Below are 57,671 nucleotides of genomic sequence, written 5' to 3'. Positions count from 1 at the left end.
CCTAAGTTGACCAAACGTCCTTCTGAAAGTAACAGAATATGGTCCTCTTCATCTTCACTGCGATAGATTTTATGGACTTGTGGCTTTACTTCATCCCAGCGCCAATTCTCGCGCATAAAGGCTGTATCGATTTCATTGTCGAAATGCCCTATATTGCAAACGACTGCGCCTTTTTTAATCGTACTTAGCATGTTAGCGTCACACACATTGATATTGCCTGTAGTAGTGACAAGTAAATCAGTTTTACTCAACAGGGCGGTATCAATATTTTGCTTATCGCCGGTATTTACTCCGTTGTAATAAGGAGAGACTACTTCAAATCCGTCCATACAGGCTTGCATGGCACAAATAGGATCGACTTCTGCTATTTTGACAATCATGCCTTCCTGGCGTAAGGATTGAGATGAACCTTTGCCCACATCGCCATAACCAATTACTAGTGCTTTTTTACCTGCCAGTAAATGGTCGGTTGCCCGTTTGATTGCATCGTTAAGACTATGGCGACACCCATACTTGTTATCATTCTTTGACTTGGTGACCGAATCATTAACATTAATGGCAGGCACTTTAAGTTTCCCCTGTTTGAGCATATCCAGCAAACGATGGACACCCGTGGTAGTTTCTTCGGTTATGCCGTGAATATGTGTTAGCACCTGAGGATATTGTTCGTGCAGCAAGGCCGTAAGGTCACCGCCATCGTCCAATACCATATTGGCGTCCCAGGGCTTACCGTTTTTCAATATGGTTTGTTCAAGACACCACTTGTATTCTGCATCCGTTTCTCCTTTCCAAGCGAAAACAGGCACCCCGGCAGCGGCCATGGCTGCAGCAGCATGATCTTGAGTAGAAAAAATATTACAGGAAGACCAACGGACCTCTGCACCGAGTTCAAGAAGCGTTTCGATGAGAACGCCTGTTTGGATAGTCATGTGAATACAGCCAAGAATTCTGGCTCCCGAGAGCGGTTTATTTTTGCTGTATTTTTTCCGGATAGTCAGTAAAGCGGGCATTTCACTTTCGGCAATAGTTAACTCTTTGCGGCCCCACTCTGCCAATGATATGTCTGCTACCTTATAATCGCCCGTGGCCATAACATGGTTATCCTGTTTCATTCTCGTCGTCTACTGTTGTTGGTAGTTTTGTTAACAGTAGAACAGCATTCTGAATCAAGCTAGTTGATGCACTAATTGGAACTGATTTTTTTACATAACGTTAAAAGCTCATTTGGTAAACGCAAGGTAAAACGGCTGAAAACGTCCGGATTAACGCGAACCAGTGGAGCAGCGAGGAAGTTGCGATGTGGCTGCCAGAACTGTTCCAGTATCGACAACGATTGGTGACTTGACGCTATCAGCAGCGTGGGCTGGCGTTTAAGTACTTCTTCCAGAGTGACTTCAGGAAAATCAACAGGGGAGTCATCAAAAAGGGTGCGCGCGCCACAAATATTTAGTAAATGATTTGCCCATGTCTCACGGCCTACTGTCATCAGCGGTTTGTCCCAGTAATAATAGAAAACCGATTGATCAGTATGGCCAAATTTGTTTTCAATATCTGCTATATCATTTTCAAATTTCAAGGTTAGTTTTTCAGCCAGTTTTGTCTGTTTTAAACGCTTGCCCAATTCTCTTATTTCTACGGCAATATCTTTTGGTGATTTGGGGGAAGATGTGAATACTTCGAACCCCAGAGACTGTAAACGAGCGATATCTTGTGGTTTATTGCCGCCTTCCCAGGCAAGAATCAGTGTAGGTTTATACGTGACGATTCGTTTGAAGTTAATGCCGTTATGATTAGCTACAGTGGGAAAACGTTTTGCTGATGGGGGGTAATTGCTGAACTCACTTACCGCAACGAGTTCATCGTCTTTTTCCAGACTATAAATCCATTCTGTTAAATGCGGTGATAGGGTAATAATACGTTCCGCAGAGGCCCACGCAGACACGCTCATCAGCCATATAATCGAGCATGCAGGTATCACTTTTGTCATTTAAACAAAACCTGATACACGGGGAATGTCCCATACAATAAGTAGGATCAAGGTGGCCAGAGTGCTCAGAAGCAGGGAAGCACGGGTGATCGCACGTTTACAATAAATCATATCTGAGTAACGTACTTCTCGATTTCCACCTACCCTAGGATAACGGAATTTCTCACCATGATAGTATAACGGCCCACCTAACTTGATACCGTGGCCCCCACCCATGACAGCGAGAATTAGTGAACTCTGATCCCGGGCTTTAGCATTTTTCATAGCGCTAAATGATTTGGCTGGGTGGGTCACCAGTATCAATGCCATTGAAGCAAAAAAAGCCGGTATAGCTCGCAGGGCTTTTGTTAACGCGTGAACAGGCTGGCTGAAACGTAGGTAGCCCGGTTTCCGCCAGTGCCATTCCCAGTTAATGGTTAACAACATACGGTATACCAAAGCCATTACTGGACCAGCTATTAAGAACCAAAATAATACGCCCCAATACTGATAGCAAAAGCGCAGAACCAATGATTCAATAGCGGCTTTGGCAATACCAATATCGGTTAGCATAGCGCAATCACGATATACGATAGGAGTTAATGTTTCCCTGGCCAGCACTTTCTTATTTTTGCCAACGGCGTTAACGACTTGCTGGTATTGGTAGCGTACATGATTAAAATCAACCATAGCCAGAACGAGAACCGCTTCAAAAAACAGCGGGTATTCCGCTATGTACACCAGTAATCCCACCAATACCGCAAACGGCGTTATCAGGATAATCAATCCGAGCGAACCAGAAATATAATGTTGCATGGCTGGATCTTGTTTTGCTGGCAACACTTTTGTCGCCATGCTAGCTGCCATAATACGCAGCACTGAAAGTGGATGGTACGCAGGAGGCCAGCGCCAAAATATGTCCGCCACTACTACCAGCCACAATATGGCTAACGTGCCGATTACTGAATCAGTTAACAACGCTTCCATTATTAGTTCAGCAGTGGATTTTCCGATAATTCTTTGATCATACCCATTACCAGTTCGGCTGAGTGTTTAGCCGCCACATCGAGGTAATCTCTGAATGATATAGTAGAGGTGATCCCAGCAATATCAGATAATGATCGAATAACTACAAATGGAGTGTCAAGCATAAAGCACGTCTGGCCTATTGCAGCGCCTTCCATTTCAACTGCACTCATCTCGGGGAATAAGCTGCGCAAACGTGATGCGGCTTCATCACAGCCTATGAAGGAATCGCCGGTGCAAACCAGGCCGCGCTTGGAAGTAATATGTACAACGTCAGATGCTGCATGCTCAGCGGCTACAATCAGGCGTTCATCACATGGGTAAATATCTGGCATTCCACTGGCTTGACCAAGGACGTAACCAAAATGAGTTAAATCAACGTCATGGTGCTGTACGCCGCTAGCTATTACCAGGTCGCCCACCTTAAGATTAGTATCGAACCCCCCTGCGGAACCTGTATTGACAATAAAGTCAGGACCAAAACGGTCTATCATCATTGCCGTGGCAACCGATGCCGCTACTTTACCTATCCCACACTTTACAACTACTACATTTACACCGTGAAGCTGACCTGAATAAAACGTTAAATGGGCCCACGTAGAAGTTGTAACGTTTGCCAGAGAGTCCTTAAGCAAAGCGACTTCCTGATCCATCGCTCCTAAAATACCTATTTTCATAGTGTAACAACCGTTAACTGTCATCGCATATCAATTGCGATAAATGCTAAAAGCGCATAATTCTATTATGAATGTAAGTAAACTGACAGTTTTTTAAACTTGGCAGCATAACAATCGTTATGCTGCGACCTTATTCGAGCGCACAGAGCGGACAGGCCGGGTTGGTCGGCGTGGGGGGGCAGGATTATGAGTTGGTGCTTGCGTCATTTTTTGTCGACTACGGCGGTAGGGTATCAACTTTGTTTCGATACACTCTTTAATATCTTCAACAGTATAGCCCGCTTGTACTTTTATACGCGCATGAGGAACGCCAGCCGCATCAAGTGCGCCTGAAACAAACCAATCTTTTTGCGTTTTGTAACCTTCTTTCCCACTTTTGTGTACCAAATCGATGGCGAGTACAGGACTCATGTCACTGCGATTGCATAATACAAAATCCAATTGTCTACCCGAGGCACGTGAAAGCGCTGCACTAGCCTGCTTTCGGTCGGTTTGATTTTGTACAGTTAACAAATCATTTAACCGTACGCGGCATAAGACGCGGAATTCAGTACCTACAGCCTGATCAATTAAGTTTAAGAATGTGTGTTCAACAGGGGTAAACAACGATGGCTTGCGGCGAAACGGAAAAGTGACGCCATTGTCTGATAATTTCATGGCACTTATTGATACGACGATGAGCAAAATCATTAATATGATGGCCAGTTCCATAATTTCCTCGCACTGATTCTTTTAAAGCGTCAGTAAATTGACGGTTTTGTTGGTATATACCAGCATTTGTGGCGTTTAGTCGATCTATTGCAAACCAGATGCCATAGTCTGTTTTTATATTAAGTCGAGTCGGAATTGATTAGAGATGAGTTTAATGGCGGAAGAAAATGGTGCAATGAAGTGACTGGTGGCAAAGAATAAACATTTACAGAAAATATAGGCAAAAAAAACAGAAAGTTAGAAACGTAAGGTGTATTTGATAAGAAGCTTGGCGAATATTGCACGCTTCTAATAATACCTATCCTTAATGAGGTGTGTTCATCTAGTACGCAAGCTTTTAATTTTTGATCAGCTGACGTGGGGAAGGGTTATTAGAGCTACATTGAGTGAAACTGAGTCAATTCACAAGCTGAAGAAGCGGCGCGTGAAAGTGGAAATTGTATCCATTGCATGACCTCGACTCATACTCTTATGGTCTTTGACTCTTGTAGGCTATTAAATACGAGGGACATAGAATAAGACGAAAGAGAATGTCTAGACTAATGCAATCTTTAGTAGCATCTCAACCGTCTCTATTATTTGTCATTTAGAGAAGTTCATAAATATAGTATCACGCGAGGTACAAGCAATAGTGCTTGTACCATCATGAATCAGCTCTACTTAAATTAGTTAAAGCTCTTTAATCGTTGCAATGATAATTCTAATAATTGAGTAGACCATAAACAATACCACACCCAACAATACGAGATTGTATATGGTCTTGGGATATTGATTTTCTTCAGGCAGAGTAGGTTGATTAATAACTACAAGATGCTGAAATGCTTTATAAGTCTCAACGCGAATTTTTTCTAAAGTAAGCAGCGATGCTGAAAATGCCTGCAGCGTCAGCTCTAGTTGAATTTTTATATTACTAAATTCTGCCATAATTTCAGTCGCTGACTTTTCATCTTTACCATCTCTTGACTGTACGACTTTATCTTTCTGTCTAGATAGCTGTTTTTCTAACGCTGCAATTTGGCGTCTTATATTTTGAATCTCGGGTGCAGTTGTGGACATTATAGAAGATAGTGCATCAAGCTCAGCTTGTTTTTGAGACAGAGTTGCTTCAATAGAAAATGCGATTTGTTGAAGCGCTGCTCCCTGCATATTCGGGTCCAATACTTCATACTTTGCTTGAAATGCAAGCAAATCAGTCTTAGCTGTTCGTAATCTATTTTCTATTTTTTCATGTTCAGCCTCGGCGAACGCGAGTTTTGCTTTAGCCACATCATTATTTATTTTGTTCACAAACCGTTCTGTGTGCTCAGTAATAGCATTGTTAATTAAGTTTGAAAATTCAGGCGTAAATGCTCTCGTTTTAAGGGTGATGACTGAAGAGATGGAATCTTTTTCTACTTCAATATGATCGCGATAAAACTCAAGGAACTCTTCTTTAGTGGAATTCGCAGATAGCCGACTAAAAATGTCATAGGTGCCCGTAGCATAATGCTGGGAAAGATTGATTGTATTATCGAGATGGTATGCCATGTCGGCAGACTGAATAAATGCTATCGCAATATCTGATTCATTGGTTGCTACGGATGTACCCAAGGTGGAAAGTAAAGCCGAGGGATCGAGAGCATTTCCCCCATCACTGGACTTTAAAATAAGTTGGCTTTCACTTTCAAATTGCTCAGCAGCGAAAATTGTTAAGTACACCCCATACGACAACCAGATACAGACAATTAATAAAACCTGATTATTCTTTACGAATGAAGTGATCTCTGAGGTATATTTTTTCATTCCTTCCACTATCTCAATATTAGTTATTATCGCCGGTGTAAATAGCTATGGCTTCTTCTAAGTCTTCATAATATGTTAGTTCGCCGTCTGATATGATAACGGCAGAATTACAGAATTCTCTAATTTGGTCTAATTCGTGGCTTACCATTATAACGCCAGCCGTCTCTGCACGTTCTTTCAAGGTGGCACGCGCTTTTTTTCTAAAAGCGGGATCGCCAACAGATGTAGCTTCATCAATCAGATAAATATCAAAATCGATATTCATGCAACAGGCAAAAACTAACTTCGCACGCATACCGGAAGAATAAGTTTTAACGGGTAAGTCAAACTTTTTACCTAACTCTGCAAATTTCTGGACATCCGCTTGATATTGGCTAAGGGATTTCACATGATTTATGCGACCAATAAATCGTGTATTTTCTCTTCCTGTCATTTGTGGATGAATGCCTGTTTGAAGTGCAACGGGCCAGGACATTGATCTGTTCGTTAATATTTTACCTTTATCAGGGTATTCGCTTCGAGCCAACATTCTAAAGAGTGTAGATTTACCCGCACCATTTTTACCCAAAATTGCTACATTATTCTCCGTAGGGAAACTAAAATTTAGATTTCGGAAAATATATTGAGGTCCTAGCTGACTTGGATAACTTTTTGTTAGGTTAACAAGTTTAATCATCTCGAAAGCACATTTTTCCAGGTTATGTGATAAATCGCCAAACTGAAGAAGAAAAAAACGATTGTACATGAGAGAGCAAAACCGAAACTTACACCGTCATTCCCGTAAGATGAATAACATGCATATCTAGCAAGTTCCACTAAATGAACGATTGGGTTCCAGGTAAGGTAGGGCCAAAACTCTTTAGGCACATCCTGAAGACTAAAAAACGCACAAGAAATAAAGAAAAATGGTCGTAGCAACACGCCTTGTATTTTCTCGACTTCTGCAATAAATGCCGTAGCGATTCCAAAGAGTAACGCAATACTTGCGGAAAAAAAATATAAACACACCCACAAAGCCAGTAAATAGAGCGGGTCATTAAGTCTGAATTCTTGTTGAAATAGGTAGAGTCCTATTAAAAGTATGATAACAACAATTGTTTTAATCAAAAACTCCAAAACAGATGTCGTAATCACTGCGCTCATGGGCATAACCTGTCTGAAAGCATATAACGGCTTGTTTTGCTTAATTGATTTCGCTACCGCAGGGACAGTTCTCATAAATCCCTGCACAAAAATCAAACCAATCATCATGAAAATAGTTGTAGGGATAGTGTGGACATCGTTCCCGCTAATCATTCCACGTAGAAATGAAAGTGTAAAAATAAATACAGCAGGTTCAAGCACAGCCCAGCCTAAACCAAATTTATCGTTAAACTTGCTTTGCAGTTCACGTAAGAAAAGCGCAAAGACGACTGTTCGCCACCCCTTAAGTTGCTGCGAGAACGATACCATCTTTAGTCTAACGCTACATTGGCTGCAACCGCTATCTGATAAATAATCTGGGTTATATCTTTGATAGCTTGAAGAGATTTAACTTCGATAGACGGAAGCACGACTACTTGGTCTCCGGCCTCAATTGTCGAATCGCTTTCACCTTTGAACCAGAAACCTTCATCTAATGAAGCAATTTTAACATTGCCATTTTTCTTAATAACTAAAATTCGTTCACTATCGGCTCGTTGGGTAAACCCGCCCGCCCATGCAAGGTAATCTTCAATGTCCGCCTCATTATTAAATACAACTGATTGAGGAAGTAATACTTCACCCCCGACGTGTACCAAGTCAGTGGCGCTTGGGATAAAGATCGTATCGTCGTGCTCTAACAATACATTAGCTAATTTTCCATCTTCGGAAATTATTACCTTTCCTAACGGTTCCACTTCTCTCGCCCTAGCGATAAAGTCTGATACCAGTTGGGCTTCTTGCACCCTTATTGCGCCTTCCCCGGAAGAACTAATGGGGGCTGTATAAATACTCCGTTCTAAACGCTGCAAAGACTCTTCGATGATTTCGGCTTGCTTTAATGCGACACTTTTTCTTAACAGGTAAATATTGTCAGCATCAGAGGTTTGAGGATTCACCGCGATGTAGTCTAAAAGTTGATGAATTCGGGTTCCTTTTTCAACCATAAACTTGGATTGTCCGGCAAAACTTCCTGCAATATTTATTTTATAAATGTTTTGTTCATGATCTTCGGAATACGCGACAATATCTCCAGCTTTTAAGTAGGTAGATTCAAACTGCTTTGTAGTCAGATATTTCGCAAATTGCTCCCCATCGCGTAGACCCGAAATGGCAACATGATTTACAGCATTATTGGGAATGGCAAATTCATTCAAAAGCCCCCCAGAAAGTTCTTCCGTGAGAAACTCAAAAGTAAAGCTATTCTTAGCACCGCTGGTTACTGTTACAGTATTTCCAATAGGATGAACGAGTATGACATCACCATCTTTAAATTGATGTTCGGGTAAACGGCCGTGTCTCGCAAACTGATATAGGTCAATGGTTTGAATTGACTCACCGGCTCGTTTTATTTCGATTATTCTGAAACTTCCACGATGAAAATCTATGCCTCCGGCTCGGCGTAAATAGTAGAGAATGCTGTCAGATGCCTGACCAGCATATTGACCGGGGCGTATAACTGGGCCTGAAATAAATACTGAAACGGGTGTAGACGTTAATAAGTTTATATATATGTTTACATCAGTATAAACTTGACGAATTCGCTGTTGCACTATCGAGTTTACGCTGCTCGCTGGGGCGTTAGCTAAGTGAATAGGGCCAATATTAGGAATAAATATATTGCCCTGATTATCGACCGTCGCTACGCCTGAGTAGTTTACTGCACCCCACATCCAAATCGATATCTTGTCTCCAGGGGCGATTAAATAATCTTCGTTAAGCCCAGATGCTCGTTCTGATTCAAAGCCTCCGATAAATAAATTTGAGGCATAAGGGGGAGCCGCCATTTGGGGCGTAGAAGGGTACACCGACTCAATCGTAGGCTCACCAGGTAATGACATTCCCTGACGCGGTTGTGAATAATAACGACCCACCGAGTTAGTCCCAGAACTCATAGAAGGTAGCGTAATATCTGTTGAAAGGTCCATTGGTGATACCGTTGAGGCTGATGAATCCCCGCCTGTTGTAGCCGATTTTTGCTGCGCTTGGTTTCGAAGTGCTTGAAGTTGCTCAAGTGACTGGCCGGAGACCAGAGCACTAAAGAATAGAGTAAACAGAACTAGGCTTAAAACAGGGAAGGTAATTTTCATTGCGTTACTTTCACTTTCACTTTTCACTTTTCACTGAACTACATTTAGAAAACGAGTGGGGATAACTTAACCCATTTGTCATTCTTATAACAAAAATGAGTTATTTCTTTTTCACTGTTAGACATCGCAACTACACACGCCAGTCTCGATGCAGATACATATCTGTTTTTTATTTTAAATCCTTCAAATGAAAACTGTGTATTAGGCTCATTATACGTTTTACTGGAAACACTAAACGATTCGGTATTATTTTTAAATGAGATCATTGACACATCAGCCTCTACTTTTGGGGGTGGGGCTGCACATGAGGTAACCGCTAAACACATTAGCAGACTTAGACTTGTAGATAACTGTTTAAATCGCATACAAAAGAATGGGAATACACTAATTGGAAGTAAGGATAACACATAGAATTAAAAACCACATGCCGGATTAATCTGAAAAGTTAGGGTAAAAGATCTAATCTAGATACAAAATTTATCCTTATGACTAGTCTTATTCACCATTGTCTATTATCATATGCGCGTTTAAGTATGTCCTACTCATGTAATGCCTGAAAGATCGAGTGCTTTTGAAACAAGTGGATGTTTCTATTTTTTTAATATTAAAACCTTTTTATAAAAGTATACGATTTCGTTATTCGGCGGCATGCAGTAACACTGGGAAGTAAGGATTTCAGTAAGGTATGTTCGATTATTTTCAATTTGTCCCACTTTTTACAGCTTTTTTTGTGGCGCTGGTATTGTTAGTGGTGATGACACCTTTAGCGCATCAATTTGGTTTAGTTGATCAGCCTAGCTATCGGAAAAAGCACGCCGGTATGGTTCCCCTTACTGGGGGGGTCGCTATTTTCATGGCTGTTTTGGTGGCCAGCATAGTTACTGATGTTTGGATGAAGAACAACCCTCTTTTCTTCACGGCTTCTGCATTTATCGTTCTACTAGGAATGTTAGACGATCGTTTTGATCTGAGTGCCAAAGGTCGCTTAGTTTGTCAGTTTGGCGTTGCGGCTATTATGGCCTGGAGTGCTCAAAATTATATTACCGATTTGGGCGACATCGTCGGTTTTGGGAATATATCACTTGGAATAGGTGGTTATTTTTTCACAATTGTATGTGTGGTCGGCGTTATCAATGCGTTTAATATGATTGATGGTATTGATGGTTTGGCTGGTGGCATGAGTTTAATTATTCTGTTAACCGTTGTTGGTTTTCTGCTCGCCTCTGGCAATGAGGATGCAGTTATGGAGCCTCTAATTATTGTTGCCGCCATTGTACCCTTTCTAGCATTTAACCTCAGTTGGAAAGGTTTTAAAGGTAACAAGATATTCATGGGTGATGCTGGAAGCATGTTCGTTGGATTAACTATTGTCTGGTTATTAGTCGACCATACGCAGTCAAGTCAAGCTGCTTTTCGCCCAATAACCGCAGTTTGGTTGATTGGTTTACCCTTAATGGATATGGCTGCAATCATGTACAGGCGCGCAATGAAAGGACAGTCAGTGCTCAGACCTGACAGAAAACATTTACATAACATTTTTATGCGTGCAGGACTCAGTTCAACGCAAGCTTTAATTGCAATACTGGCAATGGGGTTCTGCTATTGTTTGATCGGCATTCTTGGCGAATTCTACCAAATTGCTGAATGGATTATGTTTGCTTCTTTTGTCGCTTTATTAGTTGCCTATAGCTATATCATCCAGAATATTTGGTCAGTTATTCGTTTTATCAAAACGTTAGTTCGTGTTTAATTTTGTTTAAAAAGTTAAGCGCGAATTAAAAATCTTTGATATGTTTCAGCCTTTATCTCCAACATTGTGCATACTGTGACAAAAAGCTCACTTCCAAAATATTCCATCATTAGTCAAAAGGTTAACAATAGCTCGGTAGAGACTATTGTTGCTATGGCTGTTTATTTTCAGGATAAAATTGGTTGGGTTAAGCAGTCCATTGATAGTGTCCTTAATCAAGATTACCAAGATTTCAGTTTACTTATTGTCGTAGATGGCGATATAGACAAATCGCTTTACCAACTACTCCAAAGCTATGCGACTGAAGATGAGCGCGTGGTTCTTGCTAGCTGTAATATCAATAATGGACTAGCGGCTGCGATGAATTTTGCCATCGAGTGGGGAATGCAGTATCAACCTGAATTCTTTGTCAGAATGGATGCAGACGATATTGCGTACACTAATCGTTTAAGTAGGCAAATAAACTATTTAAAATCTCATAAACAAATCTCTATATTAGGATCTGCCTTAGAAGAAGTGAATGAAAGAGGGGAACGAGTTGGACAACGAATTATGCCGACATCTCACAAACGGATCGTTAGAATGCTACCTAGACGTTGTACCCTAAATCACCCTACAGTTACCATTCGCTATAATGTGTTTTACGATGGAAACCGCTATGACGCAACTTTAAGAAATACGCAGGATTACTTCTTCTGGATAGAGCTAGCAAAGCAAGGATATGTGTTCCGTAATTTAAAGGACAAATTACTTTCTTTTAGACGTGTTAATAACTTTTATAAAAGAAGAGGGATTTCTAAATCGCTTAATGAGTTCCGCGCGAGATTCGTCGCTATGAAAGCACTCAAACGCTTTACTATTTTGAATGTTATTTACGCTTGTGGGGTCCTGACACTCAGGTTGATGCCATCCAAAATCGTAAAGTTCGCTTATAAACTAGATAGAATCTTATTAGAGAAGTTTTTAAAGCATTGAAAACTGGCGCGATAGTTATACTGTATCATCCTAATATCGAGCACTTAACTAAAATGATCGATGTTTTAGTGAGCTGCGATATACACACTGTATTGGTAGATAATTCCAGTAAACCTTATTCCGGCCCCTTATCAACCCGTGTAAATTATTTGCATTACCCTGAAAATGTTGGAATAGCAGCAGCACAAAACGCAGGATTAATTGAACTCAAAAAATGTAACTTTGATGCTGCGTTTATCTTTGACCAAGATAGTGATTTAACTAAAGAGCTGATTTATGGGTTACTTACCCATCTGCAGAATGGAAAAAATCCAAAGGAACAAAAAGTCGCAGCTATTGGTCCGGTAATAGTCTGTGGCTTTACAGAAACCCATCAAATTCCTAAATTTAAAAAATCATACCCGAAAGATAAGCTATTTGAAGTAGACCAGATTATCGCATCTGGTATGTTGATCAATCTTTTGTATTTAGAGGATATAGGGTTGAAAGATGAATCACTATTTATAGATGGTGTTGATCATGAATGGTGCTGGCGCGCGCGGAGTAAAGGCTTTAGTATTTTAATGGCGAGTGACGTCCCTATGTTTCACAAACAAGGCGATGCCAGACATAAATACTTCGGCTTAACCTTTAAAAGGGGAGCACCCATCAGATTGTACTATCAGGTACGAAATGTGCTTAAGTTGAGCAGACACAGTCATGTACCTCTTCGTTGGAAGTTAAGACAACTGATGGCGTTACCTATTAGATGGTTAGTAAACCGATTTTTCTTTCCTGAGGGTCAACTCCGAGGTAGGTTCATGAAAAAAGGGTTTTACGACGGCCTTAAAAACCGCTCTGGGAAAATAAAACCTTAAACTCTGATAGATGCATTCATAAATGTATCCCGCACTCAAGCGAATAAAGGAACTGATTTGAAAGTTACAGTTTTTGGGATAGGGTATGTAGGTTTGGTACAAGCTGCAGTTTTGGCTGAAGTGGGCCACAACGTGGTTTGTGTAGACGTTGATGCTCAAAAGGTGGAGAAGCTTAAAGAAGGCGTTATCCCCATCTACGAACCAGGATTGACACCGCTCGTCCAGTCTAACTTCCAGGCAGGTCGTCTCCAATTCACTACAGATGCAAAAATAGGTATCACGCATGGTGAGTTAATCTTTATAGCCGTGGGAACACCTCCAGACGAAGACGGATCAGCTGATCTCAAATACGTTCTTGCGGTAGCTGAAACGATTGCTACCTATATGGCCCAGTATAAAATTGTGATCAATAAATCAACCGTTCCCGTAGGTACTGCCGATAAGGTTAATGCTAAAATTGCTTCAGTATTAAGGTCCTCTAATAAAACATTAAAATACGACGTTGTGTCGAATCCTGAATTTTTAAAAGAGGGAGCCGCGGTGAGCGATTGTATGCGGCCGGATAGAATCATTCTGGGCACGAACAGTGCTGAAGCAGAGTCGAAATTGCGTGAATTGTACGCCCCTTTCAATAGGAATCACGATAAAGTAATTACGATGGACATACGAAGTGCGGAACTGACTAAATATGCTGCGAATTGCATGTTAGCTACTAAAATCAGTTTCATGAACGAGATGTCAAACCTTGCGGAGCGTTTTGGCGCGGATATTGAAAATGTACGTCGCGGAATAGGTTCTGATCCACGTATAGGCTATCAGTTTATTTATCCTGGCTGCGGGTATGGGGGGTCATGCTTCCCAAAAGACGTTCAAGCGTTAGTGCGCAGTGCAAACGCAGTTGGCTATCGGGCAAAAATATTAGAATCAGTTGAAGCAGTTAATACCTCCCAGAAAGAAAAATTGTTCGAATATATATCATCGCATTTTAATAATGACGTGCGTGATAAAACAATCGCACTGTGGGGCTTGGCCTTTAAACCTAATACAGATGATATGCGCGAAGCGTCAAGCAGAGTATTGATGGAGAAGTTATGGGCCGCAGGAGCGTATGTACAGGCCTATGATCCAGAAGCGATGGAAGAAACCCAGAGAATTTACTCGGATCAGCCCAACTTACGATTGATGGGAACGAAAGAAGCCGCGCTGGAGGGTGCAGACTGTTTAGTAATCTGCACAGAATGGCAGGCATTCAGAGCGCCCGATTTTGAACTAATAAAGAATAAACTTAAAAACCCTTTGCTATTTGATGGTCGCAATCTGTTTGAGCCTTCACGAATGAAGGAATACGGGTTACAGTACTATGCCATTGGTAGAGGTTTGTCAGTAGAAGGATATCAATAGTAATGAGCCAGGTAAAAAAAGCGGTGATTCCAGTAGCAGGTTTAGGTACGCGTATGCTTCCTGCAACTAAAGCGATACCAAAGGAAATGTTGCCCTTGGTAGATAAACCGTTAATACAGTATGTCGTCAAGGAATGTGTTCAGGCGGGAATCAAAGAAATTATCCTCGTTACTCACGCCAGTAAAAACAGTATTGAAAACCATTTCGACACTTCGTTTGAATTAGAAGCTACTTTAGAGAAGCGGGTCAAAAGACAGCTACTTGAAGAGGTAAAATCGATCTGTCCTAAAGACGTTACCATAATGCATGTGAGACAAGGACATGCGAACGGTCTGGGGCATGCGATTTTGTCAGCTCAACCGCTGGTTGGTGATGCCCCGTTTGCAGTGGTGCTGCCAGATGTAATTATTGATGATGCGGCAAGTGATCCGAGAAAAGATAATCTTGCCGACATGGTAGCGAAGTTTAATACATCCCGGGTCAGTCAGGTAATGGTTGAGCAAGTCGCTCAGGAAGATGTGCCAAAGTTTGGAATCGTCGACCTTGGAGAGGCGTCTATCAACCCTGGCGAGTCTGCCAAAATACATCAAATGGTTGAAAAACCCAGTCTGGAAGAGGCCCCATCTGACTTAGCGATAGTAGGTCGTTACGTATTGTCAGAAAAAATATGGGATTTACTCGAGTTTACACCGCCGGGAGCCGGGGGAGAAATACAGCTTACTGATGCCATTGATTCTTTGATGAAACTTGAGCAGGTCGATGCATATTACATGAAGGGTAAAAGTCATGATTGCGGCTCTAAACTAGGCTATATGAAAGCAAACGTAGAATATGCTTTGAGACATCCTGCGCTTAAAGATGAATTTAAATCCTATCTAGCGTCACTCAACGGTTAGTTTATTTAAGGCCGATAGCGAAGGCTATCGGCTTAGTTTGTTTATCTCACTTCCACTCTATCGGCTATTTTAGCGAGCATCTTTTTACCTATGCCTCGCACTTCAGTAAGTTGATCGACTTCCAGAAATCGACCTTTTTCTTCCCTATAGTCAAGAATGGCTTGTGCCTTGCGCGTACCAATACCGGGAAGGGCCTTTAACTGTTCAAGCGTCGCCGTGTTCAGGTCGAGTATAGATTCCACTGTGACGGCGGCAGATAGCGTTTCACTTTCTTGAAGGGCAGCAAAGGTAGATGTAGTGCAAATCCCTGAGGATAGGCTGAGCGAAATAAATAACGTTGAAATAAATTTTTTCATTTGTCTTCCTTGGTCAAGATTAGTTACGTACTTATGTACATGGGAATCTTAACCAAGGAGAAAAATGAAACCAGACCAGTTTAAGTACAGGTTTTCACCCAGTAAGGCGTTACAGCCTGTCTAAAACTGACTGAGTAAATTCAGTAGTACCATGTTCGCCACCTAAGTCGCGAGTTGTGCGGTCACCGCTTTCAATTACTTCTTTTAACGCACTGCGAATTTTCTCGGCTTTATCTGCCATTTTTAAATATTCCAGCATTTGGATAGCAGCAAGAATAACGGAGGTAGGGTTTGCCAGGTTTTTTCCTGCGATGTCAGGTGCAGAGCCATGTACCGCCTCAAAAACAGCACACTCCTCACCTATATTAGCGCCGGGAGCCATACCAAGACCACCGACCAGACCAGCACATAAATCAGAAATAATATCACCGAATAAGTTTGTGGTAACAATTACGTCAAATTGGTGGGGGTTCATGACTAACTGCATGCAGGTATTATCTACAATCATTTCCGTTGATTCGATATCAGGGTAACGTTCACCCACTTCACGCGCTACTTTCAAAAACAATCCAGATGTCGACTTAAGAATATTGGCTTTGTGAACAGCTGTAACTTTCTTTCGACCCTCTCTACGCGCCAGCTCGTAAGCAAAAGTAACGATTTTTTCCGCACCTTCACGAGTAATTTTACTCATGGCTTCAGCTTCATTGCCATCATCAGAGACGGTTTGGCCTAGGCCTGAATACATGCCCTGCGTGTTTTCGCGAACCGTAATGATATCAATGTCTTCATAGCGCGCTTTAGTACCTTTGAAGGACAAGACTGGACGCACATTGGCATACAATTGAAACTGCTTACGTAAGCTGACATTAATAGACGTAAAGCCTTCGCCAACCGGGGTGGTGAGTGGGCCTTTTAATGCTACTTTGTTTTTGGCAATAAGATCCAGCGTCTCTTGAGGAAGTAGTTCCCCGTGCTTTTCAAGTGCGACCAGGCCTGCATCCGCATAATCGTAAGCGAAATTACACCCAACCTTGTCAAGAATTTGAGTGGTTGCATCAATAATATCGGGACCAATACCATCACCACGAATGACAGTTACGCGTTGTTGCGACATAAGGAGTTATCCTTTGTTAAATGTTTCAAAATAAATGGTAATCCAACCTACTGGGGAATCAAGTAACCATGCTGGTTTTAACGATATGTGCAGTGACGGCTTATCTTCATCGTTTAGCGTGTGACCGACGCAAAGTGAAATTGGATTTTGCGTCACTGACAAATTTAGTCACTATTCTAACTAAACAAGGCGTTGAAACCTAGCCTATACCCATCGTAAATGCCATATTTAAGTAAATTTAGTAAAAATGCATATGTCTGTGTCGAACGGTTTCAGGTTTGCTCAGCCTTATTGGTTGATCGGCAACCAGATATGCTGACTAAGTTGGTACTGAATCTTATTTAGGATTGGCTCATCAATCCCTAGCTCATTTTTGGCTTGAGCTTTAAATTCTCGCGTGCGTTCACAATAATGTTGCGTATTCCACAGCCACTCTCTGGCCAATGACAAACTTAATCCTAATATACACACTTCGTGACGAATATGCTTATGACATTGGTTCGGTAGTTGGTTACAAAATTGCACGGCGAGCTGAAGATTACGGCTTTGATGCCATCCACTCAATAGTTGAAGTGCTCGTTGTCTCATCGGAATGTCAGCCGCTGGTACGAGTGAGTCGGGACAATAGAGCTGGGTGCTGGAAGGACGCCAGTTTAAGGCTATCTTAAGCCCAGTTATAGAGAACACAGGAGCAATCGCAAAGGTAAGCAACAGTGAGGCGTGCTGTGGCGTTATTTTAGTATCGCTTTCAAAGCAGATATGAGCAGCAATATCGGCAGATAGAGTTAGCAGCCGTTGACAAAGCCCTGAAATAGGAAAAACTTTTTGGGTCAAACGTTGATTCAGCGCTTGCTGAATTAGCATGTCCCCGACTCGATCCAGGCCATATGTTAGCACGGCTTGTTTAACATCATGTACCGGTAAGTTCATCCTGTTGTCAGTAGTCGCTGACGATCTCAGAAATCGAGCGAGCAAGGGCTCTTGTTTTATTTGTTCGCACAGCAGTGAAATGTCGGTGTCCGTACCATTTAACAAATCAATTATCTTGAGTAGCTTAGAGGGGGGGTGGTTGATGGCAAAAGAAGGTGCGTATGGCCAATCAATGGTCCTTGGTTGCAGTCCTAAATCGTCGGTCCATTGCTTGAGTTTTTTGAAGTCCACTGACTGGGGGGATTTTAATACTGAAACGTTAGTTACATTACTCCATTTAACTGTTTCAGCATTTTTGGGTAGCGGCAAATAGGCAATTTTGTGCTTTTCTCGAACGAGTATTACTGCAGCGTCGTTGCCAATAGTTATCATTCTCCCCGGTAGCCACATACCAGGGAATTGCACCCAATTCGATAGTGTTTCCAGCAGCGCAGGGGAGGCCCTATTGCTCAGCGTACGAAAAATGGACAGCACTTCATGTTGTGGTAGAAGTCTGGCAACCACACATGCTGATAGTAAATATTGCTGACGATAAGTCAGCTTTGGAGAAGACAAATGTCGAAAAGCCTGTGGACGAACTAACAGTTTTGCTATTTTCGTGGTTTCTCTCCAGATAGAAAGGCCAAGGGATTGGTAAAACTGGATGAGTGATTTTAATTCTGGTGGATTCTCATTTGTTTCTCTTGCACGCATGATGATGAACGTACAAATAAAACTGGCAATAAGGTGCTGCGCAAAATGATCATTAAACCTGTCGCGTCGAGTGGTAACACAGAGAAAAAGCGTTCCCCGCAAACAAATAGGAGAAACAGACGTTTCTACTCGTTTGCTGGTTAACAAAGCCAGTACAAGGTGGGGGTGCTGTTGGGCAGCCTCAATACATTGTTTTGCGACTGCCAGACATCGGTTTATTAAATCTTTGCAAAAATAATTATGAGCCGGAGTAAAAAGCTGCTCAAAGTTATGAAGCAGCGTATGTTCATCAAAGTCAGTCACAAGCCCTACGTTTGTTGGAAACTCTGGTAAGCACCTTCACCCCAGGCGATTAGTTTATCTTTCTCGAACAGTAATGGGGTACACTCATCCATTGTCGTCATATTATCAGCTCTAACGTGGTGGGTGCGATAAAACATCACTTGTAATGTATTGCCTTTCTCTATTTTAGCTTCGGTGATGTCGGGCGATCCTAATAGAGCGAGTACTTCATCCAATGTGCTTCCAAGCCTCAGCTTAGATATTTGTACCTTGTTATACTCTTCGCGATCTTTCCAGTGCATGTTTTCTGGTTCATCTGGATAGAACGATATCACCAGAAAAACAAACAGTGCGTAAGCGCTAGCGCCCAACACGATTAATTTAAAAACATTGCTATTCATCAGATTTTTCCACTACACAATTATTCGCAGTTTACCTTATTATCTTTCATTAAATCGGCTGAAATCGTAACAAAAATTTATCATTTTCTTTTACTAATTGTATAACAAGGAATGTACTCTGAACCAGGCAATTTCATCCTTTGCTGAGCAACGAAGGACTGTAGCATATTATCCACGCGTTCCATCAGTTCAGCTTCGCCATTTAGTTTAAACGGACCATGCTGTTTAATTTGCTTAATTCCTTCAGCTTTCACATTGCCAGCAACAATACCTGAAAACGCTTTTCGTAATACCACTGCAAGATCGGCCACCGTTTGTTCTCGATGCAGAGCTAACGCACCCATAGATTCGTGAGTGGGGACAAACGGATGTTGGAAAGCCTCATCAATTTTGAGTGACCAGTTAAAACTAAACGCATCTCCCATGGCGCGCCGATATTCTTCAACTTTTGATAGGCCCTCACGCATCGCTCGGGCGACTTCTATTGGATTATCAATAATAATTTGATATTTACTCTGCGCTTTTTTACCCAATGTAGCTGCCACAAAATCGTCAATAGCAGAAAAATATGCTTCGGCTCCTGCCGGACCCGTAAGTATCACAGGAAATGGCTGTTCTGAGTTCCGCTCATTCATCAAGATACCGAGTAAGTAAAGTAGCTCTTCAGCTGTACCTACACCACCGGGGAAAATAACAATCCCATGAGCGATACGAACGAAGGCTTCCAACCGTTTTTCAATGTCAGGCATTATCACAAGTTCATTTACAATCGCATTAGGCGGCTCGGCAGCTATTATACTTGGCTCTGAAATACCGATATAGCGTCCTTCTTTGTAGCGTTGCTTGGCATGCCCAATAGCGGCACCTTTCATTGGGCCTTTCATCGCGCCGGGCCCACATCCTGTACAAATATTTAATTTGCGAAGACCCAATTGATAGCCAACTTCTTTGGTATATTTATACTCGGTCATGTTTATTGAATGACCACCCCAACACACGATAGTATTAAGATTGTCATTACCCTCAAGCGCCTGTGCGTGGCGCAGCATGTCGAATACCATGTCTGATATATTGACGCCATCAATAGGAGCAGCCTTATGCATGAATGCATATTTGTTACCCATATAGAGCAGGTCACGAAGTACCGCAAACAGATGCTCATGCACGCCTCTAACTAATTTACCATCAACAAAGGCGACCTCCGGCGGGTTGATTAACTCAATTTTGACACCTCGTTCCCGACGTACAAGCTTGACATCAAAATCGTCGTAGGGAGCGAAGAGTATTTCGTAATCATCTTCATCCACGCCACTATTGAGCACAGCCAAACAACAATTGCGAAACATGTCATAAAGTGCACTATTCGTTGTATCTTCTAACTTGGCTACCTCCACCTGAGACAGCTGACTCATCCACCCCAGAGGGTTAAGTTGCACTTTCTTCATTAATTAAATTCCTGATCAATCATTACGCAGTTTCTACCTGAATGTTTTGCTTGATAGAGCAATCGGTCTGCACGTTCAAACATCGCTGAAGGGCTTTCTCCTTGGCGGTAACACGTCCCGCCAAAAGAAGCGGTAAGCGAGATTTTTTCTTGGCGAAATTTTAGGGGAAGTTTTGATAACGAAACGCGGATTTTCTCCAGTTTTTCGAGCAACTGCGTTCCATCCGTAGCTGGGAATAACAAGACAAATTCCTCCCCTCCCCATCGGGCAATAAAGTCAGAAGGTTGGATGGAGGTTTTTAAGTGTTTACCAACAATCTGCAATGTTTTATCGCCAGCTGCATGGCCGAATTTATCGTTAATAGACTTAAAGTAATCGATGTCTACCACTGCAAGGGCCAACGGGTCTTTTGTATCAATTGCGCGTTGACACTCCTTTTCAACGCGTTCATCGTACGCTTTGCGATTACCAAGCTTGGTTAATGCATCAGTTTGAGTGGAGACAATTTGTTCTGCTAATTTTTTTCGATAATGTTGAGTTTGTTTCTGTAAGTTCACCAATTGGCTTTGCATGGCACTGAGTAGAGTCATTAGTTCGGCTTGTTCTTTTTGCTCTACTTCTTCTCGTTCATATAAAGTAGACGCCATGCTCGCCAAATAGGATTGAGCTTGTTTTTTTAGTTTTTCCAATGATTCTGCCTGACGCAGTTGATCTTCAATAGAATCCAGTTTCGCTTTTATCTCGCGATGACTGAACTGTCTAGCTTCGAAATTCGACTGAGAACGTTCAATGCTTTGGCTGACGTTTTCCTGAATGTCGCCTAGCGCATTGTGTAAGCTTTGTATGACTTTGCCGGAAAGACTTGCTTCAGATAACGAGTCTTTAACCACCATGCGAATGATAGCCACGCAGGATTGCAAAAGCTCATCTTCAGTCATGCCCTTTTTCAGCTTTGTTCTTAACAGACTTAGCTGATCATCATTGGGGTTTTTGTTCGCATAGGTTTCTATTAACTGGCTTAACTCATCCAATATCGCTTTTTGTAAAGCTAGCGTGGATGACGCGCTAGAACTCGCCTCATGGTTTTTTTCAGAATCGGCCTTAGTGGCATGTTGGAACAGCCCCAGTACTTTATTGCATAGCGATTGCAACACAAATAATGATTGAACGGGCTGATTTAGCGATATAAGTATTTGCGCGCTTTCTTTTGTCAGGGCGGGTTCACCGATGAGAGAATGTTGAAGCTTTTTAACTGCTTCTTCTAATTGCGAAAGCGAGTCGGCAGTGTATTTACGAACAGTAAGGTCGGCTAAGCGCAATGTCTTGTTCAACTTATTCACACTGACAGCCGCGAGGGTGAAATCTGGTCTACCAGATAAATGCCCGCGTAACTTTTGTAATTCGGTATCTATATCTGGTGAGAACCCTTCATAAAATTTTGACAGCCGAATAATAAATTGTGCAAGTAGCTCGCTGTGCTGCTTTAACGATTGCAAATTCTTCTCTTCCATTTACATCCTTATTCAAATTCGCCACCAGTCATGCTGATAACTGTAACGCAGAATGCAGGCTATTGCCTGGCTAATCGATGATTATTATAAGTATTTTCAAAGTTGGAACGGAACGGATTGATATCTAACCCGCCTCGACGTGTATATCGTGCAAAAACAGTAAGATGCTTAGGTTTACAAAATTCCATTAAATCACAGTAAATCCGCTCTACACACTGTTCATGAAATTCATTGTGCTGACGAAAACTAATGAGGTAAGCCAGTAGTGAGTCATGCTGAATCTTGGAACCCGAATAACGTATTAAAATACTTGCCCAGTCTGGTTGTTGCGTGATTAAACAATTTGACTTCAGCAAATGACTAATTAACGTTTCCGTAGCATTTTCTTTGGATACCTGTAAAAGAGTACTATCCGGTTGGTAAGTATTCACTTCAATATCAATGTCGTCGATAACAGTACCTTCCCAAAGAGCAAATTTTAGCGCGCTAAATTCACTGGGAGTAAAAACGTCTACCTTAACTTGAGTGCCTGCGCATGTACTTAAGTCTTCACACAATATTGCGCTCACTTCTTCAACTGAATTAAATTTGCTCTGATTAAAACTGTTGAGATAAAGCTTGAAGGATTTTGATTCAATGATATTAGGGGAGGTAACTGGCACGTAACAATTAAAAATAGCGACTTGGGGCTTGCCCGAAGGTAACAACCAGGATAATTCGTAACCCGTCCAGATATCGTCTCCGTGAAATGGTAAATTATCATTAGAAATTGAAAGCGAATCGCGATTGAGCGCACGCGGAACTGATTGCAATAAAGATGGATTGTAGGTGGTTTCATAACCGACTGCTTTACCTAAAGTTAGGTGTGTCGGTAATTCAAATGGGGCAGGTTGTTTACTGGTCATAAAATTTGAATTTTCTCTAATAGTAATCTTTAAAATATGTGTCTACTGGTGTCAGGAAACATAAAGTTTGTTAGTGTTGGCCAAACTTAACTAATATTTGCGAACCTAATTATATGTCAGATGGCATCAAACGTCAGTTAGATAGATTAATCGAAGACACCATTCTTATCAGTCAGCAGCAAGAGCAACCTTTGACAATTGAGTTTGACCCACAATGGCGTTCAGCTTGTTACCTTCAAGAAGCTGCAGAGGGAGAACTCGTTTCGTGGCAACCAGTACGACAGCAAGGGGAGTGTAATTTCTCGCAATTAGAGAAAGCGTTGGATCTTGAGCTCAACCCTCAGTTCTGTGACTATTTCACCCGTTACTTCAGTAATAATTTACTCGCCCAGGCACCTGAAGGCTATTGCGAACTTTTACAGGTGTGGAACGGGGACGATTTCGAACGTTTACAAGAAAACTTGATTGGTCACGTGTTAATGAAAAGGCGATTGAAGCAACCTGTTACGTTATTCTTTGCATTAACTGATGAAGAAGACTTTATGTTGTCGGTCGAAAATCATTCAGGAAATGTCGTCTTAGAGCCAGTGGGCAAGCCGGCTTCACGTGTGATTGCACCCTCACTTTCAGCCTTTATTGCATCCTTGAAAGCGGTCGAGCAGACAAGAAATTAAACGCGTTCTTGGTCAGATAGATATTTCTCGACGCCTCGTAACACCTTCTCTAGTTGTGCTACACGTTTTTCCAATTGTTCGATTCTTCCCACAGGATCGGACATCACTTCTGGTTGCGCAGCGAGCACATCGTCATCATCAGAATGGAATGCTTTGATAGCGGTAATGGCATCTGCAATGTTCACATTAAAGTGGGCTTTGGCTCTAACCAAGGACGCTGTTGGCTTTATACCTTTCTCTTGTAATTGTTTGCAGATAGAAAGCAAAGAATAGTGAATAGCCGGATCTTTCATACATTTTGTTAAATTTAAGCGCTAAGGGTTGCGACTATGCACGAAGGATTATTCCAATTCCACTATTTAATAGTGTTTATGACCAATTATTTACGTTTTTGACGCGCGTGATATTTTCTGTGTCGAAAAAATCTTTATTTATCATGAGGATAATACTTGGCCCTAAAATTGTTTGGTTAGCCTAAAATAATGACGTAAGGATAGACAATGAAACTTTTTCCCCTTTTATTAGCACTTTCAGCCCCAGCAATTCTTTCCGGTTGTGTTATTTCCGTCGGAGGTGACGGTGATAGCGGTTATAGCTCAGATTGGCAAGAACGTGAGTACAACAATCGTAAGCATATCGCTAATCTTAAACGCAATATGTCTTATGAGTCTGTAGTGCGGAAATTAGGCGTGGCTGACTTTAACGAACTCCACCAAAAAGAGCATGGTGTGGTTCGCGTTTTGTACTACCGCACTCAACGTACTATGGACGATGGCGTTACCTCTAAAGACGAATGTACGCCACTCGTGTTCCATGACGGTTATTTAGTAGGATGGGGAGATAAAGCCTACGCAGAAATCTAGTAGATACAAACAATCCCTCGATAAGAGGGATTTTGCTTTTCCACTGCTCCCCCCGGAATTTATATACGCTAAACACGAAGATTCAAGAATTGGACATTTTTTCGTCTTCGCACTATAGTAACCAACTTCGTTAACAATTGTTTAACATTGTGATGGTTGCATGCGCGATAATTTAAATATTAAGTAAAGTGAAAAGTGAAAAGTGAAAAGTGAAAAGTGAAAAGTGAAAAATGAAAAGTGTCCTGTGCCCGAACACAAAGACGAATTTGAAATTTTAAAGGAAAGCCAATGTCCAACGCTGCCTTAGCTGAGCCAGACATCGACAAGGTTAAAGCAATATTTCTTTGCGCTGATGATTTAAAAGTTGCGGCATCCATTTTATATAACGCCTACTTTGATGATCCATTGTTTATTGATATTTTCCAGGCTGAGAAAGAAGGGTATGAAAGTCGTCTCCGTTCTGCAATCCGTGAAGAATTGAATGCCTTTTGGGTGGCCAAGCAGCCGATGATTGGTTTATTTGACGACAAACGCTTATTAGCGGTGGCATGTTTAACGTCTCCTGATGTGGCTTTTGGTGCAGGTCGTTACTGGCATTGGCGTTTAAAGATGCTACTAACAGCGGGGTTGTTTGGCACGCGACAAATGTTAGAAAAAGAGGAAAGGGTGCGTAGCAAAATTCCGGCTCACCATTTTCACATGCTTTCTTTTATAGCCGTACATCCGGATCATCAGCATCATGGTTTAGGCCATAAGCTAATGGGCGCAATTGACAGTGTTCTTACTGAAGACAGCAGTAGTGAGGGTGTGGGTGTGTATGTAACGCTACCCAAATGTCTTTCATTTTTCGCGGACGGTCACTACGACTTTGTGGAAGATTTAGAGGTAGGTCATATCACGGGCCAAATCATGTTTCGTCGCAAGCAGCAAGCTTAAATTCTCCGACCAGAGTGCTCTTACGTACTCTTGATTTTATAGCGCTTTTGAATTCCACCATTCGATGTAAGACATATCGTACAAAAATGTAAGAATTCTATGTCAAATCACCGACGCTTTCTCATAATAAATATTTAACTAGTTGATAAGTAGCAACTTTGCTTTTCGATCACTTTGTAAGATGAAATTTTCTTTAAAAAGTACCTCGCGTAAATTTAGCTAACGACTAATATTGACACTGTCACAAGGAAACACGACGAGTCAGGATGACAAACGGATACCTCGAATGGACAACTTACGGAAGAGAATACCATGGCTGGACGCTGGGTGATAGGGAAGTAAATGGAGAGGGATAACGCTTTGGATAAGCATATAGGATACCTTCAGGATGAAGGCACTGTTCAGTGAAGAGCAGTATGTATGGGAGCGAAGGAAACGGCAGGGATTGCTAGGTTGGACAACTTCAGGATGAAGACTGCTATCAGCAGGATGGGTAGCTAAATCAGGGATTAAAGGAAAGGGATCTGCTTAAGGAAGAGTAGCTCGCACAGGACGCTGCGAGATAAGAAGGAAAGGGGCGTATAGGGATTTTAATCTGGATGATTTAAGTCGCAATGGAACGCTGAGAAGGATACTCAAAATTCTTAAGAAAGGCGGTAGCAAAGGCTACCGCTTTTTTTTTGTTTATCCAGCTAGAAAGGTAACGTCAGCGGTAGTTACATGCAATTTATATTCATCCGCGATATGGCGTGTTCATTCAGCCCAAGCGTTGGGGTAAGCTCAGTGGGGGACGGCTAATCGGCGCTGCATCCAGCGGTACTAAAACTGTTCTTTTGTTTGTAATCCGCGTCCGACGAAAAAGCACAAAACCCTTGCTATTACCATGGGTTGGTAATGGCATGCCAATTCTCTTGTTATCGACATAGCTTGGAATTACCTGGCGCAGAGGCGTGCGGTATCTTTAGCATTAGCCTTACAGTAAACGTATAATCTATATTTAATAACGGTATTTGTTACTTTACTACATGTATTGAGAACGAATAGAAACATGTACCCGTGTATTAATTCATTCTATGCGCAGGAGTGTATATGTTAACTATTCTTTTTCCTACCATCTCGAAGGAGCCGGTGTAACGGTCCTCCCCAGTGCTAGAGAATTCAAATTCAAACACACTATACCAATCGAGGGGCCCAAATCTAACGGAAATTCGTGTTTTTTTGCGCGAAAGAGACAGTAATTGCAGCTGATTTTTTTGGCAGTAATGTAAAACATGTTCGTGTGCAGATTCTGAAATGCTACGAATTCGCCAGAACTGAAAGCCTATAAACGCAAGAAGAAGTAAAAATGACAATTCACCAATACTCATGAATTTAATTGTCCTTGTGTCTGACTGAAAAGCTTCCCGATAGCCTTACTAAGCACTTCGCTTCTGTCAGCGCTTCTCAGTAACGTCAATACAGACTGCCTTAAATAAGGCAATTGTACTAAGTCAGAAAAGAAACCTGCGAACAGCGCGCCATTATAATTTTCCTGTTCATCAAATTGCGCGCAAAGCGTTAAAAACTGTTTGGTCAACGCCGGCGTAAACTGGGTGTAGTGTCTTGCTGCCAAGATACTTAGCGTATCCAAATTTTTGGACTCTTCACGCTCCAATATTTCTCCAACAATTCTTTGGATGTTAGGCGATGCACTCTCAGCGTGAAGCCCTTGTAGAGCTGCATGAAACGTTTCTTCGTCGTGTTTTTTTAGCTCAGTCTCGATTAAATGGTTGACGTTATCGCTAAGCGCAGCGGTTTCTAACGATTCCAATAGTGCTTTTTTGACTGGGGTGGGGTAGCTATCGAAATTCGTGCAAATAGCTGATTCAAGTTCAAATTCGTGCAAACGTAAACAGACATCGGCGATCCCCTGTACTGACAACTCCTGCCACGAGACGTCACCGTTTTGTTTAAGATAATTAATCACTTTCAGGCTATCTTCGCAGGCAGGAAGATGTAGTGTTTTACGACAAAGCGCACCAAATTGAGCCATAAGTAATTGAGCAGGTTTAAATACATAGGGGTTGTCTGGTAGTTCGAACTCTTTTTCAGAGTTATTTAAGCTTTCGCCTAATGCTTCCAGTACTATTTGTAGAAAGTGGTTACGAGCGGCGCTGACCAATAAGCCTTGTTCATCTACGGGAAGTTTTATAAACCAGATGAAGCGGGCTTCGGATGCTTCGCCTTGCCAGAAAACAATACCAAACCAAGCATGTTGTTGGCGGGGGCGGGGGATAACTTCAGCAGCGTTTTCCCAATTTAAAAATGTTTGTGTTGGAATGGCTTGGATGCCTCTTCCCATGTCAAACACCTGAAAATTAGTACCCGCATGAAGCAAGAACTCACTAATTGAATTAATATCCGCTGGCGAACTCAACGTTACCCCCTTACGCTTTTGCACTGTAAAAAATCCCCATTCTACCAGCTAAAACACAAAAAAGCCGTGTTATACTTGCGAACTTTTTAAGAGTGAAAAAGGTGAACGTTACGTGCACGATGGTTTGTTGGTTTTGCTGAATGACCTTGAAACGGAAATGAAAGACCGTGGTTTATGGGCTGATTGCCATCCTTCATCTTCCGCGCTTGCCAGTACTGAACCGTTTGCATGTGACACGCTCAGTTTCGTGCAATGGTTGCAGTTTATTTTCATTCCAAAGTTCAAATCGCTGATAAATCACCAACAGCAATTGCCTTCAAACATGGCAATTCATCCGGCAGCCCAAGTATGGCTGAAAGAGGAGTCGACCATTCAACAGTTGCTATTGCGTATAGATGAAGCCGTAATAGCCAATTCGTCGACCGGGGCGTAATCAACGTGTCCGACCCATTACGTATTCTTTATCAGGACGAATATTTCGTAGCAATTGATAAACCCCCAGGGTTATTGGTCCATCGCAGCCCCATTGCTAAGCGAGAAACCGTGTTCGCGGTACAACAATTACGCGATCAGATCGGGCGCTTCGTCTACCCTGTACATCGGCTGGATCGGCCCACTTCGGGTATTCTTCTTTTCGCGCTCTCTCCCGAATTGGTTAGCGCAATAGGGGCCCAGTGGATGCAGAAACAGGTACAAAAAGAATACACTGCAATCGTGAGAGGTTTTGTTAGTGGGGCAGGTCTGATTGATTACGCACTTTCATTTAAGCGAGACAAATACGCAGATAAAGGTAAGCATTTAGATAACGCGCCGCAACCCGCATGCAGTGAATACTTAGGAATGGCGCAGTATGTCATCCCTATGCCCGTAGGTAGGTACGAAAATGCGCGCTATTCATTAATGCAGCTGAATCCGATTACAGGACGAAAGCATCAATTGAGACGGCATTTGGCTCATATACGTCACCCTATAGTGGGTGATACCACCCATGGCGACGGTAAACAGAATACGTTTCTACGTGAGCACTTTAACTTTCAGCAGTTAGCGTTAAGCTGTACTAGGTTGTCGTTTTCGCATCCAGTCTTACAACAAACCATTTCAATCAGGTGTCAGCCACACGCAGACATGGTAAAGTTGCTAGACCGTTGGCAACAGTTTAAACAATAAATTTTTAAGGTAGTAAATGACCAAGTTACATATATTTGCAGGTAGCGTGTATGGTAATGCACAACATGTAGCAGAAGAAGTGCATGAAATGTTATCCAGCGATGGCGTTGAATGTGAGTTATTTTCAGACCCATCTATTGATGATTTTACGCGAGCAGATGCTATATTGGTGATCACGTCCACCACAGGGCAGGGAGATATACCGCCTAACCTTGAGTTTGTTCACGCAGAGCTAAAAGATACGTTTCCTTTGTTAACGGACAAACCTTTTGCCGTCGCGGCATTAGGGGATAGCAGTTATGACACTTTTTGTGGTGGCGGTCGTCATTTTCAAGAGTTGCTAACAGAGCTGCAAGCTAAGCCAGTGACTGACATGCTCGAAGTGGATGCGCTTGAGACATTTGAACCGGAACAGATGGTGAAGGATTGGGTTGCTGACATCAAGGATAAGTTAATTTAATTAGCAGGCATGGATGGCTGCGTTTTGGTTAAACTTATTCCAGTAGAGAATAAAAAGACATTCCTTAATTGAATTGCGGTCGCTGGATAATTGCTGACGAGCGATTGCAATTGTATTGAAAGCCTCTCCTTCCTTCATTACAAAGATAGTAACCTAATTTTTTCCCACTAGCGATGAACTATCATTTATAGGTGACCCACCAATAGGCAAAGCGTTCCCGATTATCAATCGGGTGAACAACTTGTCATATAGATGAAGACACCCGGCACTAAAAACGCAGTTTTTGCGATAAAAAGTAGAAACTTTTCCTTCACGACTATAAAAGATGGAAAATTCCAGACCTGCGAAGAACGGTGGTTCACACCGACAAGCGATCCAAATTTGAAAGGGTCTACACGTAGCTATCGATAAATGTTCTGCAAGCTCTTAAGCTTTTGACACAATGTTATTGTTTATCGTTATAAGGGCAGCATACTGCCCTTATAGAGGTAATGGAATCAGGCTACTCAACACTACGCAGTAGCGCGTTAATTCCCACTTTAGCCCGCGTTTTCGCATCCACTTTCTTCACGATAATTGCAGCATATAAACTATATGTTCCGTCTTTGTTTGGCAGGTTACCGGGCACAACAACTGAACCTGCAGGAACACGACCGTAATGTATTTCACCAGTTTCGCGATCAAATATCCGGGTGCTTTGGCCGATGTAAACACCCATAGAGATTACCGCACCTTCTTCTACGATAACGCCTTCTACAATCTCTGAACGGGCGCCGATGAAGCAATTATCTTCGATAATGGTTGGGTTGGCCTGAAGGGGTTCGAGTACACCACCGATACCTACGCCCCCAGATAAATGAACATTTCTACCAATCTGTGCACACGAGCCTACCGTTGCCCAGGTATCCACCATGCACCCTTCGTCTATATAAGCACCGATGTTTACATAAGACGGCATTACGACAACATTTTTACCCAGGTAGCTGCCTGTTCTAACGGCCGCGGGTGGGACTATTCTTACGCCTGCTGACACAAACTCTTCTGGTGAGTAGTCCGAGTATTTTAGCGGTACTTTGTCAAAGAAACGACTTTCTGCACCCTCAATTACTATGTTGTTATGTAGACGGAAATAAAGCAAAACAGCCTTTTTCAACCACTGATGAACCACCCATTCGCCGGCGATTTTCTCAGCAACCCGCGCTTCGCCACTATTGAGCATTCGAATAGCTTCGTTAACTGCCGCTTTAACTTCAGTGTCAGCGTCTGAAGGCGAAATGGTGTCGCGAGATTCAAAGGCGTCTTCTATGATTTGTTTTATGTCTGTCATGATATATTGATGTCTTCAAGTTGATCGAGTTTGAATAAAATACGTTTCTTTAACGTTATTTGTTGTTCTGGCGACAAGGCTTCACCTTCGTCATTGCATACAATAAAAATATCTTCAGCCCGTTCGCCGATAGTGGCAATTTTAGCGAGTTTAAGCACCACGCCACAGTCGACAAAGGCGTGACCGATTTTAGCTAAAATTCCAGGCGCATCCAGTGCTTCTAATTCTACTAAAGTAGCGTCATCGCCTGCGCCGAAAAAGCGGATTTTAGTAGGCACATCTAACTGCCGCATTCGGCGGGAGATTTTGCGGTTATTACTGTGTGCCCGGCCCGGTTTCAAAAGCTGTTCAGTAATGGCCGCTTCAAGATTGCGGATACGAGAAGCTGCAGTAAGCCGAGTACCGTCATTTTCCAGTACAATCAGGCTGTCAAACACATATCCATCTGCTGTCACGGTAATATGCGCATCGTGAATGGAACAATTGCGGCTATCTATTACTGAGGCGACTTGAGCAAACAGAGCTTTGCGATCCTTGCCGTAGATAAGAATTTCAGTACCACCTTTGGCACTTTCATCACTAGCTTTAACCAAAATGGCTTCTGGGTTGGATTGAAGTAAATCGTTTTGCGCCAGAATAATTTGTTCTGTGTGCCAAGCAATTTGCTCGGGGGAAAAGCGTATAAAGTAATCTTCTTCTAGCCGCTCCCATAACGTAGCGATAGCATGCTCTTCAATATTATGGTTTTGCAAATATCGTAATGCAGTTTCCCGATGCAGGTCTATTCTGTCGTTAAGCGTGTCCCGGCACTGTAAGCCGTTATCTAAAGCCTTTTTGGTCATTAGATAAAGCTCTTTAAGTAAAGAGGCTTTCCAGTCATTCCAAAGGTTGTCGTTGGTGGCGCGAATATCAGCAAGCGTTAACGCATAAAGTAGCTCTAAATGTTTATGGGTGCGGACAGCGGTTGCGAACTCGTTAATTACTTCATGATCATAAATATCTCGGCGTTGGGCAACCATTGACATCAGCAGGTGGTTTTCCACCAACCAGCTGATAAGCTGTGAATCCGCTTTTGCGATTTCGTGAGTTTCACAAAATTTGAGTACATCAACTGCGCCCAATAATGAATGGTCACCATTACGACCCTTCGCAATATCATGAAAGATGGCTGCTATATACAAAAGTTCGGGTTTGTCAGCATTACGCACAATACGTTTACAGCGGGGAAATTCAGTATTGTCTTTAGAATGGTAGCGGTTAACGTTTTTCACTAGACGATGAGTATGTTCATCGACAGTGTAAGCATGAAATAAGTCAAATTGCATCATGCCGACAATAGCATCCCATTCAGGCAGGTAACTTTGCAAAATGCCGTATTTATGCATAATGTCCCAACCGAAATCGAAAAAATGCGGTTGTTTTAACAGCTTTATCATGCGCGGACGACAAGCTTCGCGTTCCACGAAGTACTGGCCCACAAATTTGCGACGGGCGTTCCGAAGCTGACGAATACAATCAGTATCCAAGCCATCGACATCAGGGGTATTTGCGACAGTGTCTAAAAAATCGAGAATATCCTCTGGCGAGGTGAATACATTGTCAGAAAGCGGAGAGATCATACCATCGAGCAAGCAAAACTTATCGTTGACCTGCTTCGTTTGCGATACATTGTGGTCAAGCAACTCATATCTGAACCGCTTTAACAACATACTGTTTAGTTCCGATACCTGGCGAACAATGCGGAAAAAGTCCCGCATCATTTCCTCGACCGCAGGCTTGCTTTCTTTTCCGTAGCCGAGTAGTTCCGCGACGTCAGCTTGGTAGTCAAATAACAAACGGTTTTCCGAACGTCCCGCTACCAAATGTAGTGCGCAACGTATTCGCCACAAATGCATACGGCAAGTAATAAGTTCGCTGTGTTCCTGTTCGGTAAAATAGCCATGACCTACTAGGTTCCAGCCATCATATTCCTTAAAATGCTTTTTTGCGACCCAACCGATGGTTTGAATGTCGCGCAAACAACCAGGGTTCTCTTTTATATTGGGTTCTAAGTTGTATGCTGTACCGTGAAACTTTGCATGTCGAGAAAGTTGCTCATCGTATTTCGCTTTGAAAAATGCGCGAGAAGTCCACACGTGGTTGTTGTTGACTGCTTCCCACATAGCATCGAAGACTTGTTCATTTCCGCAAAGCAAGCGTGACTCAACTAGGTTGGTGGCTATACTAATATCCTCTTTTGCCAGCTTTACGGTTTCTTTAATGGTGCGAACGGATTGACCGACATCCAGCTTGATGTCCCACAATAAAGTGATGAATTGACTAACTTTATCTTGTACAGGTTGAGGTAATAACTTTTTACTGACAAATAATAAATCAATATCCGAATAAGGTTGTAAGTGGCCTCGCCCGTAGCCCCCCACGGCGCAAAGCGCGATATCATCGTATTGATCTAATCCGGACAATTCCCATAAGTGCGAGAGCACCGCATCAACAAATGTGGCTCTACCCGTCACTAATTGATTTACGGCAAGGTGCTCAAACGATGATTTTAGCCAGTCGTAGCTATCGTTGATACACTTTTTAATCGACACAAAATCATTGATAGAGTCAATGTCTTCGATTTGGTCGATTAGCTGTTGCAGGCTCAATATTGGTTGCCCCGATGATTGCTTTTGGTAATGAACTCGCACTTTATCACTGATTGGTCTGTATCATAAAGTGCTAGGTATATTGAATAGATATTCAATATACCAGTTGAGTCATGAAGTGTGACTGATTACTCGTGGTAAATCTTCCTCATCGCGTAATGTCAATATTTCTACGCCGTTTTCAGTAACCAGTAAGGTGTGTTCCCATTGCGCGCTCAAACTGCGATCTTTTGTAACGACCGTCCATTGATCAGGTAAAAGTTTACTGTAACGTTTGCCCGCGTTTACCATCGGCTCAATGGTAAAGCACATTCCGGCTTCAATTGTCTCACCAGTGCCAGGCTTTCCATAGTGCACAATTTGAGGGTCTTCATGAAAACCTGCTCCGATACCGTGCCCACAATATTCACGTACTATTGAATAGTTATGCTTTTCGGCATGCTGTTGACAGGCATGACCAATATCGCCCAGGGTTGTGCCAGGCTTAACTAATTTGATAGCGTTGTACAAGCACTCCTGCGTTACTCTAATCAAGCGCTCAGCAAGAATGCTTGGCTTTCCCACCACAAACATTTTTGACGTATCACCATGATAACCATCTTTTATCACAGTAACGTCAATGTTTAGCGTGTCGCCATCTTTTAATTTTTTATCTGAAGGAATGCCATGACAAATAACATGATTAACTGAGGTGCAAATAGATTTAGGAAACGGCGGATGACCATAATTCAGTGGAGCTGGAACGGCACCTTGCACATTTACTATATAGTCATGGCATAAGGTATTTAGTTCATCCGTAGTCACGCCTTTTTTAACGTGTGGTGTTATCATGGTTAATACGTCCGCAGCAAGCTTGCCAGCCACGCGCATTTTTTCTATTTCTTCAGCCGTTTTAATAATTGCAGCCACTGTCTTCCTCAATTAAAAATTTAAACGCTTTCACCAGGTATTACCTGACTCGATATCTTTTTATGTTAGCGTTAAGTAGCCTAACTGTATAGTCTAGCCAATAAGAAAGCAGCGCAAAACCCGCATCTGATGTTCTCTTTAACTTGAGTCTTGGCGCCGGTCATGGTATAAAGCGCCCGCATTTTGCAAACCACGTTTCAACATAGCGTGAAACCGTGGGAAATTAACTTAAATAACACACATACATCGACACTTTTGATCGGGGTGTCCATTAAATTGGATCGATAAAAAGGATGTATGGAGGCCTAACCCCATTTTGAGGAATTAAACATGGCAAACGTTTCAATGCGTGACATGCTGAAAGCTGGCGTGCACTTTGGTCACCAAACTCGTTACTGGAATCCTAAGATGAAGTCTTACATCTTCGGTGCACGTAACAAAGTTCATATCATCAACCTTGAGAAAACTGTTCCACTTTTCAATGAAGCACTTAACTACCTTTCAGGTGTTGCTTCTAAAAAAGGAAAAATCCTTTTTGTCGGCACTAAGCGTGCTGCGGGTGAGGCGGTAAAAGAAGCTGCACAAAAATGTGACCAGTTTTATGTAAACAAGCGTTGGTTAGGTGGAATGTTGACTAACTGGAAAACAGTTCGTCAGTCAATCCGTCGTTTGAAAGAGCTTGAGCAGCAAAGCCAAGACGGAACCTTCGAGAAATTGACCAAGAAAGAAGCGCTGATGTTACAGCGTGAAATGGACAAGCTTGAAAGTAGCTTAGGTGGTATTAAAGATATGGGTGGCCTGCCAGACTGTATCTTTGTAATCGATGCCGACCACGAGCACATCGCAGTAACTGAAGCACGTAACCTGGGCATCCCAGTTGTTGGTGTAGTAGATACAAATTCAAACCCAGATGGTGTTGATTACATCATACCGGGTAACGACGATGCAATCCGTGCAATTCAACTTTACTTGAATGCGGCAGCAGATGCGGTGAATCAGGGTCGTAACAATAACCTTGAAGCACAAGCTGAGCAAGACGACTTCGTCGAAACGGTTGAATAATACTGGCACAGCATTCTGATACTTTCGTTTCGACCTAACTATGCAGATTGCGTAAGTAAAGTATTTATTTAGAGGGGCGACATGCCCCTTTTACCTATCAAATTAATTTATTGCTGAGGAATTGAAAAATGGCAGTGACTGCAGCACTAGTTAAAGAACTACGTGAGCGCACCGGCGCAGGCATGATGGATTGTAAAAAGGCTTTGATGGAAACTGATGGTGACATCGAGCTGGCCATTGAAAACATGCGTAAATCTGGGCAGGCTAAAGCAGCTAAAAAAGCGGGTCGTATTGCCGCTGAAGGTGTAATTCTGACCAAAGTAAGTGGCAATCGCGCTACGATGCTTGAACTTAATTGTGAAACTGACTTTGTTGCACGTGATGAAGGTTTTCTTAAGTTTGGTAACCAGATCCTTGACGTTGCCCACGAAAACAACATTAATGACATCGAAGAACTGAATAATGCAGAACTTGATGGTCAGAAAATTTCTGATGTGCGCGACACTTTGGTAGCGAAGATTGGTGAAAATATTTCTCCACGTCGTGTTATCAACGTAGAAGGTGACAATCTTGGCGCCTACGTTCACGGTGGACGCATTGGTGTTATCACTATTTTCAACGGTGGCGATGAGCAGTTGGCAAAAGACGTAGCAATGCATGTTGCTGCGGCTAGCCCACAATTCACTAAGCCTGAACAAGTTCCAGCTGAAGTTGTTGAAAAAGAAAAAGAGATCCAGATCGAAATCGCAATGCAATCAGGGAAGCCAGCTGACATTGCAGAAAAAATGGTTGCGGGTCGTATGAAGAAATTCACGGGCGAAATCAGCTTAACTGGTCAACCTTTCGTGAAAGATCCTTCCATGACTGTTGGCGAGCTTGTTAAGAGCAAAAATGCAGATGTCATTAATTTCATTCGTTTTGAAGTCGGTGAAGGTATTGAGAAGAAATCTGAAGATTTCGCTGCAGAAGTAGCCGCGCAAATGGAAGCTGCAAAGAAATAAGTGTGACTTAGACTTTTGCATTTTGTGAATGTCCGATACACTACGAGGCACCTCATTTGAGGTGCTTTTTTATAAGTGAATAAGCAAATCTGTTAGTGGTGAAAAAAGGACAACGACTAACTAAGCTTCTATACCAGTCTAACTAAGCCGTTTGTTGTGATTTTTTTATTAACGAGAAATGACACCAGCCGCCTTGATGAGGATTATTTAACAAATGAGTATCACACCGAAATCTGCATATCGCCGAATTTTACTTAAGTTAAGTGGTGAAGCGCTGATGGGAGCTGAAGGGTTCGGTATCGATCCTAAAGTACTGGACCGTATGGCGCAGGAAATTAAAGAACTAGTTGAGCTTGGTGTACAAGTTGGATTAGTTATAGGTGGTGGGAACCTCTTCCGCGGCGAAGGTTTAGCTAAGGCAGGGATGAATCGTGTAGTCGGCGATCATATGGGTATGTTGGCTACCGTGATGAACGGATTAGCGATGCGTGATGCGCTACATCGCGCTTTTGTTAATGCAAGATTAATGTCTGCTATTCCATTAAATGGTGTGTGCGATGCTTACAACTGGGCGGAAGCCATCAGTTTGTTAAAGTCGGGACGGGTAGTTATATTTTCTGCTGGTACAGGTAATCCATTCTTTACCACTGACTCGGCAGCATGTTTACGGGGCATCGAAATTGAAGCGGACGCGGTATTAAAAGCGACTAAAGTAGATGGCGTGTTTAGTGATGATCCGGTGAAGAATCCTGATGCGACTCTGTATAGCCAGCTGACGTATCAAGAAGTGTTAGAAAAAGAACTAAAAGTAATGGACTTGTCCGCCTTTACGCTGGCACGAGATCATAAAATTCCGATCCGAGTCTTTAATATGAACAAACCGGGCTGTTTAAAACGTGTTGTAATGGGAGAGCCAGAAGGCACGTTGATCGACCATGCCGAAAAATTAAATTAGTAAAAAATAGGAACACCATTGTGATTGATGAAATTGAAAAAGATGCTCAGGAACGTATGGAAAAAAGCGTGAGTGCATTGAAAAGTCAATTAAGTAAAATTCGCACGGGTCGCGCGCACCCAAGCTTATTAGATGGCATCATGGTACCGTACTATGGGGTAGATACGCCGTTAAAACAAGTGGCAAACGTTGTAGCTGAAGATAGCCGTACATTAGCGCTGACAGTCTTTGATAAAAGTGCAATCCAGGCGGTTGAGAAGGCTATTATGCAATCGGATTTGGGCCTAAATCCGATGAGTGCTGGCGCTGCTATACGGATTCCTCTTCCACCATTAACAGAAGAGCGTCGTAAAGACCTGATTCGTGTTGTTCGCAACGAAGTGGAACAAGGCCGTGTAGCTGTGCGTAATATTCGTCGAGATGCAAATAGCGATATTAAAGAGTTGCTAAAAGAGAAAGAAATCAGTGAAGATGAAAGTCGCGCAGCAGAAGAAAATATTCAGACTCTGACCAACGATTATGTCAAAAAATTAGACGTACTGTTGGCAGATAAAGAAAAAGAGTTAATGGAAGTGTAAGCCGATTATGCTGGCAAAGCGGTCTCGCGAAAAATCAAAGCCTGACGAGAGTCAGGCTTTACAATCAGAACAAGGTAATGATCAATCTACGTTTGCTGCGATCAGTAGTCCTAAGCACGTTGCCATTATAATGGATGGAAATGGCCGCTGGGCTCAGAAAAAAGGCAAAATTAGAACGTTTGGTCACAAAGCTGGCGTTGAGTCAGTGCGCGCTGCGGTGCGCTTTGCCCGTCAAACTGATATTCAATCCCTGACATTGTTTGCGTTTAGCAGTGAAAACTGGAAACGGCCTGAAGATGAAGTGTCAGTATTAATGGAACTATTTAATCTTGTTTTGAATAGTGAAGTGAAAAAACTGAATAAAAACGGTGTCCGTCTAAAAGTGATTGGCGATGTTTCTGCCTTTGACGACAAACTGGTTAACAAAATTCGCAAAGCTGAAACACTGACAGCAGAAAACCGCCAGCTAGTGCTTAATATTGCAGCAAACTATGGCGGAAGATGGGACATTGTTAATGCCGCTAAGCAATTAGCTACGCAGGTTCAGCAGGGTGAGATAACTCCCGAGCAAATTGATGAAAGCCTATTTGATGCTAAAATATCGACTCATCAGGTGCCAGAACTGGACCTTTTAATTAGAACCGGCGGTGAGCATCGGATAAGTAATTTTCTATTATGGCAATGTGCCTATGCTGAGTTGTACTTCACGGATGTGTTATGGCCAGACTTTAACGAAGAAGTATTTCAAACTGCTGTAAATGATTTTAAATCACGCCAAAGACGCTTTGGACTTACAGGTGAACAAGTCAGCTAAGCAAACAGTAATAATTAAAAATAACCAAGGACAGTTCTCACGTTGACGAAGCTGAAACCCTACACATGCTAAAACAAAGAATCCTAACGGCGTTAATTCTTGCACCGCTGGCCCTCATAGCCATTCTGTTTTTACCTATTTGGTGGTTTGAAGTTGTAATAGCCGCCGTGGTGGGGCTTGGAGGCTATGAATGGGCCAATATGTCAGGAATCAAGGCAAGACCTAAAAAATTGCTTTTCATGGCTGCTATGTTTTTATCTTGCATCGTATTGGCTATGCTGGTGGATAACAGTGTAATTTGGTACCAAGGCCAACTTCACGGTATTTACCAGTTCATTCTATTTGTTGCGGTGATCTGGTGGATTTTCTCATTAGCTATGATTTCCGCGTATCCACGCTATTCGAGCTATTGGCGCACCAGCGTTAAACTCCGCAGTTTGTTTGGTTTCCTTACACTAATCCCCACTTGGGTGGCAGTCGTGTCGCTTCGTACCAGCTTATTTGATATCGATCCGCTATATGGTGCATCACTCATCTTTTACGTGTTGGGTATAGTATGGGCGGCTGACATAGGTGCGTTCTTTGTTGGAGTAAAATTTGGTCGACATAAGTTACGGCCTAATGTGTCTCCGGGTAAAACTTACGAAGGATTGATCGGCGGTATAGCGGCTTCTTTCGCCATTATTGCCTTTGCGGCATTACATTATCAGGTAGAGCCTTCGCGTATCTGGTTGCATCTTCTTATTGGTGGAATTACTGTGGGCGTGTCGGCGTTAGGTGACCTTAACGAGAGCATGTTGAAACGTTGTGAAGGTATAAAAGACAGTGGTCGGATCTTACCGGGTCATGGCGGTATATTAGATCGAATAGACAGTTTAACCGCGGCCTTCCCTGTTTTCGCATTTTGTTATGTTAGCTGGATGGCCTAATGCAGACAATTACCATACTCGGGGCCACCGGCTCTATTGGTGTAAGTACGCTTGACGTAATTAACAGACACCCGGATAAATACCGGGTGTTTGCGTTGACAGGGCACACCCAGATTGAGAAATTGCTGGAACAGGCGCAGCGCTGTGCCGCACGATATGTAGTCATAGCCGATAAGTCCGCTTACCAACGGGCAATGGACTACGCAGCTACATTAAGCGAGTTCCATTCAGAAATCTTATGTGGTCCACAGGCGCTGGAAGAGGTAGCGAGCGCCCCAGAAGTAGATGCAGTAATGGCGGCAATCGTGGGAGCAGCGGGCCTTATCCCGACGTTAGCTGCGGTGAGGTCAGGTAAAAAAGTACTGCTGGCAAATAAAGAAGCATTAGTTATGTCGGGGGCGCTTTTTATCGATGCGGCGAAGCAATCCAATGCGACTATTTTGCCCATTGATAGTGAACATAACGCTATTTTCCAATGTCTACCGCTCGATTTCGAGTATGGAAATCTTAGCGCGTCGGGAATCCATAGTATCTTACTCACAGGTTCCGGCGGTGCCTTTAGAACAAGAACGTTATCGACGTTCGCTGATATTACGGTGGATGAAGCTTGTGCACATCCAAACTGGGATATGGGGCGCAAAATTACTGTTGATTCCGCGACTATGATGAATAAAGGATTAGAGTTTATCGAAGCATGTTGGCTATTTGGGGCTAAACCTGATGATATTTCTGTCGTTATTCATCCACAAAGTACAATCCACTCCATGGTACAGTATGTCGACGGCTCTGTTATTGCCCAGTTAGGCAATCCAGACATGCGTACGCCAATCGCTCACGGACTCGCTTTTCCGCAGCGAATTGATGCTGGCGTAAGTTATTTAGACTTTGCTAACGTGGCCTCTTTAGAGTTCGATACACCATGTTATGAACGTTATCCTTGTCTGAAATTAGCCATAGATGCATGTAATGAAGGTCAATGTACGACCACGCGTTTAAATGCGGCAAATGAAGTTGCGGTTGAAGCTTTCCTAGATAAACGGATAAAATTCACCCAGATAAGTGAAGTGAACGAAGAAACGCTAAATCTATTGGAACCAATGCGCGTTTCTTCACTCCAACAAATTCTGGAACAGGATAGACGGGCAAGGGAAGTTGCCAACGAGGTTATCAGAGGTTTGAATTAGTGTTCGCATTTTTATGGAGCCTGGGGGCGTTTATCGTCGCACTGGGAATATTAGTCGCCGTACATGAATGGGGACATTTTTACGTAGCTCGCCGTTGCGGAGTAAAAGTTGAAAGGTTCTCCATAGGTTTCGGAAAGCCGCTTTGGCGGCGTCTTGGCAAAGATGGCACTGAATATGTCATTGCCGCTATCCCCTTAGGTGGCTACGTCAGAATGCTGGACGAAAGAGTCGATCAAGTGAAAACTGAAGATCGCCACCGAGCATTCAATAATCAATCGCTGGGCAAAAGGATGGCAATAATTGCTGCAGGCCCAGGGGTCAATTTTTTATTTGCTATCGCTGCTTTATGGCTGATGTATTTAATTGGCATAGAAACTGTAAAACCCGTTGTTGGGGATATTCAACCAAGCAGTATTGCCGAGCAATCCGGGCTAAAAGTGGGCGATACCATTGTTTCGGTCGGTGATAATTCAACTTCCGACTGGGAATCCGTCAATCTTGAGCTGGTTTCGTTTATTGGTGAGAAGCAACTTCCCCTTGAAGTCAGAAACGCATCTGGCTCGCTTCGACAACTTTCCTTTGATATTAGCTCTTGGCAATTTGATCCTGACAAAGCCTCTGCTTTAAGCAGTTTAGGTTTAACCCCATTTACCCCTGACCCAACCCTCACTATTCGTGTAGTGGGAGATGATAGTCCCGCTGCTCAGGCTGGTATTCAGACCGGCGATATCGTTAAAGCGGTGAATGGTGTTGAAGTAGAAGCATGGCAAGAAGTGGTTGCAATAATACAGGCGTTGCCTGGCCAACCCGCTCAAATAGATTTACACCGCGAAAATAGTATAATTACCGTCCAAGCATCCGTTGGTCAACGTGAGTCGGCAGGAAGCTTACAAGGTTATTTAGGTGTCAGTCCCGACTTTGAGCCGTGGCCACAGGGCTATATATTTACGCATCACTATGGTCCAATCGAAGGCTTCGAGCGAGCTGTAGATAAGACCTGGCGCTTGGTGACTTTAAGTTTACAAATGATCGGCAAATTGTTTACCGGCGATGTATCGGTTAAAAGTCTTAGTGGCCCCATATCAATTGCGCAGGGTGCAGGGGTAAGTGCTGGGTATGGGTTAGTGTACTTCTTAAGTTTTCTTGCTCTGATAAGCGTTAACTTAGGGATTATCAACCTGCTTCCCTTGCCAATGCTGGATGGCGGTCATTTAATGTATTATTTGATTGAACTAATTACCGGCAAACCTGTCCCTGAAGAGGTGCAGGAATGGGGATTTCGAATCGGTGGTATGTTATTGTTCACCATAATGAGTATCGCCATATTTAATGATATAAGTCGTATCACCTGATGAGTGACTAGTTACAAGCTCTCTTACGTGCGCACACAGCAAACGCGGCCAGGAAAATAAAAATAGATGAAGTTAAAACAGTTAGTAGCAGCCGGAATCGTTCTATCCAGTGCTAGCTTTGCCAACGCCCAGACAACTAACAGTGAATTCGTTGTCGAAGATATCCGAGTGGAAGGATTACAACGTGTAGCTTTGGGCGCTGCACTTACCTATATGCCGATCCAAGTTGGGGATCAATTGAATGACTTTCGAGTAACACAGCTTATTCGCTCTTTGTACTCGTCCACTCATTTTGAACGGATTACCGTTTCCAGAGATGGCAACACGCTGATTGTTCGTGTTTCAGAAAGACCGACAATCAGTACTATTACCTTTGATGGCAACGACGATATAAAAGATGAACAATTGCAGGAAAGCCTGGATGGCAATGGTATCCGTATAGGCGAACCGTTGGATAAAACGGTTTTAATTTCTATTGAAAATGGCCTCAAGGATTTCTTCTACAGTATTGGTAAATATAATGCTGAGGTGAATGCAATTGTCACCCCTCTTCCCAGAAATCGTGTGGATTTAAAGTTCTCATTTGAAGAAGGTGATGCCGCCGAAATTCAACAAATAAATGTTGTTGGTAACACGATATTTTCAGACGCGGAGTTGTTGGATAATTGGGAGCTTCAGTTTGATACTCCTTGGTGGGACTTTTTGTCAGAAACGCGATATCAGCAACAGACGTTGCAAGGCGATATGGAGTCGTTAAGAAACCATTATCTTGACCGCGGTTACCTCAGATTCAATGTCGATTCAACGCAAGTTTCGATGACGCCAGAAAAAGATGGTATTTACGTAACGTTGAATGTTTCTGAGGGAGAACAGTACACAATATCTGATGTAGAACTGGTTGGAGATGTGCTTGGTTATGAAGAGTATGTCATGCAAGTTCTACCTTTGACCGCGGGCGAGCTTTACAACCAAGCTGAAGTCACTTACGCAGAAGAATTCATCAGTAAATATCTGGGCCGATTTGGATATGCTTATCCAACCGTTACTACGGTTCCTGAAATAAATGATGAAGACAAAACGGTTAAATTAAGCTTGTCAGTGGACCCTGGAAAACGGATTTATGTAAGACGAATTAATTTCAACGGAAATTCGGTTACCTCTGATAAAGTACTAAGACAAAGTGTCGTTCAAATGGAGGGGACGTGGCTGTCAAACGCCACCTTAGAATCATCTAAGAACGCGTTGTCTCGACTGACCTATATGGAAGAAGTTGAATTTGAGACTATTCGGTTACCTGGTCAGGACGATATGGTTGATGTCAACTTCAATGTTAAAGAACAGCCTTCAGGATCTTTCACCGCGGGTATAGGTTACGGTGACCGTACGAAACTAAGTTTGCAAGCGGGTATTCAGCAAGATAATTTCTTGGGAACGGGTAAGCGATTAGGTTTTAATATTAATACAGTCTCATATCAACGTTCGGCTCAACTGACCTATAATGACCCCTATTTCACTATTGATGGAATTAGTCTCGGTGGAAGTTTAAGTTATAGTGAATTTGATGGTTCTGACTTCAACGTTATTCAATATAACTCCAAGCAATGGTCTATCGGAGCAAATGTTGGTTATCCTATAAACGAATTCAACCGCATTAATTTCGGTTTGACTTATTCCGATGTTGAGCTATTTAACCGAAGTTTTTATGAGCAAACTGAGAAGTTTTATAGCCAATTTACAGCCGAGGGCGACCCCGATGCACCAATTAACTATGACAGTATTTTGGCCAGTGTAAGTTGGAGCAGGAATACTCTTAATAGAGGACTATTCCCTACGGCAGGCTCGTCTCAGCAGGCATCATTCTCCATTACTACGCCGGACTCAGATGTAAATTACTTTAAATCTATTTTCGACACCAAGTTCTATTTCCCATTAAGTCGCAATCAAAAGTGGTCTATTTTGACGCGGTTAAGACTAGGATATGGTAATGGCTACGATGTTATTAATGGCAATGAGCAAGTGTTGCCTTTTACCCAAAACTTTACGGCAGGTGGATCAGAAACACTCCGCGGTTTTGAGAATAACACCATCGGGCCAAGAGGTATCAGTCGTTCATCACCAATTGCCAATGTAGGCCCTGATGGTACGCCTTATCCCGGTGATCCGCTTTCTGACAATATTACTATTTCCAGACGAAGTTTAGGTGGTAACGCGATGGCGTTAGGTGGGGTGGAACTCATCGTGCCGACACCGTTCGTCGAAGAAGACTTTAATAACTCTGTTCGCACGAGTTTATTTGTAGATGTGGGCAACGTCTGGGATACAGAGTTTGACTATGATGAATATAAAAACCTGACTCAAAGAAATGCAGAGGATGGAGGTTTATTAGACTATTCAGATTGGAAGCTGTATCGTAGTTCTGCTGGAATTTCGGTACAATGGATCTCGCCCATGGGGCCTATGGTGTTTAGTTTCTCTAGGGCGCTTAAAGAGCGTGACGGAGATGATGCGAAATTCTTTACATTTAATATTGGACAAACATTTTAATTTTCTCGGTCAATAACCGGTAAAACATATATAAAAACATATATAAAGGAGTTCCTTTTGAAACAGTTGGCAAAACATATCGTAGCGACAGCGATGTTTGGTAGTGCGCTTGTAAGTACGTCCGCCATGGCTGAGCAAAAAATTGGTGTAGTAGATGTGCAAGGTGTGTTTCAAGCAATGCCTCAGGCTGCTGAAATCGCAAATAACATCCAAATCGAATTCAAAGATCAAATTGATGAAGTGAGCCAACTTCAAAAAGATGGTCAGTTTTTCGCTGAGCGCTTGCAGCGCGATGCTGCAACCATGAGCGAACAAGAAAAGAAAGAGCTACAGGACAAAATCATGGGTGTTCGTGAAAAACTTGCTGAAAAGGGCCAACCTCTTCAACAAAACATCCAACGCCGTCAGAACGAAGAACGTAATAAAATGCTTGCACTTATCAAACAGGCAATCGATACCGTAGCGGCAAAAAGTGACTATGATTTAGTTCTTTCCTCTGGCGCTGTTGCGTATGCAAAGGAACAACACGATTTATCAGACAAAGTATTAGAACAAGTTAAGAAAGCCAATTAATTTAACTCGTTAGTAAAAATTTGTTATGCTTTATTCAGTCGGGCCAACATTAAAGCTGTTGGTCTGATTTGTTTTTACTGATGAAAAGCGTATGGTTGCCGCGCTTATTATATTTACGGCAATCTGCTTCACCATATGGGTTGAAGTAGGGTGTGGCATAGGAGAAACGTTTGGCCAATTCACTCAATATGATCGACATTCAGGAAATTCTCGATCTCTTACCTCATCGATACCCTTTTTTGCTAGTTGACCGAGTAACCGATTACGTTGCCGGTGAGTCGATCAAGGCATTTAAAAATATAACCTTTAATGAACCCTGCTTTACTGGGCATTTTCCGGGGCAACCCATTTTCCCTGGGGTATTAATTCTCGAAGCCATGGCTCAGGCGGCGGGCGTTTTAGGGTTTAAAACTATGGGAAAAAGCGACAAGCTTTATCTTTATGCCGGAATCGATAACGCACGTTTTAAACGGCCGGTCGTACCAGGAGACCGCCTGGATTTCGATGTGGAATTAGTTAAAGAGAAACGGGGTATATGGAAATTCAGGGGCAAGGCGAGTGTGAACGGCGAAAATGCCTGTATCGCTGAATTTATGTGTGCAATGAGAGAGATGAAATAACGTGATCCATAAAACCGCTGTCATTTCAGATAAAGCGACCATTGGTCAGAATGTTAAAATTGGTCCTTTTTCTGTTGTGGGCGATAACGTCAGTATAGGGGACGGGTGTATATTAGAATCCCACGTGGTAGTGAAAGGTGAAACTACCATTGGTCAAAATAATCATTTCTATCAATTTTCATCTATTGGTGAAGATTGCCAGGATAAAAAGTATGCCGGAGAGCCAACCAAATTGGTGATTGGGGATAACAATATTTTTAGGGAAGGTTGCACAGTTCATCGCGGCACTGTTCAGGATAAAAGCCTCACCCAGATAGGCACTAACAACCTTATAATGGTTAACGCCCACATTGCTCATGACTGTGTGTTAGGCGACAATATTATTATTGCTAATAATGTTGCTGTTGCCGGTCATGTTCACATAGGTGACTTCGCAATTTTGGGAGGCGCTTGCGGTATTCATCAATTCTGTAAAGTGGGAGCCCATGCATTTGTAGGGGCGGGCGCAATCATTCTTCGTGATATTCCACCTTATGTAATGGTAGGGCACCAAGCTGTACCGCAAGGGATTAATTCAGAAGGTTTGCGCCGACGTGGATTTTCAAGCGACGCGATCCTGGCTATCAAGCGGGCTTATAAAGCCCTTTATAGAAAGAACAATACACTCGCCGAAGCTTTGTCCATTATTAAAGAAAGTGCGCAAAGCCAATCTGAACTTGAAACGCTCACTTCATTTATCGAGAAAAGTGATCGCGGCATTATTCGTTAACTACACATGACTACAAAACCTGTCCGTATTGGCATTGTTGCTGGTGAACCGTCTGGCGATGTGTTGGCAGCCGGCCTTATCCGCGAACTTAAATTACTTTTCCCCAATGCTGTTATTGAAGGTATCGGCGGTGAAAACATGCAAGCCCAGGGCTGCGAGTCCTTATTCGATATGGAATCACTCTCAGTAATGGGCCTAGTGGAGGTATTAACTCATTTGCCTTCCATTCTCAAAATTAAAAATAAACTGATAGAACATTTTACCGCTAATCCCCCAGATGTTTATATTGGGGTAGATGCACCAGATTTTAATTTGCGAGTGGAAGCGGAATTAAAGCGCCGCGGGATTAAAACGGTTCACTATGTTAGTCCGACGGTGTGGGCCTGGCGGGAAAAACGCATTCATAAAATCGCGAAAGCCACAAATCTCGTGCTTGGTTTGTTTCCTTTTGAACATATAGTGTACGATCGCTATAAGGTACCTTATTCCTATGTAGGCCATACTATGGCTGACATTATACCTTTTGAGCCTGACCAAATCGTGGCACGTGAAGCACTTCAAATTGACTCTGACACAACCATGATTGCAGTGTTGCCGGGGTCAAGAGGCGGCGAAGTCAAGACGTTGCTTCCTAGCTTCACACAGACCATAAAAAAAGTTCTGATCAACTTACCCGATGCGGTGTTTTATATTCCTGCTGTAAATCACCGACGTTATGAGCAAATAGACGAATATTTGCGCACTAACGTGCCTGATTTACTAGGTAAATCGATTTACTTACGAAAAGGTCAAGCCAGAGAGGTGATGATTGCCAGCGATGCGATTCTACTGGCTTCTGGTACCGCTACACTAGAAGCGATGCTATGTAAGCGTCCAATGGTGGCAGCCTATAAATTAGCGCCCTTGACCTATCGTATTATGCAACGTATTTATAAAGCAAAGTATTTCAGTTTACCGAATCTACTCGCGGATGAACGTATCATTCCTGAGCTACTACAGGGTGAAGTTAACCCCAACAATATGGCGCGCTATCTATTGCACTTTTTAAAGCAAGATAATCGACAACTAATAGAAAAGTTTACTGATTTACACCGCATGCTGAAGCAAGATGCTGATAAGCAAGCTGCAAAAGCGGTGGCTGAGGTTATTTATGAATAAGCTGATCGCGGGCGTAGACGAAGTCGGGCGTGGACCACTAATTGGCGATGTAGTAACCGCCGCAGTCATTCTTGATCCGTCAAAACCCCTGGAAGGGTTGACCGATTCAAAAAAGTTATCGGCTAAAAAAAGGGAAGCATTGTCGGTACTGATTAAGCAGCATGCCTTAGCATGGTCAATTGGCAGAGCGAGCCCAGACGAAATCGATTCCCTTAATATCTTACATGCAACTATGCTGGCAATGAAGCGGGCTGTTGATAATCTGATAATCAAGCCCGAATTTGTAAGAGTGGATGGCAACCGCATTCCAGATTGGTCCTATGCTGCCGAAGCTGTTGTAAAAGGGGATAGTTTGCATGCAGAAATCTCGGCCGCTTCTATTCTGGCAAAGGTAGAAAGAGATCATGATATGCTCGTTCTACACAAGCAATATCCACAATACGGCTTCGATGGGCACAAAGGCTATCCTACCAAAGCGCATTTTGCTGCACTAGCAGAACATGGCGTGTTACCCTTACATAGAAAGAGCTTTAGACCCGTGCAGGCACATCTTTGTGCATTTATTGCGAAGTAAGAGTTAATCTATGACATCTCCATTTATTCATCTGCGTGTACACAGCGACTTCTCTATGATGGATGGGCTTAACAAAGTTAAACCTATTCTTGAGAAAGTATCTGATTTGAACATGCCTGCCGTTGCTATAACCGACCAAATGAATATGTGCGGTTTAGTAAAATATTATTCCGAAGCTCACGCACGGGGAATAAAACCAATAATTGGTGCTGACTTTTGGGTGGTCAATGAAGAGTTTTCAAAAGAACCTTTCCGTTTAACGCTATTAGCAATGAATAATGAAGGGTATAAAAATATAACCCTTCTTATTTCCAAAGCGTATTCAAGAGGGTACGTTTGCCATCGACCTGCCATTGACCAGGCATGGCTGGCTGAACATGCTGAAGGTGTAATTGTGCTTTCAGGCGCCTCCCGAGGTGACGTGGGCGTCGGGTTAACAAAAAACAATAATAAGTTGCTGACGCAGTCACTTAATTTTTATCAAACCCACTTCCCTGACCGATTCTATCTGGAACTGATTCGAACTGGGAGAGGTGGTGAAGAAGACTACCTACACCGGGCGGTTGAGTTAGCCGATAAAAATGGTTTACCGGTAGTTGCAACAAACGAAGTCTGTTTTATAGAGCCTGAAGGCTTTGAAGCCCATGAGATTCGCGTATGCATTCATGATGGGTTTACGCTGGACGATAATCGCAGACCTAAAAATTACAGCGAGCAACAATATCTACGCAGCACAGAAGAAATGGTCGATCTTTTTTCTGATATTCCCGAAGCCATCGTGAATACAGTAGAGATTGCGAAGCGTTGTAATGTCACAGTTAGATTGGGCGAATACTTCCTTCCGCAATTTCCTACTGGGGGGATGACTACCGAAGATTTTTTGGTAAAAAAATCCGAGGAAGGGTTGGAAGAACGACTGCAATTTTTATTTCCGAACGAAGAAGAACGGGCCGCTAAGCGTGGCGAATATGATGAGCGTCTTAAGATAGAATTAGATGTTATCAACCAAATGGGTTTTCCCGGTTACTTCCTGATCGTAATGGAATTTATTCAATGGAGTAAAGACAACGGAATCCCAGTTGGTCCTGGACGTGGTTCAGGTGCAGGGTCCCTGGTAGCCTATGCATTGAGCATAACAGACTTGGATCCTTTGGAATTCGATCTTCTCTTCGAACGATTTCTAAACCCAGAACGGGTATCCATGCCTGATTTCGACGTCGATTTTTGTATGGACCGGCGCGACGAAGTCATCGACCACGTGGCAGACCTATATGGGAGGCAAGCGGTTTCGCAAATTATTACCTTCGGTACCATGGCAGCAAAAGCAGTGGTGCGTGACGTTGGGCGTGTGCTTGGGCATCCTTATGGCTTTGTAGATAGAATTTCTAAACTTATTCCTTCTGACCCAGGCATGACGCTAAAAAAAGCGTTTGAAGTCGAGCCAAGATTACCTGAATTGTATGCGGATGATGAGGAAGTAAAAGACCTTATCGATATGGCTCGTATTCTCGAGGGTGTTACCCGAAACGCTGGTAAGCACGCTGGGGGGGTGGTTATTGCGCCTACCACAATAACCGACTTTGCACCTTTATACTGCGATGATGAAGGCAACAATCCCGTTACTCAGTTCGACAAAAATGATGTTGAAACAGCGGGATTAGTAAAATTCGATTTTCTTGGTTTACGCACCCTTACCATCATTCAGTGGGCTATCGATATGATTGCCGCGGGTAAAGGAACAGAGATTGATATAACGGCGATTCCGCTGGTAGACAAACGCAGCTTTAAAATGTTGCAAAACGCAGAAACCACAGCGGTGTTTCAGCTTGAATCGCGTGGAATGAAAGAACTTATCAAACGTCTCAAGCCCGACTGTTTCGAAGACATTATCGCGCTTGTTGCCCTGTTTAGACCTGGGCCACTTCAATCAGGCATGGTAGACAATTTTATCGATCGTAAGCATGGTCGTGAAGAAATCTCTTATCCTGATGCTGAATATCAGCATGAATGTCTTAAAGAAATATTAAACCCTACTTATGGCATTATCTTGTACCAAGAACAGGTAATGCAGATTGCTCAGGAAATGGCAGGCTATTCCTTAGGTGGCGCTGACTTGCTTCGCCGGGCAATGGGTAAGAAAAAGCCCGAGGAAATGGCCAAACAGCGGGCAGTCTTTGCTGAAGGCTCAGCAAACAATCAGATTGATCCCGATCTTGCGATGAAAATTTTCGATCTGGTAGAAAAATTCGCCGGTTATGGCTTTAATAAGTCGCACTCTGCGGCGTATGCGTTGGTTTCTTATCAGACGCTATGGCTCAAAGCACATTACCCCGCTGAGTTTATGGCTGCTGTTATGTCTGCTGACATGGACAATACGGACAAAATTGTGACATTGGTTGACGAAGTTAACCGCATGGGCTTAAAAATCCTGCCCCCAGATCTTAATGCTGGCTTATATAAATTTACGGTTAATGAAGACGGTGACATTGTGTATGGGATCGGCGCGATTAAAGGGGTAGGCGAAGGTCCTATCGAAGCTATTATTGAAGCCCGAGAAACTCACGGTAAGTTTACTGACTTGTTTGATTTTTGTGCTAAAGTGGATATCAAACGGGTTAATAAGCGCGTACTTGAGAAATTAGTTCTAGCCGGTGCAATGGATAATCTAGGCCCTCATCGTGCCGCGATTATGGCTTCTTTACCAGAAGCTATTGCTGCGGCGGATCAACATGCTAAAGCTGAGTCCTATGGTCAATCTGATATGTTTGGCTTATTAACCACAGAGCCAGAACAAGTGGCACAGGCATTTGCTGATGTCCCTCACTGGCCGGAAAAGGTCTGGTTAGAAGGTGAAAAAGATACACTTGGGCTATATTTAACCGGGCATCCAATCAACCAATATGCGGATGAGATACGCCACTATGCTGATGGGCGGCTGGTTGATGCCAAGCCGACCGGAAAAGATCAGATGGCAAGCTTAGTCGGTTTGGTTTTAGGCGTCAGAGTTATGACGAATAAGAGAGGTCGACGCTGGGCTATTGTCACACTGGACGATAAAAGTGCCAGAATGGACGTAAGATTTTTTCCAGACGTATACGAACAATTTGAAAGTCTTCTGGAAACCGACAGGATTTTGCTGATAAAAGGACAGGTCAGCTTTGATGATTTCTCTGGCGGCAATACAATCACCGCCCGAGATGTGATGGATATTATTCAAGCTCGTGAGCAACACGCACGGGCGTTATCATTAAAAATTGATTTGCAGCATTGGCATAATGACCGTGTAGTTGCTTTAGAAAAAGTGTTGCAGCCTTTTAAAGGCGGCAGTTGTCCAGTTCAGTTAGATATCATCCATGTGGATGCAGAGGCGACAGTGGCGTGTGGTGCACAATGGTATGTAACACCTGAAGATCAGCTATTGCATGATCTTAAGCAATGTTTGGGTGATGAGTCCGTAGCGCTTAAATATCATTAAGACTGATTTCAGGGTAGTAAAAAAGGGTACAGAATGAGTATACAGTTTTTAGATTTTGAACAGCCTATTGCAGAATTAGAAGCAAAAATAGAAGAGTTAAGGCTGGTCAATCAGGGCGGTGAGTTCGATATTGGCATTGAAGAAGAAATCAATCGCCTGCGCAGTAAAAGTGCTGAACTAACTAAAAAGATTTTTGCTGATTTGGGCGCCTGGCAGATATCACAGGTGGCACGCCATCCTATGCGCCCGTATACCCTTGATTACTTAAATAAAGTCTTTGAAGACTTTGATGAGTTAGCAGGTGATCGAGCCTATGCCGACGATAAAGCAATTGTCGGCGGCTTAGCGATGTTGGACGAGCAGCCGGTAATGGTAATTGGTCATCAAAAAGGGCGTGATACCACCGAGAAGATTAAGCGTAATTTTGGTATGCCAAAGCCGGAAGGGTATCGTAAGGCATTGCGTTTAATGAAGATGGCAGAACGCTTTAAACTACCCATTATTACACTTATCGATACCCCAGGAGCGTATCCGGGTGTGGGGGCCGAAGAACGCGGACAAAGTGAAGCCATCGCACGAAACTTGTTTGAAATGGCCGAATTGCAAGTACCTATTATTTGTACCGTAATAGGTGAAGGTGGTTCGGGAGGCGCATTAGCAATTGGCGTGGGAGATAGAGTCAATATGCTACAGTACTCAACCTACTCAGTTATCTCGCCCGAAGGCTGTGCTTCTATTTTGTGGAAAAGTGCTGAAAAAGCACCATTAGCTGCTGAAGCGATGGGTGTAAGTGCTCCTAAAATTAAAGAATTAGGATTAATCAATGCAATAGTGGAGGAACCTCTAGGCGGTGCACATCGAGACCACGACGGCATGGCGGCCAATTTGAAGGCGACGCTTAAACAACAGCTAAGCCAGTTAATGAGCTTAGATACGTCTACATTGATGGAAGAGCGTTACCAGCGTTTAATGTCATTCGGCTACTGTTAGGAGTAGCCATCAGTTAGCAGGGCTGGAGGAACATTTGGATAACATTCGCGCTACTGTACTGGCCGAACTTCAACATGCATTATCTACCCTGCAATCCCAGCCAGTTCCTGCGCAAACCTTAGTGGTGGCGTTAAGTGGCGGTAAGGATTCAGTAGTGCTACTGGATATCCTTTATCGTATAGCGGGCTCGGAAGAGGACAACCCTTATAAACTACCTTCTCTCTATGCCTTCCATGTTAACCATGGTCTGAGTTCGGAGGCAGACGATTGGATGCACCATTGCTCTATTTTATGCGCCCACCGCAATATTCCATTTGAGTCAGCGACGGTTACCCTTCAATCAAAACCGCGAATCAGCCTCGAAGCTCAAGCTCGAGAACTACGGTATACACGTTTACTAGAATTTACGAAACGAAAAAACGGGGTATTAGTCACTGCTCATCATTTACATGACCAAGTGGAAACCATGCTGCTGCAGCTTAAGCGAGGGGCAGGGCCAAAGGGCCTGGGAAGCATGCAGGCGGTAAGCTTTCGCAATGAGGTGCCGATAATACGGCCCATGCTCGATGTTAGCCAAGAAGCCATCAATCAATACGCAATTACCAGTAAATTGAGTTGGGTAGAGGATGAGTCAAATATAGATGAGCGGTTCGATCGTAACTTCTTGCGTCGGCAAATAATACCACTTATGGAGGCCAGGTGGCCGGCTGTTTCTAGAGCTATTTCGCGCAGTGCTCAATTTTGCAATGAACAGGCGCAGTTATTAGAACAGGTATCAAAAGAAAAACTTCTATCATTGCAGGATGCCGAGAATAAACTGGATGTGGCCCTCTTGCTTGACCACAGTGAATTATGGCAGAAACAGATTTTACGGGAATGGCTTCGACAGTTTTTCCCCTTATCCCCTTCATCATCGGTACTATTGCAAATCCAAAAAATGTTGATTGCTAAAGAAGGAAGCCAGCCATTAGTGGGAATTGGAGAGTATTCGGTTAGACGGTTTAAAGGAAAACTGTGGTGTATCAACCGATTTGAACATTTACCTGAACATTTACCTATTCCAGATACGGGCGTGACTTTACCCGTATGGGGGAAAAGGCTAAATGTCGACGTTGCAAAGGATGCACAATGGGATCGAGGAAGTTTGTCGTTGGTAACAGGTTTGCCTTCCATTAAACTAAGGCCTGTAGGAAAATTGCACAGCAAACTATTCAAAGAGTGGCTAAAGGAGTGGGAGGTGCCTCCTTGGGAGCGAATTCAGGTGCCGCTGGTATTTTACAACGATTCACCCGTCGCGGTATGTTTGCACAATCAAATTGTGGCACTTCAGACGCCACCTACCGTTCCCTTATTAGAATTTAGCTACAATTAAAGGAAAATCTTTGCCGATTACGCGGCAAGGTAAGCATTTTTACCTGTTCTTTTTACCCGGTAAAGCGCATCATCAGCTCTTTTAAATACGCTGTCTACCTCTTCTTCAGGATGGAATATTGCACCACCGATACTACAAGAAATACCTCGCATTTGCATAAACGCACAATTATTTACCAGCTGATGCAGGCGGTTAGCAACGGCTAATAAGTCGGCGGAAGTCTCGCAGTCTAGTAAACAACAGAACTCGTCGCCCCCAAACCTGAATGCCTCGTCTGAATGCCGCAGCGCCAACTTTATATGCGTTGCGACTTCCTGTAATACCCGGTCACCCTCTTGATGACCATGATTGTCATTCACCAACTTAAAATTATCCAAGTCGATAACCAACAAAGCGAATTGCTCTTGATGACGACGGCAACGGCTGGAAAGACGTTTGCATGCTTCATCAAAGCCCGCTCGATTGCCTAAGCCTGTTAACGCATCTTTGGTTGTAATTAGCTTAAGGCGTTTGAACTCAAGTGCATGCTGGAGCTGTTGAGTAAAGATCTGATGCATAGTTGCTAGCGTATTGCGTTCTTGACGATCAGGGTCTTCATAAAAGCTGTAGCTCGCAAACAAGTTCTGAGTACCTAACCCACCAGCAATATCCACAAAGGGTAAAGTGACTATGCGGGGGGCGCAAATACTTTCACTTCCGAAGCATAAATTAGGCTGGATTGAAGTTAAGTCGATCTTTGCTAAAGGTAAGGCCATACTTAACTGACGAAAGTAGATGGAGCCAAGCGTATCTACATCAATGGTAGATAGTAACTGTTTCATAAATGTATTCAGATGATATGTAGAATACGTTGAACTTGCTTGTGCTAGCGAAACAAAGTTGTCCTGACCTGTGCTATCGTAGATAGTATTGGAATAATCCATGGCTAGGCTCCTGAATATATATCTAATAAATACTGAGGTTTGCGTTGACGATAACGTGATAACGCAATCGACAACTTTCTGACGATTTTGGGGCCTCAGCAACTGCGTATTTAAGTATAGGCAAAAACTATGCCTGCTATTCAACGAAGGGAGTGATGTATTGGGCGATATTTTTGTACAAGTCGTTTTGTTGATGGTTCTTGCTGTATTGTGCGTGGCATTTTTCAGGCGCATTCATCTTCCCCCAATTCTTGCCTATCTGTTTGCTGGACTCATTGCGGGTCCTGAGTTTGTTTCACTCTTTCCCTATCCTGAAGATATGCATTTGTTAGCTGAGATAGGTATTGTTTTTTTACTTTTTTCCCTTGGATTAGAGTTCTCGCTCCCTAAATTGCTGGCTATGCGCAACCTGGTGTTTGGTGTGGGTCTTGTTCAGATGTTATTGACCATGCTGGTATTTTCGCTGGTTTTGCTGTTCTTTGATTTCAGTGTACCCATCGCATTAATAATTGGAGGGATGTTCGCACTTAGCTCAACCGCTATCGTTATTAAACAGGTAACTGAATTAGGAATCCTCAATAATCGGCGTACTCAATTAGCAATAAGTATTTTGTTATTCCAGGATTTAGCGGTCGTACCATTTTTAATTGCTATTCCTATCATGGCCTCTGCCGAGCACGTGAGTTTTACAGCGGTGCTTCTGCAAGCATTATTGAAAGGCGTATTTGTAGTCGCGTTACTGCTATCAATTGGTAAATGGATTTTACCCTGGATTTTTCGCGAAGTGGCGCGCAGTAGAACAGATGAGTTATTTGTACTAACAACTATACTAGTCGCATTATTAGCCGCCGGCCTCACTTACGCTTTTGGATTGTCTATGGCTTTAGGGGCGTTTTTAGCAGGTATGATGCTCGGTGAGAGCCAATATAAATATCAATTGGAAGCAGATATCCGTCCGTTTCGCGATATCTTAATGGGGTTATTTTTTGTCACTGTGGGAATGCAGTTGGACTTATCTGCTTTGGCAAAACATGGGGTGTGGATTGTTCCGGGCGTTCTCGCTCTGATGATAGTGAAAATTCTGTTAGTACGTTTAGCTACGCGATTATTCCATTGCGACCCCCTAGATGGTTGGGCGGCGGGTATCAAGCTTTGTCAAATCGGCGAATTTAGTTTCGTTATAGCCGCTTTAGCCGCCACTGAAGGTGTATTCTCACCCCAACTTTCTTCGATTCTGATCAGTATGGGCGTAGTCAGTATGGCAATTACTCCGTGGCTAATCAATCACAGTCGAAACCTTGCGCAGAGATTAGTTGGGACGCCTGATTATATTGATTCTTTTGACCCGGAAAAGTTCTCAAGCGAAGGAATAAACAACCATGTAATCATCGCGGGATTTGGGCGAGTAGGTCAGTCTGTCGCAAGGTTACTTAAGATGGAAGCCATTCCTTTTATTGCCGTTGATATTGACCCTGTACGGGTGCACGAAAGCAGCAATGCGGGAGAGCCAGTCATGTTTGGAGACGCCTGTCAAAAAGACATCTTGACAGGGGCTGGCTTGAAGCAAGCTAAACTCGTTTTAGTAACATTCGACTTACCAGATAAAGCCATTTTATTAATAGACGCTGCGAAAAAGTTAAACCCCAAGATTGAAGTGATGGTTAGAATAAAGCGTGACTATCAATTAGACTCACTCTACCAAGCCGGTGCATCACATGTGGTGCCTGAAATGCAGGAAGGCAGCTTGATGTTGATTTCTCAGGTACTGCATTATGCAGGCGTTCCGATGTCACGTATTCTTAAAAGAGTTAGAGCGGAAAGAAAGGGACGCTATGACCATTTGCATGGTTTTTATCCTGGTGAAACCACAGAAATCTCTTATGGCACAGAAGATAAACTAGAGTTTATCCACGCTATTGTTTTAAACGAACATGCGTCCTGTTTGGGTAAGTCATTAAAAGAACTGGATTTGGCTCGCTTAAGAATTAATGTCCGGGGATTGCGACGAGAAGGGAAAGAGGCGACGGATCCTGACGAGTCTGCGGTGCTGCAGAAAGGAGACGTACTAATTATTGCAGGGAAACCGAGAAGAGTGGAGCGAGCTGAACGTTTTCTGCTAGAAGGAAGCTAATTATCATTTGAAAAGTCGTTATTCCGTTACGCCGTAACGCAGTAGAAGCGCGGCTTCCCTCCATTCGTCCTTAAGACCTACGACTGAAGCTTTACGCAGAATCGTCATTCCGTCCTGCGACAGAAGCTTTACACGGAATCGTCATTCCCTCGAAAGACGGAACCTCCTTAACACGTTGGTGAGCCTTAATACGCGCACTGTACGGCCACGTTGAGGTGGTTTTGAGGGATTGCAGCCTTCGCCGATGTATGGACTCCCTCCCCATGGGGGAGTAACGTAATAAGTGCCTAAACTTTTACTAAGAGTCCATACAT

52 protein-coding genes (1 of these 52 running past the window's edge) are annotated in these 57,671 nt (G+C 43.0%); 29 read left to right on the top strand and 23 right to left on the bottom strand.

Going from position 1 to position 57,671, the window contains the following annotated elements; genetic code table 11:
- The 9 genes from ahcY to OPS28_RS07730 all read right to left on the bottom strand — a co-directional run.
- A protein-coding gene (gene ahcY, locus OPS28_RS07770; protein ID WP_332017644.1) for an adenosylhomocysteinase crosses the window boundary here: on the bottom strand, window positions 1-1,112 show its 5' portion. Its footprint begins 280 nt before the window's first position; the window shows 1,112 of its 1,392 coding nt (coding positions 1-1,112); the start codon lies at window positions 1,110-1,112; its stop codon lies off the left edge, out of view.
- A 71-nt stretch (window positions 1,113-1,183) separates the two neighbouring features.
- Window positions 1,184-1,987: a helical backbone metal receptor gene (locus tag OPS28_RS07765; protein WP_265608889.1), complete on the bottom strand. Its 804-nt coding sequence runs from the start codon at window positions 1,985-1,987 to the stop codon at window positions 1,184-1,186.
- Window positions 1,988-2,953 (bottom strand): cobalamin biosynthesis protein, encoded by a 966-nt coding sequence (locus tag OPS28_RS07760; protein WP_265608888.1) that lies wholly within the window; start codon window positions 2,951-2,953, stop codon window positions 1,988-1,990. It lies immediately after the preceding gene.
- 2 nt (window positions 2,954-2,955) lie between these two features.
- Window positions 2,956-3,669, bottom strand: coding sequence for a 5'-methylthioadenosine/adenosylhomocysteine nucleosidase (locus OPS28_RS07755; protein ID WP_265608887.1), 714 nt, complete (start codon window positions 3,667-3,669; stop codon window positions 2,956-2,958).
- A 117-nt stretch (window positions 3,670-3,786) separates the two neighbouring features.
- Window positions 3,787-4,380: a DUF2726 domain-containing protein gene (locus OPS28_RS07750; protein ID WP_265608886.1), complete on the bottom strand. Its 594-nt coding sequence runs from the start codon at window positions 4,378-4,380 to the stop codon at window positions 3,787-3,789.
- A gap of 669 nt (window positions 4,381-5,049) precedes the next feature.
- Window positions 5,050-6,162 carry a capsule biosynthesis protein gene (locus OPS28_RS07745; protein ID WP_265608885.1) on the bottom strand — a complete coding sequence of 371 codons (1,113 nt, stop codon included), beginning with the start codon at window positions 6,160-6,162 and terminating at the stop codon, window positions 5,050-5,052.
- 19 nt (window positions 6,163-6,181) lie between these two features.
- On the bottom strand, window positions 6,182-6,838 hold the full coding sequence (locus OPS28_RS07740; protein WP_265608884.1) for an ABC transporter ATP-binding protein: 657 nt from the start codon (window positions 6,836-6,838) through the stop codon (window positions 6,182-6,184).
- Window positions 6,835-7,614, bottom strand: coding sequence for an ABC transporter permease (locus OPS28_RS07735; protein WP_265608883.1), 780 nt, complete (start codon window positions 7,612-7,614; stop codon window positions 6,835-6,837). The genes OPS28_RS07740 and OPS28_RS07735 overlap by 4 nt, the downstream gene beginning before the upstream one ends.
- Before the next feature lie 2 nt (window positions 7,615-7,616).
- Window positions 7,617-9,434: a polysaccharide biosynthesis/export family protein gene (locus tag OPS28_RS07730; RefSeq protein WP_265608882.1), complete on the bottom strand. Its 1,818-nt coding sequence runs from the start codon at window positions 9,432-9,434 to the stop codon at window positions 7,617-7,619.
- Window positions 9,435-10,119: 685 nt separating this feature from the next.
- Here OPS28_RS07730 and wecA point away from each other — a divergent pair.
- The 5 genes from wecA (at window position 10,120) to galU (ending at window position 15,313) form a co-directional block, all read left to right on the top strand.
- Window positions 10,120-11,184 carry a UDP-N-acetylglucosamine--undecaprenyl-phosphate N-acetylglucosaminephosphotransferase gene (wecA, locus tag OPS28_RS07725; RefSeq protein WP_265608881.1) on the top strand — a complete coding sequence of 355 codons (1,065 nt, stop codon included), beginning with the start codon at window positions 10,120-10,122 and terminating at the stop codon, window positions 11,182-11,184.
- Window positions 11,185-11,259: 75 nt separating this feature from the next.
- Window positions 11,260-12,159 carry a glycosyltransferase gene (locus OPS28_RS07720; RefSeq protein WP_332017641.1) on the top strand — a complete coding sequence of 300 codons (900 nt, stop codon included), beginning with the start codon at window positions 11,260-11,262 and terminating at the stop codon, window positions 12,157-12,159.
- Window positions 12,160-12,212: 53 nt separating this feature from the next.
- Window positions 12,213-13,016, top strand: a complete 804-nt coding sequence (locus OPS28_RS07715; protein ID WP_265608880.1) for a glycosyltransferase family 2 protein — start codon at window positions 12,213-12,215, stop codon at window positions 13,014-13,016.
- Window positions 13,017-13,073: 57 nt separating this feature from the next.
- The gene (locus tag OPS28_RS07710; RefSeq protein ID WP_265608879.1) at window positions 13,074-14,417 is read left to right on the top strand and encodes a UDP-glucose dehydrogenase family protein; all 1,344 of its coding nucleotides are present in this window, start codon (window positions 13,074-13,076) and stop codon (window positions 14,415-14,417) included.
- Between the two features lie 2 nt (window positions 14,418-14,419).
- Window positions 14,420-15,313: a UTP--glucose-1-phosphate uridylyltransferase GalU gene (gene galU / locus OPS28_RS07705; RefSeq protein WP_265608878.1), complete on the top strand. Its 894-nt coding sequence runs from the start codon at window positions 14,420-14,422 to the stop codon at window positions 15,311-15,313.
- Window positions 15,314-15,354: 41 nt separating this feature from the next.
- Here galU and OPS28_RS07700 read toward each other — a convergent pair whose 3' ends face one another.
- The 7 genes from OPS28_RS07700 to queF all read right to left on the bottom strand — a co-directional run bounded on the left by OPS28_RS07700 (window position 15,355) and on the right by queF (window position 22,953).
- On the bottom strand, window positions 15,355-15,669 hold the full coding sequence (locus tag OPS28_RS07700; protein WP_265608877.1) for a ComEA family DNA-binding protein: 315 nt from the start codon (window positions 15,667-15,669) through the stop codon (window positions 15,355-15,357).
- Between the two features lie 109 nt (window positions 15,670-15,778).
- Window positions 15,779-16,786: an isocitrate dehydrogenase gene (locus tag OPS28_RS07695; RefSeq protein ID WP_265608876.1), complete on the bottom strand. Its 1,008-nt coding sequence runs from the start codon at window positions 16,784-16,786 to the stop codon at window positions 15,779-15,781.
- A 288-nt stretch (window positions 16,787-17,074) separates the two neighbouring features.
- A complete protein-coding gene (locus OPS28_RS07690) occupies window positions 17,075-18,712 on the bottom strand; it encodes a hypothetical protein (RefSeq protein WP_265608875.1) in 1,638 nt (545 codons plus the stop codon).
- Between the two features lie 5 nt (window positions 18,713-18,717).
- Window positions 18,718-19,092 carry a DUF3192 domain-containing protein gene (locus OPS28_RS07685; RefSeq protein ID WP_265608874.1) on the bottom strand — a complete coding sequence of 125 codons (375 nt, stop codon included), beginning with the start codon at window positions 19,090-19,092 and terminating at the stop codon, window positions 18,718-18,720.
- 80 nt (window positions 19,093-19,172) lie between these two features.
- Window positions 19,173-20,537, bottom strand: a complete 1,365-nt coding sequence (gene ppnN / locus OPS28_RS07680) for a nucleotide 5'-monophosphate nucleosidase PpnN (protein ID WP_265608873.1) — start codon at window positions 20,535-20,537, stop codon at window positions 19,173-19,175.
- Window positions 20,537-22,048: a GGDEF domain-containing protein gene (locus OPS28_RS07675; RefSeq protein ID WP_265608872.1), complete on the bottom strand. Its 1,512-nt coding sequence runs from the start codon at window positions 22,046-22,048 to the stop codon at window positions 20,537-20,539. Before OPS28_RS07675 ends, ppnN begins: the two co-directional genes overlap by 1 nt.
- 59 nt (window positions 22,049-22,107) lie before the next feature.
- Entirely contained in the window at window positions 22,108-22,953 is an 846-nt protein-coding gene (gene queF, locus OPS28_RS07670) for an NADPH-dependent 7-cyano-7-deazaguanine reductase QueF (protein ID WP_265608871.1), read from the bottom strand.
- A 113-nt stretch (window positions 22,954-23,066) separates the two neighbouring features.
- Between queF and syd the strand changes: the two genes are divergently transcribed.
- Entirely contained in the window at window positions 23,067-23,627 is a 561-nt protein-coding gene (gene syd / locus OPS28_RS07665; protein ID WP_265608870.1) for a SecY-interacting protein, read from the top strand.
- On the opposite strand, the gene OPS28_RS07660 is transcribed toward syd, so the two are convergent.
- On the bottom strand, window positions 23,624-23,920 hold the full coding sequence (locus OPS28_RS07660) for a hypothetical protein (protein ID WP_265608869.1): 297 nt from the start codon (window positions 23,918-23,920) through the stop codon (window positions 23,624-23,626). The genes syd and OPS28_RS07660 overlap by 4 nt on opposite strands.
- A 207-nt stretch (window positions 23,921-24,127) precedes the next feature.
- On the opposite strand from OPS28_RS07660, the gene OPS28_RS07655 reads away from it, so the two are divergent.
- Complete coding sequence (locus OPS28_RS07655) at window positions 24,128-24,490, top strand: DUF3192 domain-containing protein (RefSeq protein WP_265608868.1); 363 nt, start codon at window positions 24,128-24,130, stop codon at window positions 24,488-24,490.
- 288 nt (window positions 24,491-24,778) lie between these two features.
- The gene (locus OPS28_RS07650; protein WP_265608867.1) at window positions 24,779-25,426 is read left to right on the top strand and encodes a GNAT family N-acetyltransferase; all 648 of its coding nucleotides are present in this window, start codon (window positions 24,779-24,781) and stop codon (window positions 25,424-25,426) included.
- Between the two features lie 1,061 nt (window positions 25,427-26,487).
- Here OPS28_RS07650 and OPS28_RS07645 read toward each other — a convergent pair.
- Window positions 26,488-26,793, bottom strand: a complete 306-nt coding sequence (locus OPS28_RS07645) for a DUF3301 domain-containing protein (protein ID WP_265608866.1) — start codon at window positions 26,791-26,793, stop codon at window positions 26,488-26,490.
- Window positions 26,790-27,866 carry a DUF3549 family protein gene (locus OPS28_RS07640; RefSeq protein ID WP_265608865.1) on the bottom strand — a complete coding sequence of 359 codons (1,077 nt, stop codon included), beginning with the start codon at window positions 27,864-27,866 and terminating at the stop codon, window positions 26,790-26,792. The genes OPS28_RS07645 and OPS28_RS07640 overlap by 4 nt, the downstream gene beginning before the upstream one ends.
- Before the next feature lie 88 nt (window positions 27,867-27,954).
- On the opposite strand from OPS28_RS07640, the gene OPS28_RS07635 reads away from it, so the two are divergent.
- Genes OPS28_RS07635 through OPS28_RS07625 form a run of 3 tightly spaced genes read left to right on the top strand, consistent with a single transcriptional unit; the run spans window position 27,955 to window position 29,469 of the window.
- Entirely contained in the window at window positions 27,955-28,275 is a 321-nt protein-coding gene (locus OPS28_RS07635) for a YqcC family protein (RefSeq protein ID WP_265608864.1), read from the top strand.
- A gap of 5 nt (window positions 28,276-28,280) precedes the next feature.
- Window positions 28,281-29,009 carry a pseudouridine synthase gene (locus OPS28_RS07630; protein WP_265608863.1) on the top strand — a complete coding sequence of 243 codons (729 nt, stop codon included), beginning with the start codon at window positions 28,281-28,283 and terminating at the stop codon, window positions 29,007-29,009.
- Between the two features lie 16 nt (window positions 29,010-29,025).
- Window positions 29,026-29,469 (top strand): flavodoxin, encoded by a 444-nt coding sequence (locus OPS28_RS07625; RefSeq protein WP_265608862.1) that lies wholly within the window; start codon window positions 29,026-29,028, stop codon window positions 29,467-29,469.
- A 502-nt stretch (window positions 29,470-29,971) separates the two neighbouring features.
- Here the strand turns inward: OPS28_RS07625 and dapD are convergent.
- From dapD to map, 3 genes are all read right to left on the bottom strand, one after another.
- Window positions 29,972-30,796, bottom strand: coding sequence for a 2,3,4,5-tetrahydropyridine-2,6-dicarboxylate N-succinyltransferase (dapD, locus tag OPS28_RS07620; RefSeq protein ID WP_265608861.1), 825 nt, complete (start codon window positions 30,794-30,796; stop codon window positions 29,972-29,974).
- The gene (glnD, locus tag OPS28_RS07615; protein ID WP_265608927.1) at window positions 30,793-33,444 is read right to left on the bottom strand and encodes a [protein-PII] uridylyltransferase; all 2,652 of its coding nucleotides are present in this window, start codon (window positions 33,442-33,444) and stop codon (window positions 30,793-30,795) included. Before glnD ends, dapD begins: the two co-directional genes overlap by 4 nt.
- Window positions 33,445-33,555: 111 nt before the next feature.
- The gene (map, locus tag OPS28_RS07610; protein ID WP_265608860.1) at window positions 33,556-34,353 is read right to left on the bottom strand and encodes a type I methionyl aminopeptidase; all 798 of its coding nucleotides are present in this window, start codon (window positions 34,351-34,353) and stop codon (window positions 33,556-33,558) included.
- A gap of 330 nt (window positions 34,354-34,683) precedes the next feature.
- On the opposite strand from map, the gene rpsB reads away from it, so the two are divergent.
- The 17 genes from rpsB (at window position 34,684) to tilS (ending at window position 54,303) form a co-directional block, all read left to right on the top strand.
- Complete coding sequence (gene rpsB / locus OPS28_RS07605) at window positions 34,684-35,415, top strand: 30S ribosomal protein S2 (protein ID WP_265608859.1); 732 nt, start codon at window positions 34,684-34,686, stop codon at window positions 35,413-35,415.
- Between the two features lie 128 nt (window positions 35,416-35,543).
- Entirely contained in the window at window positions 35,544-36,416 is an 873-nt protein-coding gene (gene tsf / locus OPS28_RS07600; protein WP_265608858.1) for a translation elongation factor Ts, read from the top strand.
- A 214-nt stretch (window positions 36,417-36,630) separates the two neighbouring features.
- On the top strand, window positions 36,631-37,371 hold the full coding sequence (gene pyrH, locus OPS28_RS07595) for a UMP kinase (RefSeq protein WP_265608857.1): 741 nt from the start codon (window positions 36,631-36,633) through the stop codon (window positions 37,369-37,371).
- Between the two features lie 20 nt (window positions 37,372-37,391).
- Entirely contained in the window at window positions 37,392-37,949 is a 558-nt protein-coding gene (gene frr / locus OPS28_RS07590) for a ribosome recycling factor (RefSeq protein WP_265608856.1), read from the top strand.
- Between the two features lie 130 nt (window positions 37,950-38,079).
- The gene (gene uppS, locus OPS28_RS07585; protein ID WP_442863976.1) at window positions 38,080-38,763 is read left to right on the top strand and encodes a polyprenyl diphosphate synthase; all 684 of its coding nucleotides are present in this window, start codon (window positions 38,080-38,082) and stop codon (window positions 38,761-38,763) included.
- A gap of 65 nt (window positions 38,764-38,828) precedes the next feature.
- Window positions 38,829-39,692, top strand: a complete 864-nt coding sequence (locus OPS28_RS07580; RefSeq protein WP_265608854.1) for a phosphatidate cytidylyltransferase — start codon at window positions 38,829-38,831, stop codon at window positions 39,690-39,692.
- Window positions 39,692-40,876, top strand: coding sequence for a 1-deoxy-D-xylulose-5-phosphate reductoisomerase (ispC, locus tag OPS28_RS07575; protein WP_265608853.1), 1,185 nt, complete (start codon window positions 39,692-39,694; stop codon window positions 40,874-40,876). The genes OPS28_RS07580 and ispC overlap by 1 nt, the downstream gene beginning before the upstream one ends.
- Window positions 40,876-42,228, top strand: a complete 1,353-nt coding sequence (gene rseP, locus OPS28_RS07570; RefSeq protein WP_265608852.1) for a sigma E protease regulator RseP — start codon at window positions 40,876-40,878, stop codon at window positions 42,226-42,228. The genes ispC and rseP overlap by 1 nt, the downstream gene beginning before the upstream one ends.
- Window positions 42,229-42,294: 66 nt before the next feature.
- Entirely contained in the window at window positions 42,295-44,772 is a 2,478-nt protein-coding gene (gene bamA, locus OPS28_RS07565) for an outer membrane protein assembly factor BamA (RefSeq protein ID WP_265608851.1), read from the top strand.
- 57 nt (window positions 44,773-44,829) lie between these two features.
- A complete protein-coding gene (locus OPS28_RS07560) occupies window positions 44,830-45,345 on the top strand; it encodes an OmpH family outer membrane protein (protein WP_265608850.1) in 516 nt (171 codons plus the stop codon).
- Between the two features lie 170 nt (window positions 45,346-45,515).
- Window positions 45,516-45,965, top strand: coding sequence for a 3-hydroxyacyl-ACP dehydratase FabZ (gene fabZ / locus OPS28_RS07555; RefSeq protein ID WP_265608849.1), 450 nt, complete (start codon window positions 45,516-45,518; stop codon window positions 45,963-45,965).
- 1 nt (window position 45,966) lies between these two features.
- Window positions 45,967-46,734 (top strand): acyl-ACP--UDP-N-acetylglucosamine O-acyltransferase, encoded by a 768-nt coding sequence (gene lpxA, locus OPS28_RS07550; RefSeq protein WP_265608848.1) that lies wholly within the window; start codon window positions 45,967-45,969, stop codon window positions 46,732-46,734.
- Window positions 46,735-46,740: 6 nt separating this feature from the next.
- Window positions 46,741-47,892: a lipid-A-disaccharide synthase gene (lpxB, locus tag OPS28_RS07545; protein WP_265608847.1), complete on the top strand. Its 1,152-nt coding sequence runs from the start codon at window positions 46,741-46,743 to the stop codon at window positions 47,890-47,892.
- Complete coding sequence (gene rnhB, locus OPS28_RS07540; RefSeq protein ID WP_265608846.1) at window positions 47,885-48,466, top strand: ribonuclease HII; 582 nt, start codon at window positions 47,885-47,887, stop codon at window positions 48,464-48,466. Before lpxB ends, rnhB begins: the two co-directional genes overlap by 8 nt.
- 10 nt (window positions 48,467-48,476) lie before the next feature.
- Entirely contained in the window at window positions 48,477-51,941 is a 3,465-nt protein-coding gene (dnaE, locus tag OPS28_RS07535) for a DNA polymerase III subunit alpha (protein ID WP_265608845.1), read from the top strand.
- Window positions 51,942-51,974: 33 nt separating this feature from the next.
- Window positions 51,975-52,931: an acetyl-CoA carboxylase carboxyl transferase subunit alpha gene (gene accA / locus OPS28_RS07530; RefSeq protein WP_265608844.1), complete on the top strand. Its 957-nt coding sequence runs from the start codon at window positions 51,975-51,977 to the stop codon at window positions 52,929-52,931.
- A 34-nt stretch (window positions 52,932-52,965) separates the two neighbouring features.
- Window positions 52,966-54,303 carry a tRNA lysidine(34) synthetase TilS gene (gene tilS, locus OPS28_RS07525; RefSeq protein WP_265608843.1) on the top strand — a complete coding sequence of 446 codons (1,338 nt, stop codon included), beginning with the start codon at window positions 52,966-52,968 and terminating at the stop codon, window positions 54,301-54,303.
- A gap of 17 nt (window positions 54,304-54,320) precedes the next feature.
- Here tilS and OPS28_RS07520 read toward each other — a convergent pair whose 3' ends face one another.
- Window positions 54,321-55,226 carry a GGDEF domain-containing protein gene (locus OPS28_RS07520; protein WP_265608842.1) on the bottom strand — a complete coding sequence of 302 codons (906 nt, stop codon included), beginning with the start codon at window positions 55,224-55,226 and terminating at the stop codon, window positions 54,321-54,323.
- Between the two features lie 160 nt (window positions 55,227-55,386).
- Between OPS28_RS07520 and OPS28_RS07515 the strand changes: the two genes are divergently transcribed.
- Window positions 55,387-57,357: a monovalent cation:proton antiporter family protein gene (locus OPS28_RS07515; protein ID WP_265608841.1), complete on the top strand. Its 1,971-nt coding sequence runs from the start codon at window positions 55,387-55,389 to the stop codon at window positions 57,355-57,357.
- Window positions 57,358-57,671 lie beyond the last annotated feature (314 nt).

Source organism: Alteromonas sp. ASW11-130, from assembly GCF_026183735.1.
Taxonomy (GTDB): domain Bacteria; phylum Pseudomonadota; class Gammaproteobacteria; order Enterobacterales; family Alteromonadaceae; genus Alteromonas.
This window is presented reverse-complemented; position numbering and strand designations above follow the sequence as displayed.

Excerpts from the sequence above, each read along its gene's own strand:
- OPS28_RS07655 (WP_265608868.1), top strand. The coding sequence starts at position 24,128 with ATGAAACTTTTTCCCCTTTTATTAGCACTTTCAGCCCCAGCAATTCTT.
- OPS28_RS07755 (WP_265608887.1), bottom strand. The coding sequence starts at position 3,669 with ATGAAAATAGGTATTTTAGGAGCGATGGATCAGGAAGTCGCTTTGCTT.
- OPS28_RS07750 (WP_265608886.1), bottom strand. The coding sequence starts at position 4,380 with ATGGAACTGGCCATCATATTAATGATTTTGCTCATCGTCGTATCAATA.
- OPS28_RS07715 (WP_265608880.1), top strand. The coding sequence starts at position 12,213 with ATGATCGATGTTTTAGTGAGCTGCGATATACACACTGTATTGGTAGAT.
- OPS28_RS07760 (WP_265608888.1), bottom strand. The coding sequence starts at position 2,953 with ATGGAAGCGTTGTTAACTGATTCAGTAATCGGCACGTTAGCCATATTG.
- queF (WP_265608871.1), bottom strand. The coding sequence starts at position 22,953 with ATGACCAGTAAACAACCTGCCCCATTTGAATTACCGACACACCTAACT.
- OPS28_RS07660 (WP_265608869.1), bottom strand. The coding sequence starts at position 23,920 with ATGAAAGATCCGGCTATTCACTATTCTTTGCTTTCTATCTGCAAACAA.
- accA (WP_265608844.1), top strand. The coding sequence starts at position 51,975 with ATGAGTATACAGTTTTTAGATTTTGAACAGCCTATTGCAGAATTAGAA.
- lpxB (WP_265608847.1), top strand. The coding sequence starts at position 46,741 with ATGACTACAAAACCTGTCCGTATTGGCATTGTTGCTGGTGAACCGTCT.
- OPS28_RS07645 (WP_265608866.1), bottom strand. The coding sequence starts at position 26,793 with ATGAGTATTGGTGAATTGTCATTTTTACTTCTTCTTGCGTTTATAGGC.
- OPS28_RS07700 (WP_265608877.1), bottom strand. The coding sequence starts at position 15,669 with ATGAAAAAATTTATTTCAACGTTATTTATTTCGCTCAGCCTATCCTCA.
- OPS28_RS07735 (WP_265608883.1), bottom strand. The coding sequence starts at position 7,614 with ATGGTATCGTTCTCGCAGCAACTTAAGGGGTGGCGAACAGTCGTCTTT.
- rpsB (WP_265608859.1), top strand. The coding sequence starts at position 34,684 with ATGGCAAACGTTTCAATGCGTGACATGCTGAAAGCTGGCGTGCACTTT.
- ispC (WP_265608853.1), top strand. The coding sequence starts at position 39,692 with ATGCAGACAATTACCATACTCGGGGCCACCGGCTCTATTGGTGTAAGT.
- OPS28_RS07740 (WP_265608884.1), bottom strand. The coding sequence starts at position 6,838 with ATGATTAAACTTGTTAACCTAACAAAAAGTTATCCAAGTCAGCTAGGA.
- OPS28_RS07520 (WP_265608842.1), bottom strand. The coding sequence starts at position 55,226 with ATGGATTATTCCAATACTATCTACGATAGCACAGGTCAGGACAACTTT.
- OPS28_RS07650 (WP_265608867.1), top strand. The coding sequence starts at position 24,779 with ATGTCCAACGCTGCCTTAGCTGAGCCAGACATCGACAAGGTTAAAGCA.
- OPS28_RS07580 (WP_265608854.1), top strand. The coding sequence starts at position 38,829 with ATGCTAAAACAAAGAATCCTAACGGCGTTAATTCTTGCACCGCTGGCC.
- rnhB (WP_265608846.1), top strand. The coding sequence starts at position 47,885 with ATGAATAAGCTGATCGCGGGCGTAGACGAAGTCGGGCGTGGACCACTA.
- galU (WP_265608878.1), top strand. The coding sequence starts at position 14,420 with ATGAGCCAGGTAAAAAAAGCGGTGATTCCAGTAGCAGGTTTAGGTACG.
- OPS28_RS07675 (WP_265608872.1), bottom strand. The coding sequence starts at position 22,048 with ATGGAAGAGAAGAATTTGCAATCGTTAAAGCAGCACAGCGAGCTACTT.
- tsf (WP_265608858.1), top strand. The coding sequence starts at position 35,544 with ATGGCAGTGACTGCAGCACTAGTTAAAGAACTACGTGAGCGCACCGGC.
- OPS28_RS07730 (WP_265608882.1), bottom strand. The coding sequence starts at position 9,434 with ATGAAAATTACCTTCCCTGTTTTAAGCCTAGTTCTGTTTACTCTATTC.
- ppnN (WP_265608873.1), bottom strand. The coding sequence starts at position 20,537 with ATGAAGAAAGTGCAACTTAACCCTCTGGGGTGGATGAGTCAGCTGTCT.
- dapD (WP_265608861.1), bottom strand. The coding sequence starts at position 30,796 with ATGACAGACATAAAACAAATCATAGAAGACGCCTTTGAATCTCGCGAC.
- dnaE (WP_265608845.1), top strand. The coding sequence starts at position 48,477 with ATGACATCTCCATTTATTCATCTGCGTGTACACAGCGACTTCTCTATG.
- uppS (WP_442863976.1), top strand. The coding sequence starts at position 38,080 with ATGGATGGAAATGGCCGCTGGGCTCAGAAAAAAGGCAAAATTAGAACG.
- OPS28_RS07625 (WP_265608862.1), top strand. The coding sequence starts at position 29,026 with ATGACCAAGTTACATATATTTGCAGGTAGCGTGTATGGTAATGCACAA.
- OPS28_RS07695 (WP_265608876.1), bottom strand. The coding sequence starts at position 16,786 with ATGTCGCAACAACGCGTAACTGTCATTCGTGGTGATGGTATTGGTCCC.
- wecA (WP_265608881.1), top strand. The coding sequence starts at position 10,120 with ATGTTCGATTATTTTCAATTTGTCCCACTTTTTACAGCTTTTTTTGTG.
- bamA (WP_265608851.1), top strand. The coding sequence starts at position 42,295 with ATGAAGTTAAAACAGTTAGTAGCAGCCGGAATCGTTCTATCCAGTGCT.
- syd (WP_265608870.1), top strand. The coding sequence starts at position 23,067 with ATGTCAGATGGCATCAAACGTCAGTTAGATAGATTAATCGAAGACACC.
- pyrH (WP_265608857.1), top strand. The coding sequence starts at position 36,631 with ATGAGTATCACACCGAAATCTGCATATCGCCGAATTTTACTTAAGTTA.
- OPS28_RS07685 (WP_265608874.1), bottom strand. The coding sequence starts at position 19,092 with ATGAATAGCAATGTTTTTAAATTAATCGTGTTGGGCGCTAGCGCTTAC.
- OPS28_RS07745 (WP_265608885.1), bottom strand. The coding sequence starts at position 6,162 with ATGAAAAAATATACCTCAGAGATCACTTCATTCGTAAAGAATAATCAG.
- OPS28_RS07765 (WP_265608889.1), bottom strand. The coding sequence starts at position 1,987 with ATGACAAAAGTGATACCTGCATGCTCGATTATATGGCTGATGAGCGTG.